The organism is Mangrovactinospora gilvigrisea (assembly GCF_001879105.1).
In the GTDB taxonomy this organism is placed as follows: Bacteria; Actinomycetota; Actinomycetes; order Streptomycetales; family Streptomycetaceae; genus Mangrovactinospora; species Mangrovactinospora gilvigrisea.
On the sequence record NZ_MLCF01000081.1, the window covers coordinates 1 to 44,179 of the forward strand.

Here is a 44,179-nt window from a genome sequence, read left to right on the forward strand (position 1 = left end):
GAACCGGCCCCCGCCCCCGCGGAGGAGGACTGCCGCCGTCCCTGAGCCGACCGGGCGTCAGCCGGACCGGCTCTCGGCGTCGACGCAGAGGCCGAGGCCGATCCTCCCGCCGACGGCGACCGGGCCGCACGGGTACCTGCGCGCGCCCCGCCGAGGCCGCCACGGCTCAGCCCCCCGCGTCCTCGCGTCGTCCCTTCCTCGCCAGCAGCGCATACACCGCCGGGAGGCTTGCCGCGTGCTCCCCGAGGCCGTCGTACATCTCGGGGTCGGGGGCCTCCTGGAAGCGCTCGACCTCCAGGCCCGCCGACCGGACGGCGGTGAACACATCGGCGAGCGGCCAGACGAAGCTCGCGAACTCGACCTCCTCCCGCCATCCCGTCATCCGGCGGCGGTCCGCGCCCCGCAGCGCGCTGGGCGTCCCGCGGCCGAAGTAGTCGGCGTCCACCCGGACCTGACCGCCCGCCACCTTCAGCATCTCCCACACCGGGTGGTGCTCGAAGAGCGCGAGCACGCCGCCGTCGACGAGGTGCGCGGCGACGATCCGGGCCCACTCCGCCAGGTCCGGCATCCAGCAGATCGCCCCCCAGCTGAGCTGGACCACGTCGAACCGCCTGAGCCCCTCCGGGAGCCGGTAGACGTCCGCGGCGAGGAACCGCGCGTCCAACCCGGCGGCGTCCGCCGTCCGGTTGGCCGTCTCCACCGCCGACGCGACCAGGTCCACCCCCGTCACCGACGCCCCGCGCGCCGCCCACGACAGGCTGTCGTTCCCGTTGGCGCACGCCAGATGCAGCATCCGCTTCCCCCGCACCTCCGGCAGGAAATCCGTCTCCAGCGCCGAGAGCGTGCTGCCGCCCGCGGTGTAGAACTCCGGCGACTGCGGATGCCGATCGGGAGCGATCCGCTCCCACCCGACCCGATTGAGCGCGGTGTACTCCAGCGTCGGCCTCATGCCGCGCGAAACTAACGGACACCCGATTTCCCCAGCAACGCGTTTACCGGCCCGGGGCCGCCCGAGCGAGCCGTCCTCCCGACTCGACCCTCGCGGTCGCTCCTGACGGCCCATCAGCAGCCGCCTGCCCCGCAACTGCCCCGGGCCAACGCGTCAGGGCCGGTTCTCCGTGACGGAGAACCGGCCCTGACCTGGGATTTACCCGGTGGAGCTGAGGGGATTTGAACCCCTGACCCCCTCGATGCGAACGAGGTGCGCTACCGGACTGCGCTACAGCCCCAACGAGAAGAAACTTTAGCATCCCCGCGGGGGTGCTCGCGCACCCCTTATCGGTTCATGATCCGCCGCTCACTCGTTGGCGGCGCGGGGGCGGTCCTCGGCGGGGTCGTAGGCCGGGGGCGCGTAGGGGTTCTGGTAGCCGGAGGGGTGGCGCGGGTTGGCGCGGGGCGACGGGCGGCGGCGCGGGGCGGCGGCCTGCTGCTCGCGCTGGGCGTCCCGCTCGGCCTCGGCCTCGGGCTCGGCCGGGCCGCGGGCCGCGCTGAAGGTGTCCGGTGCGGTGAGGTCGAGCCGCTCGGTGGCGCGGGGCGCGACCGGGGCCGTCACATAGGTGGGCAGCGGCAGCGGCACGGGCGACCAGCTGCCGGAGGGGCTCTCCGCGGACGCGGTCCGCGGCGCGGCGGCGGGCCGCTCCTCGGGGTGGCGCTCGGGCTCGGGCGCCGCCTCCTGCGCCTCCGCCACCGCCTCCGCCGGCTCGGCCGCCTCGCGCGGCTCGGGCGCGGCGGATGATCGGGACGCCGCCGCGCGCCGCGCCGCCGCCCGGCGGCGGAGCCGCTCGCGGTAGCGGCGCGCCTCCTGCCGACGCAGGTGGACGATGTACGCGCTGAGCAGCAGCCCCGGCACGGCCGGCGCCCAGAGCAGGGAGAGGCCGCCGACCACGGTGGCGACCGCGCCGGCGGTGAAGAGCAGGAAGAGGAGGCTGACGACCCGTCGGCGCCGTGCGAGCACGCGCGCCCGGGAGGCCGAGACCGGCGCGCCCTTGCGCGAAGCGCCGGACGCGGGCTGCGCGGACGGCTTGGACGACATTGACGACTTGGGAGCCGCCTTCTCGGGCGCCTCCGCCGCGACAGGCTCCTCCGCCTCGGCGGGCGCCGTCGGCCGCTCGTCCTTCTCCTCGGGCCGGCCGGCAGAGGTGGACGTCGGCGTGGAACCCGTCCGCTTGGCGCGCCGCTCCAGCCCCGAGCGCCCGGCGAGCAGGCGGATGGCCGTGGTGAAGCGCTCCGTGGGGCGCGCCTCGTTCAACTCGTCCTGCCGGCGGAGCCACATCGGCACCAGATAGGCAGCCCAAGCCCCTACGATGACTGCGTAGATGAGGCCGCTGCTGCTCACGATTCACACGGTACGTTCCCGAGCGGCACGGCCGGGGCAATTCCGGTCGGTGTGTCGCACGATCATCCTGTTCCTTCAATATTTCTTAGGACAACAGGATCGATTATTCGAACGCACGTATGAGAAACGCGACTTCGGACCGCCCCCCTCACCCCTCCGGACGCGACTCCCGCCATCGCGCCAGCAGCCCGCCCGGGACCTCCTCCGCGGTGAGCGCATAGACGAGATGGTCCCGCCATTCCCCGTCGATGTGCAGAAACCGCGGACGCAGCCCCTCCTCGCGGAACCCCAGCTTCTCCGCGACCCGCCGGCTCGGCCGGTTCTCCGGCCGGATGCACACCTCCACCCGGTGCAGCCCCATCGCGAACAGGCAGTGGTCGGTGGCCATCGCCACCGCCGTCGGCATGATCCCCTGCCCGGCGACGCTCTGATCGACCCAGTACCCGATGTGCGCCGAGCACATCGACCCCCAGGCGATCCCCGCCACCGTCAACTGCCCCACCAGGCGCCCGTCCAGCGTCACCACGAACGGCAGCATCCGGCCCGCCCGCGCCTCCCGCCGCAGCTGGCGCACCATCTGACGGTAGGACGGCCGCCGGTAGTCCATCGGTCGCGCGGACGGCGGCACCGTCGCCTCCCACGGCCGCAGCCACGCCCGGTTGCGCTGGTTCACCTCCCGCCAGGCCGCCTGGTCGCGGGCCCGGATCGGACGCAGCCCCACCCGTCCCTCGGTCAGCTCCACCGGCCAGACGAAGCCGGTCGGCGCCGGCAGCCGCGGCTCCTCCGGCGGCTGCGAGGACGGGGACGGGGTGGCGGGTCTGCCGGTCCTGCTCATCAATGGTCACCGCCGTGGATCTGGTCCACCGCGTGGACGAGCAGCGGGCCGAGCACGGCCAGGCCGTCCCGCACCCCGCCGGTGGAGCCGGGCAGATTGACGATCAGCGTGCCCCCGGCGACCCCCGCGACCCCGCGGGAGAGCACCGCGGTCGGCACCTTGGCGCGGCCGTCGGCGCGGATCGCCTCGGCGATGCCCGGGACCTCGCGGTCGATCACCCGGCGGGTCATCTCCGGGGTGAGGTCGAGCGGGGTGAGGCCGGTGCCGCCGGTGCTGACGACCACGTCGTAGCCGGCGGCGACGGCCTCGCGCAGGGCGGCCTCGACGGGCTCGCCGTCCGGCACCACCCGGGGGCCGTCGACGGTGAGGCCCAGCTCGGCGAGGCCGGCGGCGATCAGCGGGCCGCCGCGGTCCTCGTAGACGCCGGCGTGCGCGCGGTTGGAGACGGTGAGCGCGAGCGCCCGGCCCGAGCGCGGCGGACGGTCCGTCATGAGCCGTCCCCCCGGCGCCAGTCGCCGGACTTGCCGCCGGTCTTCTCCTCGATCCGGATTCCTTCGATCACCGCGCCCTTGTCGACCGCCTTCACCATGTCGACGAGGGTGAGCGCGGCGACCGAGACGGCGGTCAGCGCCTCCATCTCGACGCCGGTGCGGTCGGCGGTGCGCACCTGCGCGGTGATCTCCACCGCGTCGTCGGCGACGACCAGGTCGACGGTGACGCCGTGCACCGCGATGGGGTGGCAGAGGGGGACGAGGTCCGGGGTCCGCTTGGCCCCCATGATCCCGGCGATGCGGGCCGTGGCCAGGGCGTCCCCCTTGGGCACGCCGCCGCCGCGGAGAAGGGCGACGACCTCGGGCGCGACACGGACGCGGCCGGCGGCCGTCGCGGTCCGCACGGTGACCGCCTTGGCGGCCACGTCCACCATGCGGGCGGCGCCGGACGGGTCGAGATGGGTCAGCGCCGGTTCGCTGCTGCTCACGTCAAAGCTCCTGTGGAGTCTCGGGTGCGCGCCACGTTAGCGCGTGCGGCCCCGATTGACGCGCCCACGACCCTTGACCTGCGCACCGCGAGGCGGTCCGGGCAGGACGCCGACGCGGTCCGGGCGCGGCGCCGGGGCGCCGGGCCGGCCAAGAGCGACCCCGGCGCCCCTCGGCCCGTCAGCCCAGCAGGACCACGTCGACCTCGGTCCCGGCGGCGAGCGACGTCGCCGCCTCCTCCACCACCACCAGCGCGTCCGCCTGCGCCAGCGCCGCCACCAGATGCGAGCCCGCGCCGCCCACCGGCGTCACCGTGCCCGCCTCGTAGCGCGCCCGCAGGAACTGCCGCCGCCCCGCCGGAGAGCGCCCCACCTCCGACGCCAACCGCGCCCGCACCACCGGCCGCCCCCACTCCCCCTCGGGGAGCCCGGCCAGCTTCCGCAACACCGGCCGCACGAACAGCTCGAACGACACATACGCGCTCACCGGGTTCCCCGGCAGCCCGAAGAAGAGCGCGTCCGCCGGCGCGCCCAACCGCCCGAAGCCCTGCGGCTTCCCCGGCTGCATCGCCACCTTGCGAAAGCTCAGCTCGCCCTCGAACGCGGCCTTCACCACGTCGTACGCCCCCACGCTGACGCCGCCGCTGGTCACCACCACGTCCGCGTCCGCCGCGACCCGCGCCACCGCGGCCCGCAGCGCGCCCGGCTCGTCCGGCACCGCGCCGACCCGCACCACCGACGCGCCCGCCTCGCGTGCTGCCGCCGCCAGCGCGTAGCTGTTGCTGTCCCAGATCCGCCCCGGCTCCAGCTCCGCGGCGGCGCCCGGCGCCACCAGCTCCGACCCCGTCGAGAGCACCGCCACCCGCGGCCGCGGCACCACCCGGACGCTGCCGCGCCCCACCGCCGCCAGCAGCCCCAGCCGCGGCGCGCCCAGCACCGCGCCCGCCGCCAGCACCGACTGACCGGCCGCCACATCCCCGCCGGCGCCCCGCACATGGGCGCCCTCGGCCGCCGGACGGAAGACCCGCACCGGAAGGCCGTCCCCGGCCACCGCCGGCATCGCCGCGACCTCGCCGCCGCCCAGCCCGCCGTCCGTCCACTCCACCGGGACCACCGCGTCGGCGCCGGGCGGCAGCGGAGCACCCGTCATGATCCGCGCGCAGCAGCCAGGTTCGACCTTGGGAAGCCCCGCGCCGCCCGCCCCGGCCGGCACCTCGCCGGCCACCCGCAGCGCGACGGGCGCGTCCGCCGCGGCGCCGGCCACGTCCGCCGCGCGCACCGCGTAGCCGTCCATCGAGCTGTTGTCGAAGGGCGGGAGGTCACCCGAAGCGGTGACCTCCTCCGCCAGGACGCGGCCCTGGGCCTTCTCCAGCGGGACCTCGGCGGCCGCCCGCGGACGGGCCTCCGCCAGGACGTCCGCCAGGTGTTCGTCCACCGACCAGACCCGCTCGCTCATCCCCGCTCAGACTCCCTCATCGCAGCTCCCTCATCTCCTTGGTGACGAACTCCCGGAGCCACGCACGGAAGTCCGGGCCCAGATCGTCACGCTCGCAGGCCAGTCTGACAATGGTCCGCAGATAGTCGCCGCGGTCGCCGGTGTCGTAGCGGCGGCCGTGGAAGAGCACCCCGCGCACCCCGCCGCCCTTCTCCGCCGGCATCCCGGCCAGCACCCGCAGCGCGTCGGTGAGCTGGATCTCGCCGCCCCGCCCGGGTTCCGTCCAGCGCAGCACGTCGAAGACGGCCGGGTCGAGGAGGTAGCGGCCGATGACCGCGAGCCCGCTCGGCGCCTCCCCCCGGTCCGGCTTCTCCACCAGGTCGGAGACCTCGACGACGTCGGGGGTCTCGGTGGGCCGCACCGCCGCGCAGCCGTAGAGGTGGATCTGCTCGGGCTCGACCGGGATGAGCGCGATGACGCTGCCGCCGTGCTCCCGCCGCACCTCGGCCATCCGCTCCAGCAGCGGGTCGCGCGGGTCGATCAGGTCGTCGCCGAGCAGCACGGCGAACGGCTCCCGCCCGACGTGCGGGGCGGCGCAGAGCACCGCGTGCCCGAGGCCGCGCGGATCGCCCTGGCGGACGTAGTGGATGTCGGCGAGCTCCGCCGATTCGCGGATCTGCGCGAGCCGGTCGTGGTCGCCCTTTCTGGCGAGCTGGGTCTCGAGTTCGGCGGCGCGGTCGAAGTGGTCCTCAAGGGGGCGCTTGTTCCGACCCGTGACCATCAGCACATCGGTGAGCCCGGCGTTCACGGCCTCTTCCACGACGTACTGAATGGCCGGCTTGTCGACGACCGGCAGCATTTCCTTCGGGGTGGCCTTGGTGGCCGGGAGGAAACGGGTGCCGAGGCCCGCGGCGGGGATGACGGCCTTGCTGAGACGGGCAGAGGGGTTCGTCGCGCTCATGTCGGAACTGTAGAGGAAGCAGATGAAGCGGGGCTTCACGCCTCATGAGAAATCGGATTAGCGTGAGGCGGGCGTTTCGGTGAACTGCGCGTTCCGGGACGGGTTTTCCTCGGGCACCTCGGACACCTCTTCGGATTGCTTGACATCCTCCGGGGATTCCGGGAGCGCGTCCCGCCAGCCGTCCCCGCCGGCCTCCTTGGCCTCGGCGAGCGCCCGGTCCGCGGCCCGCAGCAGCGGCACGGCGTGCGAGCCGTGGTCGGGCAGCACGGCCACGCCGATGGACGCGGTGAGGACGCCGCGCCGCCCCGGGCGCGGCTGCGGCTCGATCCCCTCCACCCCGGCGCCCACCGGGTGGTTGCGCACCGTCCAGCAGAGCCGCTCGGCGACGTGCGCGGCGCCGTCGAGGTCGGTCTCCGGGAGGATCGCCAGGAACTCCTCGCCGCCGAACCGGCCGAGGATGTCGGCCTGCCGGATCTCCAGCCCGAGCCGCTGGGCGAGGTCGCGCAGCACGGCGTTGCCCTGCTGGTGGCCGGCGGCCTCGTTGACGCGGCGGAAGCCGTCGAGGTCGACCAGCAGCAGCGCGAGGGGGCGCCGGGCCCGGACCGCCCGGGAGATCTCGCGCTCCAGGGCGAGCTGCAGATAGCGGTAGTTCCAGATCCCGGTGAGCGGGTCGGTGACGGCGGTGCGGCCGAGCTGCTCGTGCTCGGCCTCCAGGTCGAGGAGGCGCTCGGCGAGGGCGTCCCCGCGGGCCTCGGCGCGGCGGCGGGCGCGGCGCTGGTGGCGGGCGATGAGCCCGGCGGCCGCGGCGAGCGCCGCGAGGACCCCGGCGGCGGTGCAGGCCGCGGTGACGGCGGCGGCGGCGTTGGCGGCGTCCACGAGCGCCCTCCCCAGGTTAGGTGCCGAGTGCGCCCTAGGCTTGAGCGCATGTCGTCGATTGCCCCTGATCTTCCCAACGAGAAGCGTGCCCTGCGGTCACGCATTCTGGGCGCGCGACGCGCCCGGGACGTGCGAGAACGCGGGGACGCGGCGCGGGAGTTGGCGGCTCGCGGGGTTGCCGCGGCGCGGGGGCACGCGGTGGTCGCGGCGTATGTCTCGATGGGGACGGAGCCGGGGACACGGCCGCTGCTGGAGGGGCTGCGGGGGGCGGGGGTGCGGGTGCTGCTGCCCGTCCTCCGGCCGGACCTCGACCTGGACTGGGGCGTCTACACCGGAGCGGAGGCGCTGGCCCCGGCGGCGCGCGGGCTGCTGGAGCCGACCGGCGCGCGGCTGGGCGCGGACGCGGTGCGGGGCGCGTCGCTGGTGCTGCTGCCCGGCCTGGCGGTGGGCGCGGACGGCACCCGGCTGGGCCGCGGCGGCGGCTCCTACGACCGGGTGCTGGCCCGCCTCGCGGGGACGCCGGCGGAGCTGGCGGTCCTGCTCTACGACGACGAGGTCCTGGAGAAGGTCCCCGCCGAGCCCCACGACGAGCGCGTGGACGCGGCGATCACCCCGTCCGGTCTGCACCGCTTTCCCCGGTGACACCGCCCCTTGCCGAAGGGGCGGCAGCCATGGACCGGCGCGGACCGGGCGGCCGAGCGGGCTTGGCGCCGCGGCATTAGTTGGGCGTCAGGACCAGCTTGTCCTTCGTGGCGGACTTCACCGCGTTCGCGGTGTACGCCCAGGGGAGCAGCTCCCCCTTCTGCCACTTCGCCGCCTGGTCGGTGTAGTGCGCGTTGTAGGCGTGCCCCGACGCGCCCGTCAGGTTGATGTACCGCGACTTGTCCCAGTCGCTCAGGTCCACCACCATCCGCATCGACGGCACCAGGTCCACCTCGTACCCCGCCGCCGCGTTCCACCCGGTCGCGTCCACGGTGTCCTCGCCGCCGCCCATCTCGTACGGCCCGCGGTTCAGCAGGTACCGCACGAACGACGGCCCGGACGTCCCCAGTGTCTGGTTCTTCAGGTCCAGCTTGTGCAGCCGGCCCCAGCTCCAGGTGGAGATGTCCTTGCCCAGCTTGGCGGTGAGCTCGTAGCGCGCGTCCTTCATCGCCTCGGCGAGCACCGCGTCGCGGCCCTTCGCGGTGCCGATGGTGCGGCCCTGGTAGGTCTGCGGCGTCGTCCACCAGTGGTTGTCCGCCTTCGGCAGCAGGTCGCGGACGACCTCCTCCCAGCGGTCGCCGCCGTTCGGCTCCGCCGAGTCCGCCGGGCGCTGCCCGCACTCGCGGACCTTCTTCGCCTGGCCGGACAGGTCGTCGACGACCCCGGAGGAGCCCTCGTCGGCCGGCGTCACCCACAGGCACTGGCCCTCCGGCCGCACCGCGGCCGGCAGCTTCTCGCCGAAGGTGATGCGCAGCAGCTGGCGCCAGACCGCGTTGTAGTAGGCGGCGGCCGCCGAGTCCGGGTCCTGGTCGTAGTCCCAGGTCTTCAGCAGCGTCTGGGCCTCGGAGACGTACGAGTCCTTGATCTTCACCTTGAGCAGATAGGGCGTCAGCGTGGCGGCCAGCGGGTTGCGGTCGTCCATCTGGATCGACGCCATGTCGTCCGGGGAGATCAGGCCGCCGTTCTTCAGCTTGGACTTCAGCAGCGTGGTGATCCGCTGGCTGCGGTTGCCGTAGCCCCAGTCGGACGTCAGGTGGTACGGGTAGTCCTTGCCGACGACGGCCTGGTTGGCCGTCACGATGTAGCCGCTGGAGGGGTTCTCCTCCCAGGGCAGCGCCTTGAACGGGATGTAGCTCTTCCACTGGTACTTGGGGTCCCAGCCGGGCGCCGGCACCGAGCCGTCGCCGTCCCCGCGCACCGGGATCCTCCCGGGCAGCTGGTAGCCGATGTTGCCCTTGGTGTCGGCGTACACCAGGTTCTGCGAGGGGACGTCGAAGTCCTTGGCGGCGTCGCGGAACTGGGCGAAGTCCTGCGCCTTGTCGAGCGCGAAGACGGAGTCCATGGTCGTGCCGGGCTGCAGGGCCGTCCACTTGAGGGCGACGGCGTAGCCGTCCCGCCGGTCGGGCGAACCGGACGGCACGTCGGCGGTGCGGCCGACGTCCGCCGACTGGTCGTCCCGGTCGGAGATCAGCGGCCCGTTGCGGGTGGTGCGGACGGTGATGGTGCGCGGCTTGCCGCCGGCGACCTTGATGGTCTCCTCGCGCTGGGTGATCGGCACATAGCTGCCGTCGTAGAGCACCTTGTCGTCCTGGATCTTCTCCAGGTACAGGTCGCTGACGTCCACCCCGGAGTTGGTGAGCCCCCAGGTGATCGACTGGTTGTGGCCGATCACGACGCCCGGCATCCCCGAGAAGGTGTACCCGGTGACGTCGAAGGGGCAGGAGGCGCTGACCGTGGTGCAGTGCAGGCCCATCTGGTACCAGACGGACGGCAGCGCCGGGCTGAGGTGCGGGTCGTTGGCCAGCAGCGGCTTGCCGGTGGTGGTGTGGTCGCCGGAGACCACCCAGGAGTTGGAGCCGATGCCGCTGGGCTGCGAACCGAGCGCCTTGGTCGCCTGGTCGAGCTGCTTCTGGACGCCCTTGAGCGCGGAGCGCGCCCCCGCGTCGCCCTGCACCGCATTGACGGCGGCGTTGGAGGTGCCGCCGGAGGACCCGGAGAGCTTGGGGTCGAAGGCGCCGGCGGAGTCGACGCCGCCGCCGGTGACGATCGGCTGGTTCCGCTTGGCCGGGTACGACGGGTACAGCTCGTCGATCTCGGACTGGTTGAGCCGCTCGGGCAGTTGGGCCCGGGTGATCTCGTCCTCCATGTTGTCGCGGAGGTCCCAGGCCATCGCCTTCAGCCAGGCGACGGAGTCGACCGGCGACCACTTCTGCGGCTTGTAGTTCTTGCCGGCGAGGTCGAGGAGCTTGTACTCCATGGAGATCGCGGCGCCGGAGTGGTCCTTGAGGTAGTCGTTGACGCCGGCGGTGTACGCGGTCAGATAGCGCTTGGTGGAGGGGGAGAGCGTGTGGTCCCACTCCTGCTGGGCGACGCGGTGCCAGCCCATGGTGCGCAGAAATGCGTCCGTTTTGACCTGACTTGAGCCGAACATCTCGGAAAGTCGCCCTGAGGTGATATGCCGCCTGGTGTCCATTTCATAGAAACGGTCCTGGGCCTGGACGTACCCCTGGGCGCGGAACAGATCCGCCGAGCTGCTCGCGTAGATCTGCGGAATGCCGTTCTTGTCGCGATCCACCTGAACCGGCCCGCTCAGCCCCTTCAGCGTGATCGAGCCGGTGGTCTGCGGGCTGGAGGCCCGGACGGTCTGCACGCTCCACCACCCGCCCCACGCAAGGGCGGCGACCAGCACGACAGCCAGCAGTATGGCGATCAGGCGGGCCCGCCGGAACTTCCTCGAGGTGGCCATCATCGGTCGCTGTCGTCCCTTGTGTTGCGAGTGCGCTGTCTCCCCCGGGGACCGAGCGGTGCCCCGGCCGTGCGCAAGACACCTTAGCCGTGCGGCAGTCGGGGCCGAGCCGCTCCCGCCGCTTCGCGGATATCGGGGGGCGCCCGCGGGAATTGCTTGCCAAGTTAAACTGTTGGCAAAGTCGAGCCTCCACCCCGCCCGCCGCCCGCCCTGTCCTCCGATCGACCCCGCCTGCGAGGTGCCGCTGCGTGACCGTCGACCGCCTCAACCTCGTCCTGCTCGCCGCGACCGGCGTCCTGCTGGTCGCCGTCACCGCGGTGCGCATCTCGTCGCGCAGCGGACTGCCCAGCCTGCTCATCTACCTCGGAATCGGCGTCGCCCTCGGCTCGGACGGCCTCGGCATCGACTTCGACAACGCGATGCTCACCCAACTCCTCGGCTACGCGGCCCTGGTGGTGATCCTCGCCGAGGGCGGACTGGGCACCAAGTGGCGGGAGATCAGACCCTCCGCCTCCGGGGCGCTCTCGATGGCCACCGTCGGCGTCGCGGTGAGCGTCGGGGTGACCGGCGCCGTCGCGCACTTCCTGGTCGGCCTCGACTGGCGCTCATCGCTGCTGATCGGCGCCATCGTCTCCTCCACCGACGCCGCCGCGGTCTTCTCCGTGCTGCGCCGCGTCCCGCTGCCGAAACGACTCACCGGTCTGCTGGAGGCCGAGTCGGGATTCAACGACGCCCCCGTGGTGATACTCGTCGTCGCGCTCTCCGCGGCCGGCCATGTCGAGCCCTGGTACGAGCTGCTCGGCGACATGGCGCTGGAGCTCGCCATCGGCCTCGCCGTCGGACTGGTGGTGGGACGGCTCGGGGTGGAGCTGCTTCGCCGGCTCGCGCTGCCCGCCTCCGGGCTGCACCCGCTCGCCGTGGTCTCCATCGCGGTGCTCGCCTACGCGGCCGCCGCCTACAGCCACGGCTCCGGCTTCCTCGCCGTCTACGTCGCCGCGGTGCTGCTCGGCAACGCCAAGCTGCCGCACCGGCCGGCCACCCAGGGCTTCGCCGAGGGGCTCGCCTGGGTCGCGCAGATCGGCATGTTCGTCCTCCTCGGCCTGCTGGTGACGCCGCACGAGCTGGGCGGCGCGATACTCCCGGCGATCGTCATCGGCCTCGGCCTGGTGCTGCTCGCCCGCCCGCTGTCGGTGCTGCTGGCGCTGCTGCCCTTCAAGCGCTCCTGGCGCGACCAGGTGCTGCTCTCCTGGGCCGGGCTGCGCGGCGCGGTGCCCATCGTGCTGGCCACCATCCCGGTGGTGGCCCGGATGCCGCACGCCCAGCAGCTCTTCAACACCGTCTTCGTCCTGGTCATCGTCTTCACCCTGGTGCAGGGGCCGACGCTGCCCTGGCTGGCCCGCCGGCTCGGCCTCAACCGCGCCGGACCGGACCACCCCACCGAACTGGGCATCGAGTCGGCGCCGTTGGAGCGCCTCAAGGGCCACCTCCTCGCCGTGAGCGTCCCGATGACGTCCCGGATCAGCGGCGTCGAGGTCAGCGAACTGCGCCTCCCGCAGGGCGCGGCGGTCACGCTGGTGGTGCGGGACGGCGAGAGCTTCGTCCCGCAGCCCACCACCGCGCTGCGCAAGGGCGACGAGCTGCTGGTCGTCGCCACCGAGGCCTGCCGCGAGACCGCCGAGCGCCGGCTGCGCGCGGTCGACCGCGGCGGCAAGCTGGCGAACTGGATGGGCGAACGCGGCGACGAAAAGTGAGGCGCACGACACAGCCGGGGCCCCAGGGGGCGCCGCCCGGTGGACGCGAGGGTACGGAATACTGCACCATGGAGTCCCGTTAGCACTCCTAAGGGTTGAGTGCCAGCGCCAGGAGGATCGAACAGTGCCGACTTACCAGTACCAGTGCACCGACTGCGGGGAGGGCCTGGAGGCCGTCCAGAAGTTCACGGACGACCCGCTCACCGAGTGCCCCAACTGCGGCGGCAAGCTGCGCAAGGTCTTCAACTCGGTCGGCATCGTCTTCAAGGGCTCCGGCTTCTACCGCACGGACAGCCGCTCCGGCTCCTCCGCGTCGACGCCCGCGGCGTCCAAGAAGGAGTCGTCGGCCTCCTCGTCCGAGTCCAAGTCGAGCACCTCCTCGGACTCCAAGCCCGCGAAGTCCACGGACTCCAAGGCCGCCTCCTCCTGAGCGCGGGCGCGAGCGAGCACCGGCGGCCCGTCAGCGGCGAGCCGTCCCCGACCCGACCGTCGCTCGCGCCGACCCGCCCGAATCGTCCCGCTCGCCGAGCAGCCGCAGCGGCACCGCCGCCGCCATCGCCCGGTAGCCCGCGTCGTTCGGGTGCAGCCAGTCCCCGCTGTTGAACGCCGGATTCAGCCGCGACGGCCGCTTCGGATCCCGCACCACCGACGCGAAGTCGACCATCCCGTCGAACGTCCCCTGCCGCGTCGCCGCCCGGATCCACCGGTTCACCTCGTCGCGCTGCGCCTCCGCCCACGCCGTGCCGTGCCCGTAGCGGGTGCCGCGGGCCGGCGTCAGCGTCGCGGCCACCACCCGCAGGCCCCGGTCGCGGGCCCGGCGGGCCACCTCCGCCAGCCCCTGCTCGACGACCCCCGCGTTCGCCAGGCCGTTGCCTATGTCGTTGGTGCCGAGCAGCACCACCACCTCGCGCACGCCGCTGCGGTCCAGCACATCGCCGTCCAGCCGGTCCAGCGCGGCGACGCTGTGCCCCGCCTCCGACATGACGCGGTTGCCCGCTATCCCCGCGTTGAGGACGGCGGTGCGCCGGGCCAGCCGCGGGTCCTCCGCCGCGATCCGGTCGTAGAGCAGGTCCGGCCAGCGGCGGTCGGCGTCCAGGGTGGAGCCGGTGCCGTCGGTGATCGAGTCGCCGAGGACCACCACCGCGCCGGCCGACGGGTCGTCCGCCGCGACATCGATGCCGTCCACGAAGTACCAGGCCGGGCGGATCACCCGGAACGCCGCGGCCGGCAGCTCCCCGGTGCGGTCGCCCGCCGCCAGGTACGTCATCGCGTGCGAGCTGCCCCAGGTGCCGTGCGAGGTCGGCTGCCCGCGGAAGGACGGCAGGTAGAGGCTGACGGCGAGGGTGGCGCGGGCGGGCACGTCGAGCGGCACCGCGTCGCTGACCAGCCGCCCCCCGGCCGGGACGGTCACCGAGGGGTTGCCGGAGAACCGCAGCCGGCGGACGGTGCCGGGCACCGCGCCGGCGTCGGCCTGCCGGTAGGCGACGGTGGCCGCGCCGATCCGCAGCGGATCCGTCCCGAAGGAGTTGCTGAGGCGGACGCGGACGGCGCTGCCGCCGAGCGTCACCCGCATCGTCATCCGGACGGTGCGGCCGCGCAGGTCCACCGTGCGGCCCAGCTGGTCGGCCGCCTCCCAACTGCCCACCCAGCGGCGGCCGGACGCGGGCTGCGCGGTGGCCGCGGCGTTGCCGGCGCCGGTGACGGCCCCGTCCCCGCTGCCGCCGCCCGAGAGCGTCAGCGGCACCAGGACGGCCGCGGCCAGCAGCAGGCAGGCGCCGGCGGCGAGCAGGGCGCGCGCGGCCCGGGGAAGGGCGCGCAGACCGCGCAGGACGCGGTGGACGTCCAAGATGACGGCCTTTCGGGACGGGCGGCGCGTACGGCGTACGGACGGGCGCGGCAGGGGACTGCCTCATTCTGACCGATCAAGGGCCGTGCGGCCTTCTAGGGTGCCTGTATGGCAGAGGATCGTGACGCAGTTGCAGAGATCGGTGTGATCGGCGGGTCCGGGTTCTACTCGTTCCTCGACGACGTGGCGGAGCTGGAGGTGGCGACGCCCTACGGACCGCCCAGCGACAAGCTGGTGGTGGGCACGGTCGGCGAGGGCGCCAAGGCGCGGCGGGTGGCGTTCCTGCCCCGCCACGGCCGCGGCCACCACCTGCCGCCGCACGGCATCAACTACCGCGCCAACCTGTGGGCGCTGCGGTCCCTGGGTGTGCGGCGGGTGCTGGGCCCCTGCGCGGTGGGCGGGCTGCGCGCGGACCACGGGCCGGGCACCCTGGTCGTCCCCGACCAGCTGGTGGACCGGACGTCGGGCCGGGCGCAGACGTTCTTCGACGGGGTGGCCCGCGGCGACGGCCGCGTCCCGCAGGTGGTGCACACGGCCTTCGCGGACCCGTACTGCCCGGAGGGCCGGCGGGCGGCGCTCGGCGCGGCGCAGGACTGGCCGGCGGGCCGGACGGTGGACGGCGGCACGCTGGTGGTGATCGAGGGCCCGCGCTTCTCCACCCGCGCGGAGTCCCGCTGGTACGCGGCGCAGGGCTGGTCGGTGGTGGGCATGACCGGCCACCCGGAGGCCGTGCTGGCGCGGGAGTTGGGGCTCTGCTACACGTCGGTCAACCTGGTGACGGACCTGGACGCGGGGGTCGAGGCCGGGGAGGGCGTGACGCACGAGGAGGTGATGCGGGTCTTCGCGTCGAACGTGGCGGCGCTGCGGGAGCTGCTCTTCGCGGTGATCGCGAATCTGCCCGAGTCCCGCGGCTGCGCGTGCGGCGCGGCCCTCGACGGACTCACCACCGGGCTCCCGGAGTTGGACGGGTAGCCGCCGCGGCGCCGCCCCGCGCGGCCCGGCCCGAACAGTAACCGCGTGCGAGCGGTCACCTGTTGGGGCGACCTGGCCCGGAGCCTGCCCGACACCGCCCCTCGGCACCTTTAGCGTGACGTTCCGTCAATCCAACGTCACCACACGAGAGACACGAGGGGCACCCCAACCGTGAAGGGCTTCAAAGCGTTCCTGATGCGCGGCAACGTGGTCGATCTGGCCGTCGCCGTCGTCATCGGCGCCGCGTTCACCAAGATCGTCAACGCGTTCGTCACCGGCATCATCAACCCGGTGGTGGGCCTCTTCGGCACCCAGAGCCTCGACTCCATGTCGACCTGCATCAAGGCCTGCACCGCCTCCGGGGGCGGCGTCCAGCTGCACTGGGGGTCGGTCGTCGGCGCGGCCATCACCTTCGTGCTGACGGCGGCTGTCGTCTACTTCCTGATGGTGCTGCCCATGAACCACCTCAACGACAAGCGCAACAAGCGGCTCGGCATCAACGACGTCCCGCCGCAGCCCACCGAGCTGGCGGTGCTGGAGGAGATCCGGGACGCGCTGGTCACCCAGCGCGGCGGCAGCAACTGAGGCAGCCGGCCGGCTAGTCGACGTGGTGGGGCGGCTTCTCGCTGAGGAAGCGGGCGAGGTCGTCCTCGCCGCGCTGCCCGGCGGACGCGGAGTCGCGCCCGCCCCAGCCCTCGTCGCTGTCGTCCCGCGAGACCGCGGTCAGCGGATCGTCGAAGTCGATCCGCTGACCGGGCTTCCCGTCAGGGGCCATCACGCGGCCTCGAAGCCGGACGAGGCGGCGAGCCGCTTCAGCTCGGCCAGCGCGTGCCGCTCGATCTGGCGGATCCGCTCACGGGTCAGCCCGTGCTGGCGGCCCACCTCGGTGAGCGTCCGCTCCTTGCCGTCGTCCAGCCCGTAGCGGGTGCGGATGATGGAGGACGTCCGCGGGTCGAGCCGGTCGACCAGCTTGCCCAGCTCCTCGCGGCGCAGCATCACCAGCACCGCGTCCTCCGGGGAGTCGGCGCCGGTGTCCTCCACCAGGTCGCCGAACTGGGTCTCGCCCTCGTCGTCGACGGACATGTTGAGGCTCACCGGGTCGCGGGCCCAGTCGAGGACGTCGCGGACCCGCTCCGGGGTGGAGTCGAGCTCGACGGCGATCTCCTCGGGCTCCGGGTCGCGGCCCAGCTTCCTGTTGAGCTCGCGCTGCACGCGGCGCACCCGGCCCAGCTCCTCCACCAGGTGGACGGGGAGCCGGATGGTGCGCGACTGGTCGGCGATGGAACGGGTGATGGCCTGCCGGATCCACCACGTCGCGTACGTGGAGAACTTGAAGCCCTTGGTGTAGTCGAACTTCTCCACGGCGCGCACCAGGCCGGCGTTGCCCTCCTGGATGAGGTCCAGCAGCGGCAGGCCGCTGCGCGGGTAGCGGCGGGCGACCGCCACCACCAGGCGCAGGTTGGAGCGGATGAAGAGGTCCTTCGCGCGCTCGCCGGCCTCGGCGACGCGGCGCAGCTCGTCCTCGGGAATCGTCTCGCCCTCGGCCTCGACGCTCTCGCCGCTCTCCAGCAGCTTCTGGGCGAAGACGCCGGCCTCTATGGCCTTGGAGAGCTCGACCTCCTTCTCGGCGTCGAGCAGGGGGGTGCGGGCGATCTCGTCGAGGTACATCCCGACCAGGTCGCGGTCCAGCTCACCACCGGTTGTGCGCTTGCCAGAGCCGCGCGTGACGGAGGCGGGGGTTCCCTGTCGAGCGACGGCACGGGTAGGCATGCATGCTCCCTTGCTAGTAGTAAGAAAGGTGGTGCGGGTCCGGACATTGCGCGCGGACCGCCCGGATCCGATCCAAGCGGCGCACTCCGTCCGAAGTCCGTCACTAGTGCCAACGAAACCGTTGTGGAGAAGATTCCCGCGGTGGACCACTTTTTTCTCTTGGTGCGGTACCCTGCGGTCCCTCACACAGCACCCCCTGTAGAGCGAGACGCGGCAACCGCGTCTCCGGTTGCTGCGCGTGTGCCGCTGTTTTCTCCAACGATCTGCGTCGATCTTTCGTTCACCAGACAGGTACCCGATGGAGCGGGCTTGGCACTCGGGCACTCCGTCCCTGCTCGTCGGGGAGCAGGTCCCTTTCGGCCGGGCACTTGACCCTGGTGGGTCGGGGCCCGGAATCTGTGGTCGGTGACGGGTCTCCTGGGGAGTTCAAGGTCAATGGCAGCGACTCTGCGGCATGTGGCGGAACGTGCGGGCGTGTCCGTGTCAACGGTGTCCCGTGCCTTCTCGCATCCCCACCTGCTGGCGCCGCAGACAGTGGCGCGCGTCACAGCGATCGCGCAGGAGGTCGGGTACGTCCCCAACCCGCTCGCCCGGGGCCTGATCACCGGGACCGCGGCGAACGTCGGGCTGATCGTGCCCAACCTCGCCAGCCGGTTCTTCGCGGAACTGGTCAAGGCGGCGCAGGCGCGGGCCCGGGAGGCCGGGCAGGGCGTGCTGATCGCCGGGACGGACGGCGCGGCGGAGACCGAGGCGGATGCGGTGCGGCAGTTCGGGCCGCAGGTCGGCGGGGTGATCCTCTGCTCGCCGCGGACCACCTCGGCGCGGCTGAAGGCGATGGCCGCGGACCGTCCGGTGGTGCTGGTGAACCGGCGGGTGCCGGGCATCCCCTCGGTGGTGGTCGACACCGCGGCGGCGGTGCGGGCGGCGGTCGACCTGCTGGCGGACGGCGGGCACCGGCGCGTCGCCTATCTGCCCGGCCCCGGAAAGGCCTGGTCGGACGGGGAGCGGCGGCGGGCCGTCCGGGAGCGGTGCGCGGAGCTCGGCATCGAGGCGGTGGTGCTGCCGGAGTGGGAGCAGGCCAAGGGCGGCCATGCGGGCGGGGTGGAGGCGGTGCCGGAGCTGCTCGCCTCGGGGGCGACGGCGGTCGTCGCCTTCGACGACGCGATCGCCGCGGGCGTGCTGACGGGGCTGGGCGACGCGGGCGTCGCCGTCCCGGGGCGGATCAGCGTGGTCGGCTGCGACGACATGCAGGCGCTGGAGTGCCGGCCGCGGCTGACGTCCATCACCGGCCGCATCGGCGACGCGGGGCGCTCGGCGGTGGAGCTGCTGCTGTCGCTGCGGGAGGGCGCGCGCGGCCGGTCCGTGCGGCTCCCCGCGGAGCTGGTGGTGCGGGAGTCGACGGGGCCGCGCGGCGCGGGTTGAGGCGCGCCGCCGGGCCGCGGCGGCCCCTGGGGTCAGCGGGCGGTGGGGTCAGCGGGCGGTGGACCCGTTGCCGACCATCACGTAGCCGTGGCCGCCCTGCCAGTGCTTCCCGTCGGCGAGGTGGGCCAGCACCGCGCGCTCCAGGCGGGAGTGCGCGGGGAGGGCGGCGATCTCCTCGGGGGTGGTCACCATGCGGCGGAAGACGAACTCGACGATGCCGCGGTCGCCCTGCGTCAGGCCCTTCTCGTCCGGCTCGTGCTGCCGCCACGGCTCGCTCTCCGGGCGGGAGAAGCGCCGCTGGAAGCGGAGGATGTTGCTCTGCTCCGGGAGGTACTCCGCCAGCTGCGGGTCGAGCAGCCAGGAGTGGCAGCTCACCCGGATCCCGTCCTTGCCCTCGCCGCGGAAGTACTCCGGGAAGAACTGCTGGAAGAAGCCCGCCGACCGGGCGAAGGACGCGTCGCAGGACTCCGGGTCCATCGCGCCGCCCTCGGGGATGTGGACGCCCAGCCCCGGCTCGCCGTCCGGGTGGCTGCCGAGGTTGAACTGCAGCCGGCCCAGCCGGTACAGCACCCCGCGGAACGGCAGGTTCATCCACACCTGCTTGTCGAAGCCGCCCACCCCGAACGTCCGCCGGTAGACGTCGACCTTGTTGCCCAGGTCGGCGAGGCTCGACCAGGAGACCTCGTCGCCGACGCCCAGCTCGGCGTGGTACGCCCGCACGGACGGCACCGCGGCGAGGAAGACGAACGCGTGGAAGTAGCGGCCCGCGGCGCCCAGTTCGAGCGGCAGGTCCGGCACCGGGTCGTAGTTGAGCCGGCCGCGGTCGGCGATCACCTCGGCCGCGGCGCGGTCCAGCAGCCAGCGCAGCGGGCTGCCCGGCGCGGTGACCTCGCGGCGCAGCGCCGCGATCTCGGGGCGGTCGATCTCGGGGACGCCCAGCCGCTCCAGCAGCGTCTCCAGCTCGGGCCCTGCGGGCAGTTCGGCGGGCGCCACGGGCTCGGGGATCGCGGCGAGGCGGTCCGTCCAGAGGGCGAGGTGCTCGCCCTCCAGGCCGAGCGCGGCCCGGACGGACGCGGCTGTGCGGATGTCGGTCTGGTCGTCTCGGTCGGCTGCCACCGGGCCCCGTCCCCTTCATTGTCGATCTTCGGTCGACCGAAAACCTAACACCGGCCGGGCAGTTGCGGGGAGACTGCGGGCATGGGTGATCACGACGGCGGGAGTGCCATAAGGCCGGGCACCGGGTTCCGACTGCGCGGACTGGCGGCGCCGGTCTATCTGCCGACGGTGCTCTTCGGCATCGGCGAGGGGGCGACGGCGCCGGTGGTGGTGCTCGCCGCGCACCGGCTGGGCGCGGACACCGCGACCGCGGGGCTGGTCTTCGCGCTGATCGGGGTCGGCAGCATCTGCGGGGACGTGCCGGCCGGGGTGCTGGCCGGCCGCTTCGGCGAGCGGCGGGTGATGCTGGGGTCGGTGCTGCTGACCGCGCTGTCGATGGTGGGCTGCCTGCTCGCCGGGCAGGTCTGGCAGCTGGGCGCGGCCGTCTTCTGCGAAGGGCTGGCCACCTCGGCGTTCGGGCTGGCCCGGCACGCCTTTCTGGCCACCTCGGTCCCGATGTCGCACCGGGCGCGGGCGATGTCGCTGCTGGGCGGGGCGAGCCGGGTCGGGCTCTTCGTCGGGCCGTTCCTCGCCGCGCTGGTGATGGGGTTCGGCGGGCTGCGGGCCGCGTTCTGGGTGCACCTGGTGGTGGCGCTGCTGGCCGGCGCGTCGGTGCTGCTGCTGCGGGACGTCGAGAAGGGGAGCGGGTCCCGCCCCGACGCGCCGGCCGCGCCCCGGGTCTCGCTGCGGCAGGTGCTCGCCGACCACCGGCGGGTCTTCGCCACTCTGGGCACCGGGGTGCTGCTGATCGGCGCGGTGCGGGCCACCCGGGTCGCCGCCGTCCCGCTGTGGGCGGCGCACATCGGGCTGGACGCCCGGCAGACGTCGCTGGTCTTCGGCTTCTCCTCGGGCCTGGAGATGCTGCTCTTCTATCCCGCGGGGAAGGTGATGGACCGGCTGGGGCGGGCCTTCGTCGCGGTGCCCTGCATGGTGATCCTGGCGCTGGGGCATGCCGCGCTGCTGCTGGCGTCCGGCTTCGCCTCGCTGCTGGCGGTGTCGATGGCGCTGGGCTTCGGCAACGGCATCGGCTCGGGCATCGTGCTGACGCTCGGCGCGGACGCGGCGCCCGAGCGGGGGCGGACGACGTTCCTGGGAGCGTGGCGGCTGGCCGCGGACGGGGGCTCGGCGGTCGGCCCGCTGATGGTCTCGGCGGTGACCGCGGCCGCCTCGCTGGGCGCGGGGCTGGTGGTGATGGCCGGCATGGGGATGGCGGGCGCCGGGGTCTTCGCCAAGTGGATCCCGCGGCGGCCCGGCGTCACGGTGCGGAGCTCGGCCGGGGCGGCGCGCTCCGGTCCCGGGGCGCCCGGAAGCGGTCCGGCCGGTACGGCGCCAGCTCGGGGGACGGATCGCCGCTGAGGATCTCCCGGGCGGCGAGCTCGGCGAGCCGGGCGCCGAGCGTGACGCCGCTGTGGGTGACCAGGGCGTAGCGGCGCGGCGCGCCGGGCAGCGGGCCGACGACCGGGTGGCCGTCGACGGGCAGCGGGCGGACGCAGACCGCGTGCCCGCGGACCTCGGCCTTCTCCAGCTCGGGGAGGATCCGGCGGGCGCGCGCCAGCAGCGCGGCGGCGTGCTCGTCGGGGCGGTCGGCGGCGTCCCCGTCCTCCAGGTGGACATCGCGGCCGGCGGCCGGGCGGAGGCTGATCCCCGGGGCGTGGACGACCCGCCCGAGCGGGCCGGCGGCCGGCCCGGCGGTGACGGTGAGCGCGGCGGACTCGGCCTCCGGCAGCAGGAACGGGATGCCGGCGAGGGCGGGCGTCCCGGTGCCGGCGCAGAGCACGGCGAGGTCGGCGGCGACGGGCTCGCCGGCGGCGGTGCCGACGGCGACCCCCTGGGCGGTCTCCTCGACCGCGCGGACGGCGCCCTCGGCGCCGAGCCGGAGCCGGGCGCCGTGCGAGGCGGCGCGGGCGAGCAGACGCTCCATCAGGGGGCCGGTGAGGAGGTAGCCCTCCTCCGGGAACCAGGCGGCCTCGGTGACGTCCTCCGGCAGGCTCAGCGACGGCTCGATGCCGAGCGCCTCGCGGCGGCCGACGAGGCGGGCGGCGTAGCCCCAGGAGCGCAGGCGCTGCACGCGGGCGTAGAGCGCGGCGCGGGCGTCGGCGTCCCCGGCCCACTCCAGGTTGCCGACCGGCCGGTACCAGGCGGCGCCGCCGAGCTGCGGCGCGAGGGCGCGCCAGGCACGCATCCCGGCCGTGTTGAGGTCGTGGTAGGCGCGGGGGCCCTTGTCGTTGGAGTTGGTCCAGGCGAAGCTGCCGCGGGTGGCGGCGGTGCCGGGGCGCGGGGCGGCGTCGAGGAGGGTGACGGCGGCGCGTCCGGCGAGGCGCGCGGCGAGGGCCGCGCCCAGGATGCCGGTGCCGCAGACGGCTATGCGCATGGTGCACAGCTTCGCGGCGGGCGGTGGGTTGCGGTAGGGGGCGTGCGCCACAGGATCCCAACCGGTCGGTGGCCACGCACACCCGCCCGCCGCGAACCCCACCGGACCCCACGGCCACAAGGCCGACGCCGCACACGGCCGTCCCCCGGGCCGGGACGGGCACGGTGCACAGGATCGCGGCGGGGGGCGCCGGGCGGCGGGCCGCCGGCGGCCACGCGCGACCGAGCCGGCGCCGCAGACGGCCACCCGCCGGGTCGGGACACGGGCCGCTGGCCGCCACCCACACCCGCCCGCCCGCCGGAACCGCGATCCCCGCAGGGCCCCACGGCCACAAGGCCGGCGCCGCCCACGGCTGTCCGCCGGGGCGGGACGGGCATGGTGCACAGGATCGCGGCGGATAGCGCCGGGCGGCGGGCCGCCGGCGGCCACGCGCGGCCGAGCCGGCGCCGCAGACGGCCATCCGCCGGGGCGGGACACGGGCCGCTTGGGGTCACTCACACCCGCACGCCGGAACCGCGGGCCTCACCAGACCCCGCGGGCACAAGGCCGGAGCCGCCGGCCGTCACCCACGCCCGCGCGGCGGAGCCGCGGACCCCGCCGGGCCCCACGGCCACAAGGCCGGCGCCGCACACGGCCACCCGCCGGGGCCGGACACGGGCCGCCGGCCGCCACCCACACCCGCACGCCGGAACCGCGAACCTCACCGGACCCGACGGCCACGAGGCCGAAGCCGCACACGGCCACCCGGAGGGGCCGGACACGGACCGCCGGCCGCCACCCACGCCCACGCGCCGGAACCGCGGACCCCGCCGGGACCCCACGGCCACAAGGCCGACGCCCCACACGGCCGTCCGCCAGGGCGGGACGGGCATGGTGCACAGGATCGCGGCGGGTAGCGCCGGGTGCCGGGCCGCCGCGATCACGCGCGCCCGCGCGCCGGAAGCCGCAGACCTCACCGGGCCCCACGGCCACAAGGCCGACGCCGCAGACGGCCATCCGCCGGGCCGGGACGCGGGCTGCTGGCCGTCACTCACACCCGCCCGCCGGAGCCGCGGACCCCGCCGGGCCCTCACGGCCACGAGGCCGAAGCCGCACACGGCCACCCGCCGGGTCGGGACACGGGCTGCTGGCCGTAACTCACGCCCGCCCGCCGGGCCCCACGGCCGCGAGGCCGGTGCCGCACACGGCCACCCGCCGGGGAGGGCGGGACGCGGGCCGCGGGCGGGACGCGGGTCTTATTGGGCCTCGCGGCTCTGCCGCCTTGCCGCGAAGGCGAGCATGGACGGGGTGGGGGTGCCGCCTTCGGTGGCGGCGGTGAGGGCGAGGCCGGCGGCGAGCGGGGCGGCCAGCAGCGCGGGGAGCGGGAGGTGGGTGGCGCCGACCCGCGCGCGGACGCCGTCGGCGGACCAGGAGGCGGTCGTCCAGTGGCCGTCGCGGTAGCCGGGGCGGATCACCACCGCCTCGGCGTCGCCGCGGTCCGCGAACCCGCCGCAGAAGCAGGGGTGGACGCCGATGTGGACGAAGAGCCCGCCGGGCCGCAGCACCCGTGCCGCCTCCCGGACGACGGCCGGGTAGTCCGGCATGTCGGTGTGGACCATGGCAGCCAGCACCGCGGGCAGCGAGCCGTCGGCGAACGGCAGCCGGGCGGCGTCGGCCCGGGCCGCGGGCAGCCGGCCGCGGGAGTGGCGCAGCATCCCGGCGGAGAGGTCGACGCCGATCGGCGTCCAGCCCAGCGCGCGGACGCGCTCCGCGTGGACGCCGGTGCCGCAGCCGATCTCCAGGCAGGCGGCCCCGTCCGACGGCGGCGTGCCGAGGAGTTCGGCGAGGGCGCGGTCGATCTCCAGGGGGTCGCCGTCGGCGGCGCCGAGGCCGATGCGGGTGCGGCGGGCGAGGAACTCGGTCTCGTACCAGTCGGCGATCTCGTCGTAGGGCGCGGGACTTCCGGTGGAGGTCATGGCCACCATTCGGCTCCGGCGTTCCGGCGGGCGCCACCGTTTTTGCCGTCGGCGTAGCGCCGGGATTCGCGTACCGTGCCTGGGGTGACGGACGAGGGACGGGAAGTGCCGCTCGCGGGCGGCAATGTGACGGCCGGTATGGTCCGGGTCGGGGACACCGTGCGCCGCCCGGCGGGCCCGCACACCCCGGCGGTGGACGCGCTGCTGGCGCATCTGCACGCGGTCGGGTTCGCCGGGGCGCCGCGTCCGCTGGGGCGGGACGAGCGGGGCCGCCAGGTGCTGGAGTTCGTCCCCGGCACGTGTCCGTATCCGGCCGACCCGGGCGGGGTACTGGCCTCGGACGCCGGGCTGGCCCGGGTGGCGCGGCTGATCCGGGAGTTCCACGACGCGGTGGGCGGGTTCGTCCCGCCGCCGGACGCGGTGTGGGACCCGCTGTGGGGCGACCGCGGCGCGGAGATCGTGGCGCACCACGACCTGGCGGCCTGGAACCTGGTGGTCGACGACGGCCAACGGGGCGACGGGCGCTGGGTGTTCGTCGACTGGGACGGCGCCGCGCCCGCCACCCGGCTGTGGGACCTGGCCTGGGCGGTCAACTCCTTCGCCCCGATGGCGGAGGCGTGGGACGGCGGCGACGTCCCGCCGGAGCGCGCGGCGCGCCGGCTGCGGGTCTTCGCCGACGCCTACCGGCTGGACGGCGAGGACGACCGCCGGGCGCTCGCGGCGCTGCTGCCGGTGCGCACCGGGGCGATGCGCGAGGTGCTGCGGGAGGGGGCGCGCACCGGCGCCCAGCCCTGGGCGCGGCTGGACGCGGAGGGGCACGGCGACGCCTGGGCGCGGATGACGGACCGTCTGGAGGAGGGGCGCGAGCGGTGGTTGGCCGCCCTGCTGGGATAGGACCTGCTTCGGCGAGGACAAGCCTTTCGGGCGCCGGGACGGCGCGACGCGAGCTGTTCTGGGGAGATGATGAGGCATGATTCCGCTTCGCACCGGGGCCGTGGCCCTCGTCGCCGCGGCGACGCTTGCTCCGATGATGTCCGTCCCGCACGGCCGGGGCGCCGGCGCCCGCGGCCCGGAGGACATGGCCGCCCGTCAGGTGCGCCGGATGTCGCTGGAGGAGCTGGTGGGCCAGCTGTTCGTGGTGCCGGTCTACGGCCCGGCCGCGGACGCGCCCGACAAGCGCAACGAGGAGGCGTACGGGGTCTCCACCCCGGCTGAGGTGGTCCGCCGCTTCCATCCCGGCGGGATCGTCTACTTCCGCTGGACGGACAGCCTGCGCGACCCGCGGCAGATCGCCGGGCTCTCCAACGGTCTGCAGCGGGCGGCGCTGGGCTCGGGGGCGCGCGTCCCGCTGCTGGTGGCGACCGATCAGGAGTACGGCGCGGTCACCCGGATCGGCCCGCCGGCGACGCAGTTCCCGGGGGCGATGGCGCTGGGCGCCTCGCGCCGGCCCGACCTGGCCCGCGAGGCGGCCGCGATCGGCGGGACGGAGCTGCGCGCCATGGGCGTCAACTGGGACTTCGCCCCGGACGCCGATGTGAACGCCAACCCGGGGAACCCGGTGATCGGGGTGCGCTCGTTCTCCTCGGACCCGCGGCTGGCCGCCGCCATGACGGCCGCTCAGGTGGAGGGCTACCAGCGGGGCGCGGGCATCGCCGCGGCGGTGAAGCACTTCCCGGGGCACGGCGACACCGCGGTGGACAGCCACACCGGCGTGCCGGTGGTGGGGCACGAGGCGAAGGAGTGGTCGGAGCTGGACGCTCCGCCGTTCGCGGCGGCCGTCGAGGCGGGCGTGGACGCTGTGATGACGGGGCATCTGGTGGTGCCGGCGCTGGATCCGTCGCGGACGCCGGCGACGCTGTCGCGTCCGCTGCTGACCGGGGTGCTGCGCGGCCGGCTGGGCTTCACCGGCGTGGTGGTGACGGACTCGCTGCGGATGGCGGGCGTCCGGGAGGGCTACGGCGACGACCGGATCCCGGTGCTGGCGCTGCGGGCGGGCGTCGATGTGCTGCTGATGCCGGCTGATCTGGCCGCCGCGCAGCGGGCGCTGCTGGCCGCGGTGCACAGCGGCGAGCTGGACCGCGCGGTGCTGGAGCGGGCGGCGGAGCGGGTGCTGCGGCTCAAGGCGCGGCGCGGCGTCATAGAGGAGCCCCTGGTGGACGAGGCGCGGGTCGGCCAGACGGTGGGCACCGAGGCGCATCTGGCGCGGGCGGCGTCCATCGCGGACCGCACCACCACGGTGGTGCGCAATCCGGACGGGCTGCTGCCGCTCCGGGACCGCCCGGCCTCGCTGCTGGTGGTGGGGACGGGCGGGGGCGCGGGTGCCGCGGACGGCGCCGGCGCGGTGGGCACGGCCCCGGGGACGGGCGCCGAGGAGCTGGCCGCGGAGGCGCGGGCGCGGGGCGTGGACGCCCGGGTGCTGGGCGTGGGCGCCGCCCCGTCGCGGGAGGCGGTGGAGGGCGCGGTGCGCGCCGCGGGGGACGTCGACGCGGTGGTGGTGCTCACCTGCAAGGCGTACCGGAAGGAGAACGCCGCCCAGGTGGAGCTGGTGCGCCGGGTGGCGGGGGCGGCGCGCAAGCTGGTGGTGGCGGCCGCGGACGTGCCGTACGACCTGGGGGCGGTCGCCGAGGAGGCGGGCACCGGCCGGGCGGCGCTGCTGGCGACGTACTCGACGTCCGGGGTGGCGATGGGGGCGCTGGCCCGGGTGGTCTTCGGCGAGGTGCGCCCGGTGGGGCGGCTGCCCGTCTCGGGGGTGGCCGGCTTCAAGCTGGGCACGGGCGTCAGCTGGTAGCGCGCCCGCGGCTCAGACCAGCGGGAGGCCCTTGACGACGCTACGCGGCAGGGGGCGGTCGGCGAGCACCGGCCGCCCGGCGAGGTCGAAGCCGACGGGCTGCAGCCCGGCCTTCTCGGCGACCCGGCGGGAGGGCAGGTTGCCGGGCTGCATCCGGGCGATGACCGGCGTCTCGGGGTCGTAGGCGCGGGCCGCGTCGAGGGCGCGGCGGGCGACGGCGCTGGCCCAGCCGCGGCCCCAGGCGGCGGGGGCGTAGCGGTAGTAGAGGTTGAGCACCTGGGTGGGGCCGGCGGGCAGGTGGCGGACGCCGGAGAAGCCGAGGGTGCGGGCGCCCTCCCACTCCTCGGGGAGGACGGCGTCGACGGCCCAGTAGCCGATGCCGCGCTCGCGCCAGTCGACGAGCCAGCCCTCCAGCAGCGCGCGGCCCTGCTCGTCGTCCTTCATCGGCCCGGCGGGGTTGTGGACGTTGGTGGCCGGATTGCCATGGATGGCCACCACCGCGTCCAGGTCGGCCTCCGTGGGGCGGCGCAGCACGAGATGGCCCCCGAGCGTCGGGAGCGTGAGCGGGCCCGCCGTGAAGCGGGGGGCGAAGCGCCCTTCTATCATCTGGCCTCACCGGCCGGACGGAGGCGGGTCGACATGGGCAAAGCGTACCTCTCACGGGTGAGCGTTCCGGGGGCCTCCGAAAGGGAATCGGTCAGGTTTTCGGAGCCGCTTGACCCGGGATCGCAGCCGCCGCCACGGCCGGGGTGACGTGGCGTCATATGCCCGGTCTTGGTCCGCTCTTGACCTTGGCGGCGGCCGGGCGACAGCGAGTTTCGGACACTTGTCGGCGTTGCCGAGCCCGGCCGCGGGACGTCATGCAGAGCGGGCGTGCAGAGCCGGCACAGAAAATTCTTCGCGGCGGAGGCAACCCCCGTGCACCGGGACGCGTGTTCCCGGGTGGCCGGGCCCCGCCGAGTCACCACCCGCAGCCGCGCGGGGCCCGGTCGCAGAACTCCTGCTCCACCAGCACCACCGTCCGTCCCGGAGAGAGGCTTTCATGGACGCGACCGCCCGCTCCCTCCCCCACGCGCTGCAGGTCCGCCTGCAGGCCAGGCTGCGCATACCGCGCACCGCGCTCGTCGCGCAGGCCCTGCTGCTGCTGGTGGGCGCCTTCGGTGCGGTGCTCTTCCTCGCGGTGGCGCTGCGCAGCATCGCCGCGACCTTCGGGGTCGGCGGCACCTTCCCCGGCCCCGGCCTGATCTCGGACGCGATGGCCTGGAGCCTCCCGCAGCTGATCGGCGGGCTCGTCGGGCTCAACGTGCGGCGCAACCGTCCCTGGGTGCTGTGGGGCGCGGGCGCCGTGGCGGCCGCGCTGGTGTTCCAGTCGCTCTTCATGGCGGTGACGCCGGACCGGCTGGCCGTCGAGACGGGCCTGGTGGTGGCCGCCGAGGTGCTGCTTCTCACCCCGGCCTCGCGGCACTGGCTGCGCGGCGGGCGGCGCGGGAGCGACAGCAGGCGGGCCAGGGTGTGAATTCGCGCCACTGAGCAGACGCCGGGCACCGCACCGGGCTACCGTTCCGCTGGGCGGGCCGGCCTCGGCCAACCGGCGCAACCTTCGTTCCCCGTTCGGACGTCCCTCCCTCGGGAGCGGTGCATGATCCGGCACATCCCGACCATATATATGATCATGCGGAAATCGGACGTCAGGACAGGTACAGAACGCATGTCGACACGTCGCAGGGCACTGCGCGGAGCCGCGCTCGCCGCCGCCGGAGCAGTCGCCCTCTCCGCGGCGGCCCTCCCCGCGCACGCCGTCGGCAGCGCGTCGCCCGCCGTCCCCAAGCCGCCCGCGAAGATGTCCGCAGTGGGCGGTGCCCGCCTCGCCAAGCCCGGCGTCCAGGTGAACGCCGCGGCCGGCGTCCCCAAACTGCCCAAGCCGCTCTCCGGGCGCTCCTGGATGGTCTCCGACGCCGACTCCGGCCAGGTGCTCGCCGCGGCCAACCCGCACTGGAACCTGCCGCCGGCCAGCACCCTGAAGATGCTCTTCGCCGACACCGTGCTGCCCAAGCTCGACAAGTCGCGGACCGTCACGGTCACCAACGCCGACCTGGCGGGGATGGGCGACGGCAGCAGCGCCGTCGGCATCCAGCCCGGCCTCAGCTACACCGTCCACGACCTGTGGAACGGCGTCTTCCTGCGCTCCGGCAACGACGCGGTGCACGTCCTGGCCCACCTCAACGGCGGCGTCGGCGCCACCGTCCAGCAGATGCAGGCCAAGGCGCACACCCTGGGCGCGGACGACACCCATGTGAAGAGCCCGGACGGCTACGACACCCCCGGCCAGGTCTCCTCCGCCTTCGACCTCACCCTCTTCGCGCGCCAGGGCCTGAAGAACGCCGACTTCCGCTCCTACTGCGGCACGGCCCAGACCCAGTTCCCCGGCGCCTACAAGAAGGGCAAGGACGGCAAGAAGGGCAAGCGCGACAGCTTCGCCATCCAGAACACCAACCGGCTGCTCAGCGGGATCGACGGGGTGCAGCACTACCCCGGGATCATCGGCGTCAAGAACGGCTACACCACCAACGCCGGCAACACGGTGACGGTGGCCGCGCAGCGCGGCGGGCACACCCTGCTGGTGACGGTGATGAACCCGAACTACCCGCACTTGGACGAGGTCTACCGCGAGGCGCGCGCCCTGCTCGACTGGGGCTTCGCCGCGGACGGCAAGGTCTCCCCGGTCGGCACGCTGAACGTGGCGCGCACCGGCGGCTCGGCGGCCGGGTCCGGCAACTCCGGGGACGTCCCCAAGCAGCAGGCGAGTGCGGACTCCAGCGGCGGCGGCGGGGCGACCATGCCGATAATCTTCGCGGCGCTGGGCGTGCTGGTGGTGGTCGGCGGCGTGCTGGTGGTGCTGCGGCGGCGCCCGCGGGCGTCGCGCCACGGCAAGCTCTGACTCAGGCCCCGGGCTCCGGCTTCCGCTCGGGCTGCCCGGCCCCGGGCTTCGGCGTCGACTCGGGCTGCCCGGCCTCGGGCTTCGGCGTCGACTCGGGCTCGGGCTCGGGATCGGGCTCGGGATCGGCGTCCTCGTCCTTGCCGCCGTCCTCGCGGAACAGGTCGCACTGCGGGCCCGCCCCCTCCGACGTCGCCATCCAGGCCGCGCAGAGCAGCAGCAGCCGCGCCGCGAAGTCGATCCACACCAGCAGCGCGATCGGCGTGCCGAACGCCCCGTAGATGCTCTTCCCGGCGACGTGGGTGAGGTAGCCGGACATCGCCTGCTTCAGCGCCTCGAAGCCGATCGCGCCGATCGCCGCCCCGGTGAGGATCGCCCGCCGCGGCGGGCGCAGCCCGGAGAGCCCGGTGAGGGCGTAGGCGAAGAGCATGAAGCCGGCGACGACGGCGATCGCCACGGCCAGCACCTGCAGCCCGGTCTTCCCCACCCCGGTCGACTCCAGGCCCAGCGCATGGGCCGCCCGTCCGGCCAGCGTCGAGGTCAGCGCCGAGCCGCCCAGCGTCAGCGCGCCCAGCACCAGCAGGCCCACCAGGGCGATCAGGTCCACCGCCTTCTGCTTGAAGGGGTTTCCGGTGGACTCCTTCACCTCCCAGATGGTCCGGACGCTGGTCCGGGTCACCCCGACACCGCCTATCCCGGAGTAGAGCAGCACCAGCAGGCCGATGACGCTCACCGCCCCGGCGTTGTTCGACAGCGCGTGCAGGTTGAGCTGGTCGGCGATGCCGGGGATCTGCTCGGAGAGCTTCTCCTGGATCGCGTCCAGCTGGCCCTTCGTCAGCAGCGCGCTGCCGATGGCGCCGGAGAGCGCCAGGAGCGGGAAGACCGACAGGAAGCCGAAGTAGGTGACCGATCCGGCGAGCCGATCGCCCATCGCGTCCGAGTAGCGGCTGTACGCGAGCCAGACGTGTGTGGTCATCAACCACCGGAAGAACGGTCCGATGAACCTCTGACGTGCGAGCCACTCCATGACTGACGGTTACCCGACGTCCTCCCGCACATGCGGGAGCCACGCCGGGGCGGACGTCACCTGGCCGCCCCGAGGGGGAACTTCCACTGCGGGCGCCACACCCCGTCCGCGCCGTGCAGATAGAGGCAGAACTCGGTGACCTCGAAGTCGGCGGCGAACCCCGCCTGTTCGCGCTCGGCCCGCTCCAGCACCTCGTCGGGCAGGTCGTGGCCGATGGTGACGTGCGCATGGAACGGGAAGCGCAGCTCCCCCGCCAGCAGCCCGGTGCGGACCCGCTCCTGCAGCGCATCCGTCGTCCCCGCGCCCTTCACCACCTCGACGAAGACCACCGGCGAGACCGGGCGGAAGCCGCTCGTCCCGCAGAGCCGCATCGGGAACGGCGCGAACGCCGCGGCCACCCCGGCCAGGTGCGGCTCCAGCTCGGGGAGCCGCTCCGCGGGCACCTCCGTCGGCCCGAGCAGGGTGATGTGCGTGGGTATGGCCCGGGCCAGCGGGTCGCCGTAGCCGTCCCGGACAGCCTGCAGCTGCGAGCCGTAGGGCTCGGGGACGGCGATCGACACGCCGATGGTGACGGACTCGGAAGCGGGCGCGCGCGTAGCGCCTCCTCGGGTGCGGGGGACGGCAAAAGGCGGAGGGACGGGTGGTGCGGGGGCGGGTCAGTGCTTGGCGGGGAGGAAGCCGACCCGGTCGTAGGCGAGCGCCAGCGTCTCGGAGGCGACGGCCCGCGCCTTCTCCGCGCCCTTGGCGAGGATCGCGTCCAGCGTCTCGGGGTCGTCCAGCAGCTCCTGGGTGCGGGCCCGGAACGGGGTGACGAACTCCACCAGCGCGTCGGCGACATCGGTCTTCAGCGCGCCGTAGAGCTTGCCGTCGTAGCCGCGCACCAGGTCCTCGACCGGGGTGTCGGTGAGCGCGGAGAGGATCGTCAGCAGGTTGGAGACGCCCGGCTGGTTCGCCTCGTCGAAGGCGATCACCGATCCGGCGTCCGTCACCGCGCTCTTGACCTTCTTCGCGCTGGCCTTCGGCTCGTCGAGGAGGCTGACGATGCCCTTCGGCGTCGACGCCGACTTGGACATCTTCACCGTCGGCTCCTGAAGGTCCACGATCTTCGCGGTCGCCTTGGGGATGTACGGGTTCGGCATGGTGAAGGTGTCGCCGAAGCGGGTGTTGAAGCGGTGCGCCAGATCCCGGGTGAGCTCCAGGTGCTGCCGCTGGTCCTCGCCCACCGGCACCTGGTCGGCCTGGTAGAGCAGGATGTCGGCGACCTGGAGGATCGGGTAGGTGAAGAGGCCGACCGAGGTCTGGTCGCTGCCCTGCTTGGCCGACTTGTCCTTGAACTGCGTCATCCGGGCCGCCTCGCCGAAGCCGGTGAGGCAGTTCATCACCCACGCCAGTTGGGCGTGCTCGGGCACCTGGCTCTGCACGAACAGCGTGCACCGCTCCGGGTCGAGGCCGGCCGCGAGCAGCTGGGCCGCGGAGAGCCGGCTGTTGGCGCGCAGCTCGGCCGGGTCCTGGGGAACGGTGATGGCGTGCAGGTCGACGACGCAGTAGAAGGCGTCATGGGTCTCCTGCAGCGCCACCCACTGGCGAATGGCGCCGAGGTAGTTGCCCAGGTGGAAGGAGCCGGCGGTGGGCTGAATGCCGGAGAGGACGCGCGGACGATCGGTGGCCATGGAGGCATTCTCCCATTTCCGTGCGGGCGCCCTGCCCGTACCCGGCGGTCCGGGCTGCGACGATGGCCGCATGGTGAGCGATGACACGCGCGGGCCCGCGCTCTACGTGGTGCTGACGACGGTCGCGTCCGAGCAGGACGCGGCCCGGCTGGCCGAGGCGGCGGTGCGGAGGCGGGCGGCGGCCTGCGCGCAGATCGACGGGCCGGTGCGGAGCGTCTACCGGTGGGAGGGGGAGCTGCAGCAGGAGGCCGAGTGGCGGGTGATGTTCAAGACGGCCGTGGAGGCGTGGCCGCGGCTGCGCGACTTCCTCGCCGAGGGGCATCCCTACGAGACACCGGAGGTGGTGGCGATGCCCGTGGTCGCCGGCTCGGAGCACTACGTGCGCTGGGTCGAGGCGGAAACGGTGCTGCGCTCGGCGTGATCTCGCCGGTGGCGCGCGGCCGCCTGCTTCGGGGTCGTTCGATTGGGGGAAGTTGCGGGCAACCAGGCCTGTCGTGCTGATAATTGACGGACCGATGTCATACCGGGGTGGAGTCCGCGTTGAACGATGCGCGCAATCAGGGGCCGGGGCAGCCCGATCCGTTGATCGAGGATGCCGAGATCGTCGAGGACGCCGATGAGGCGGCCCTCGATCCCGGCCTGGACACGGGGCTCGACCTCGACTTCCCGGATCCCGGGAGGGATCCCGGGGAGTCGCCGGCGTACGCCTTCCTGGTCGGGTCGAAACGGGTGCGGGTGCCGGCGCAGGCCGCCGCCGCTCCCGCGGCCCAGGCCGAGGCCGCACCACCACCACCGCCGAGCGGCCGCGGCGGCGCCTTCGCGCCGGAGGTGATCGGCGCGGTGCCGCCGCCCGGCCCGGCCGAGCCGGGCCCGCTCCCCCGCTACAGCGACGCGCTGCCCCATCTCGCCGTCCCGGACGCGGAGTTGGACGGCGCCGAGCACGACGGGCTGCTGGTGCGGGCGGTCAGCCTGCGCGGCGACGCGGCGCGGGCCGCGGCCCGTCCCCGCAAGGACGCGGTGCGGCTCGCCCGGATCGGCGACGGCGAGGACGCGCTGCTGGTGATGGCGGTGGCGGACGGGCTCGGCACGGCCGGGTACTCGCACGTCGGCGCCCACTACGCGTGCAGCACGGTGGTGGAGGCGGTGGCCGGCTTCCACGAGGAGCTGCTGGCGCTGCTGCGGGCGGTCTCCGCGGACGGCGCCGAGGGCGGCAACGGCGGGGGCGGCGCGGTCGCGCCCGGCGAACTCCCGGACGATGTGCGGCGGCTCGTCAACTACGCCCAGGAGATCTGCCGTCGGACGGACGTGCTGCTGGCGAAGCTGGCGCAGCAGGCGGAGCTGCCGGTGGAGGAGTGCGCGACGGCGCTGCGCTGCGTGGTCGCCCCGGTCGACCGGGAGGCGGAGGCGCGGCTGCTGTTCACCGTCGGCGGCGGGGCGTTCGTCCGGCTGCGGGACGGCGAATGGCTGCCCATCGAACTCGGCGACTCCGCGGGCGGATCCGTGGCGCTGCCGGGCGCGTGGGACCAGGCGCGGGTGCGGGTGGAGCCGTCCCGGTCCGGGGATGTGCTGATCGCGTGCACGGACGGGGTGGCGGAGCTGCTGCCGGTGCCGGGTGTCGCCGAGCGGTTGGCGACGCAGTGGGCGCGGGTGCCGGGGCTCGCGGAGTTCCTGCACCAGGTGCAGGTGCGGGTGCGCGGCTACGACGACGACCGCTCGGTGATCGCTCTCTGGGAACGCTGAGGCCGCGCTCCGTGCCTTGTGCGCCCACCCGAAGCCCCTGCACCCTCACGGGTGCGGGGGCGCTACGCCGCCGAGGAGCGGGGGGTGGGGATGGTGCCGTCGTCCACCGTCAGGTGGGCGCGGGCGGACCAGCGCTCGATCAGCATGGTGAGTTGTTCGGCGGCCTCGCCGCCGTCCTCGCCTGCCTCGTCGACCTGCCGCAGGGCGTCCTCCAGCTCCTGGCTGAAGCGGGCGGCCGCGGCAGGGGTGAGGTGGCGGATCCAGGGGAACGTTCCCTCGTCCACTGCCATTGGGCCACGGTAGCGCTCCGGTCGGACAATCGGGCAGAAATAACGGTTCCTCACGTCCGACCGTGGCCTTAAGCACACGTCAGGCCACCCTTAAGGGAGGCCTAAACGGAACGGCGCGCCGCGCCCGGGCCCCTAGCGTCGGTTGCTGTGCGGGCCGTCAACCCTGTACTCCTGCCGGAGTTCCTCCACGGGCGGCCCGCACATCTGCGTCCGCAGGGGCGCCCGCGGAGCGTGCACCGGGGCCCGGCCCGAACGGGGGGCGGACCGCCCCGGTGCACAACCCGCGCGATGCGGAGGGGGCGTCAGCCCATCGACGCCAGCGCCGCGTTGAGCGTCGCGGAGGGGCGCATCACCGTGTCGGCCTTGGCCGGGTCCGGGTGGAAGTAGCCGCCCAGCTCGGCGTGCTCGCCCTGGACGCCGTTGAGTTCGGCGACGATCGTCTCCTCGCCGTCCGTCAGGGCCTTGGCGAGCGGCGCGAAGGCCGCGGCCAGCTCGGCGTCCTCGGACTGCGCGGCCAGCTCCTGGGCCCAGTACATGGCCAGGTAGAAGTGGCTGCCGCGGTTGTCGATGCCGCCGACGCGGCGGGTCGGCGACTTGTCCTTGTCGAGGAAGGTGGCGGTGGCGCGGTCGAGCGCGTCGGCCAATACCTTCGCCTGGCCGTTGCCCGTGAACTCGGCGTACTGCTCCAGCGACGGCACCAGCGCGAAGAACTCGCCGAGCGAGTCCCAGCGCAGGTAGTTCTCCTTGACGAGCTGCTGGACGTGCTTGGGGGCCGAGCCGCCCGCGCCGGTCTCGAAGAGGCCGCCGCCGGCCATCAGCGGCACCACCGACAGCATCTTGGCGCTGGTGCCCAGCTCCAGGATCGGGAAGAGGTCGGTGAGGTAGTCGCGCAGCACGTTGCCGGTGACGGAGATGGTGTCCTCGCCGCGGCGGATGCGCTCCAGGGAGAGCTTCGTCGCCTCGACCGGCGCCAGGACGCGGATGTCCAGGCCGTCGGTGTCGTGGTCGCCGAGGTACTGCTCGACCTTCTTGATCAGCTGCGCGTCGTGGGCGCGGTCGGCGTCCAGCCAGAAGACGGCCGGGTTGCCGGTGGCGCGGGCGCGGGTGACGGCGAGCTTGACCCAGTCGCGGACGGCCGCGTCCTTGGTCTGGCACATCCGGAAGATGTCGCCGGGGGCGACCTCCTGCTCCAGCACCACGGTGCCGTCGGCGTCGACGGCCTGGACGGTGCCGGCGGCCGGGATCTCGAAGGTCTTGTCGTGGCTGCCGTACTCCTCGGCCTTCTGCGCCATCAGGCCGACGTTGGGGACGTCGCCCATGGTGGCCGGGTCGTAGGCGCCGTGGGCGCGGCAGTCCTCGACGACGGCCTGGTAGACGCCGGAGTAGGAGGAGTCGGGGATGACGGCGAGGGTGTCGTGCTCGCCGCCGTCCGGGCCCCACATGTGGCCGGAGGTGCGGATCATGGCCGGCATGGAGGCGTCCACGATCACGTCCGAGGGGACGTGCAGGTTGGTGATGCCGCGGTCGGAGTCGACCATGGCCAGCTCCGGGCCGTCGGCGAGCTCGGCGTCGAAGGACGCCTTGATCTCGGCGCCGCCGGCGAGGCCCTCGAGGCCCTTGAAGAGCGAGCCGAGGCCGTCGTTCGGGGAGAGGCCGGCGGCGGCGAGCGCGGCGCCGTGCCGCGCGAAGGTCTTCGGGAAGAAGGCGCGGACCACGTGGCCGAAGACGATGGGGTCGGAGACCTTCATCATGGTGGCCTTGAGGTGCACGGAGAAGAGCACGCCCTCGGCCTTGGCGCGGGCCACCTGCTCGGCGAGGAAGGTGTTGAGGGCGGCGGCGCGCAGCACGGCGGCGTCGACGACCTCGCCGGCCTTGACCGGTACGGACTCGCGCAGGATCTCGGTGGCGCCGTCCTCGCGGACCAGCTTGATGCGCAGCGCGCCGTCCTCGGCGATCACGGTGGACTTCTCGGTGGAGCGGAAGTCGTCGGCGCCCATGGTGGCGACGTTGGTCTTGGAGTCGGCCGACCAGGCGCCCATCCGGTGCGGGTGGTTCCTGGCGTAGTTCTTCACCGAGGCGGGGGCGCGGCGGTCGGAGTTGCCCTCGCGGAGCACCGGGTTGACGGCCGAGCCCTTGATCTTGTCGTAGCGGGCGCGGATCTCCCGCTCGTCGTTGTTGCGGGCCTCGTCCGGGTAGTCCGGGAGGTCGTAGCCCTGCTCGCGGAGCTCGGCGACGGCGGCCTTGAGCTGCGGGATGGAGGCGGAGATGTTCGGCAGCTTGATGATGTTGGCGGCCGGGTCCTGGGTGAGCTCGCCCAGCTCGGCAAGGTCGTCGTTGATCCGCTGGTCCTCGCGCAGGCGCTCGGGGAAGGCGGCGATGATGCGGCCGGCCAGGGAGATGTCCCGGGTCTCGACGGCCACGCCGGCGGCGCCCGTGTAGGCCCGGATGACCGGCAGCAGCGAGTAGGTCGCCAGGGCCGGGGCCTCGTCGGTGTGCGTGTAGATGATGCTGGGGTCAGTCACGGGATCTCCGTCCACGTCTTCGCGTTTGCTCGATATCAAGATATCCCCCGAGTCCCCGGACCGGAAAGTCTCTCGGCGTCAAGAGAGTTTCGGGGCGCGCGGGCCCCGGCCCTCCCCGGGCCCGACGGCTACTGCCAGAAGCGGTACCAGGAGCCCAGGTTGAAGATGGGCAGCACCGGGTCGGGGAGCAGGATCAGGGCCAGGAAGAGCACCGCGAACCCGACCACCCCGAGGGTGAGCACATCGGTGAAGCGGCTGCGCACCGCCAGCAGCCCGACATCCGGCAGGACCGCGCGCAGCACCGCGCCGGCCGCGATCGACGCGCCGATCACGATCATGCCCGCCCTGGCCTGGCCCGTCAGCCCGTTGGCCGCCGAGGAGGTGGCCACCAGGCCGAGGCCGACCACCACCCCGAGCAGCACCGCGACGATCGGCCACTCCCGGGTGACCGGGGTGGGACCGCGCCCCGGGGAGCGGCTGCCCTCCGGGGGGAGGACGCCGCCGTGCCGGCCGCGCCGCTTGGACACCGGCTCCGCCACCTACATCGCCCCCTCCGCCGCGGCCGCCTCCACGACATTCGCCAGCAGCATCGCGCGCGTCATCGGGCCGACGCCGCCCGGCATCGGCGCCACCCAGGCGGCCACCTCGCGCACCTCGGGCGCCACGTCGCCGACCAGGCCGGCCTCGGTGCGGGTGATGCCGACGTCCAGCACGGCCGCGCCGGGGCGGACGTCCTCCGCCTTGATCAGGCCCGCCACCCCGGCCGCCGCCACGACGATGTCGGCGGAGCGCAGGTAGGAGGAGACGTCCTTGGTGCCGGTGTGGCAGAGCGTCACCGTGGCGTTCTCGCTGCGGCGGGTGAGCAGCAGCCCCAGCGGGCGGCCGACGGTGACACCGCGGCCGACCACCACCACGTGCTTGCCGGCGATCTCGACGCCGTGCCGGCGCAGCAGCTCCACGATGCCGCGCGGGGTGCACGGCAGCGGGCCGGGCTCGCCCAGCACCAGCCGACCCAGGTTGACCGGGTGCAGGCCGTCGGCGTCCTTCGCCGGGTCCATCAGGCCGAGGACGCGGCCGGCGTCCAGGCCCTTGGGGAGCGGCAGTTGGACGATGTAGCCGGTGCAGGCCGGATCGGCGTTCAGCTCGGCGACGACCGCCTCGACGTCCCCCTGGGTGGCGTCGGCCGGCAGGTGGCGCTGCAGGGACGCGATGCCCACCTGGGCGCAGTCGCGGTGCTTGCCGGCGACGTAGGAGCGGCTGCCGGGGTCGTCCCCCACCAGCACGGTGCCCAGGCCGGGCGTTATCCCGCGGGCCGCGAGGGCCGCCACCCGGGCCGACAGTTCGGACTTGATGGCGGCGGCCGTGGCCTTGCCGTCGAGGATCTGCGCGCTCATACCGTCCATCCTGACGGATCGGGGCCCCGATCCGTGAATCGACCCGTCACCCTGGGGACGGCGGCTACGGGTGGAGGGCCGCCGTATCCGCGCCTCAGGACCCGATGTCGTCCAGCCGCGACACCGCGAGGTACAGCCGGATCGGCACGGCGTCACCGCCGCCCTCCACCTCGCGCCTGCGCGGCGGCGCGTACCGGGACCGTCCGGGTGATGTTGCAGATCGCCAACAACCACGCACCGTACGTCCCGAACGGCTGGACACGGGAGCACGCCTCCCGCAACGATGGCCTATCGCACCACACAGAATTCGGGGCCGGGCAGGGGCCCCGACGGGGGACGGGGGAAACGGATTGAACGGCACGCCCCTCACGGGGCCGCGCGCCGACCGCGACCCCATTGCTCCCGAAGCCATGACGACACTCCGGAGCAGACGTTGAGCTATCCTCCGCCGCCGGGTCCGACGAACCCCAACGACCCCTACGGCCAGCAGCAGCCCGGCTACGGCTATCCCCAGGCCCAGCCGCAGCAGCCCCCACAGCAGCAGAGCTACGGCTACCCGCAGGGCCAGCCGCAGCAGGTCCCGCCCCAGCAGCCCGCCTACGGCCAGGGCTACCAGCAGCAGGTCCCGCCCCAGCAGCCGATGCCGGGCTACCCGCAGCAGAGCTACGCGGGCGCGCCGGGCGTCGCCCAGGCCGACAGCGGCTACGTCCAGATCCCGGGCCTCGGCACCGTCGAGGTCGCCAACATGGGCGCCCGCCTCGGCGCGCGCCTGCTGGACGGCGTCTTCCTCGGCATCGTCTACGGCATCGTGATGGCGCTCGGCATGGGTGCCGCCATCGGCGCCGTCAACAGCAACCCCGACGACCCGAACGCCGCGGCCGGCAGCGCCTTCCTGATCCTGCTGCTCTCCTACGGCTTCCTGATCGGCCTGCTCGGCCTCTACGAGTGGATCTGCATCGGGGTCTGGGGCCAGACGCTCGGCAAGAAGATCGTCGGCATCCGCGTGGTGCGCCAGAACACCGGTCAGGCCCCGGGCCTGGGCGCGTCGTTCATGCGCAGCCTCGCCTTCTACATCTGCGGCTTCGTCCCGCTGCTCAACATCCTCATGTACCTGTCCCCGCTGTTCGACAGCAGCGGCAGGAAGCAGGGTTGGCAGGACAAGATGGCCAACACGCTGGTGATCAGGGGCAACCCGGTCGCCCCCTGACCCCGAACACGGAGCAATCCCCTCATGAGTTACCCCCCTCCCCCCGGCCAGCCCGGCCAGCCGCCGAACCCCTACGGGGGCGGCGGCTACGGGCAGCCGACACCGCCCCCGCCCCCGCCGGGGGCGCCGACCCCGCAGCCGCAACCGGGCGGGTTCGGCGCTCCGGCCGGTTACGGATACCCGCAGCCGACGCCGCAGCCGCAACCGGCCGCCCCGGCGGGATACGGCTTCCCGCAGCAGCAGTCGATGCCACCGGCGCCGCCACAGCCCGCCGGTGTCCCGGGTGCTCCGGGCGTGCCCGGCCCGAGCAGCCCGTTCGGCGCGTACGCGGGGTGGGGCGCCCGGCTCGGCGCCTACATCATCGACTCGCTGATCGTCGGCGTCATCCCGGGCGTGCTCTACATCATCGGCGCGTCCAAGCTGGTCAGCGCCGTCCTGAAGAACACCAAGGACGGCACCCAGATCAACGTGGGCAGCGCGATCACCTTCATGGTGATCGGCATCGTCGTGCTGCTGGCGCTGCTGCTCCTGCTGGGCTGGCGGGAAGGGGTCACGGGGCGCTCCCCGGGGAAGGCCGCTCTGCACATCCGGGTCGTCAACCTGTACGACGGCGGGCCCAGCGGCGGCGGTCTGGGCATGGGCCGCTGGCTCTGCCGCTACACCTTCAACGGGATCCTGCTGCTGGGTTTCCTGTGGCCGCTCTGGGACGAGCAGAAGCAGTCCTGGGCGGACAAGATCTGCAACACGATCGTCCTCAAGGACGCCTGACGTCCCGTCGAAGGACGCGCACGAGGGAGGGGCCCGCCGGAGATCCGGCGGGCCCCTCCCTCGTTGTGCTGCTGCTACCGGCCGCGTCCTAGTGGAAGAAGTGCCGCGTCCCGGTGAGGTACAGCGTCACGCCGGCCTTGCGGGCCGCCTCGACGACCTCCTCGTCGCGCACCGAACCGCCCGGCTGCACCACGGCCTTGACGCCGCCCTCGATGAGCACCTCCAGGCCGTCCGCGAACGGGAAGAACGCGTCGGAGGCCGCGTACGAGCCGGCCGCCCGCTCCTCGCCCGCGCGCTGCACCGCCAGCTTCGCCGAGTCCACCCGGTTCACCTGGCCCATGCCGACGCCGACCGAGGCGCCGTCCTTGGCGAGCAGGATCGCGTTGGACTTCACCGCGCGCACCGACCGCCAGGCGAAGGCGAGGTCGGCGAGCTCCGCCTCGGTGAGCGCGTCGCCCGCGGCGAGCGTCCAGGACGCCGGGTCGTCGCCGGCCGCCTGGTAGGCGTCCGCGTCCTGCACCAGCGCGCCGCCGGAGATCGGGCGGACCTCCAGGCGGTTGCCGGCGGCGGGCGCCGGGCAGGTCAGCACGCGGATGTTCTTCTTCTTGGTGAGCACCTCGAGGGCGCCGTCCTCGTACCCGGGGGCGACGATCACCTCGGTGAAGATGCCGGCGACCTGCTCGGCCATCTCCTTGGAGACCGGCCGGTTGGCGGCGATCACCCCGCCGAACGCGGAGAGCGGGTCGCAGGCGTGCGCCTTGCGGTGCGCCTCGGCGATGTCCGAACCGACCGCGATGCCGCACGGGTTGGCGTGCTTGATGATCGCCACGCACGGGCCCTCGTGGTCGAAGGCGGCGCGCCGGGCGGCGTCGGTGTCGGTGTAGTTGTTGTAGGACATCTCCTTGCCGTGCAGCTGCTCGGCCTGCGCGAGGCCCGGTCCGTCCGCGGACCCGGCGCCGTCGCTGACGGTGTAGAGGGCCGCCCGCTGGTGCGGGTTCTCGCCGTAGCGCAGCACGTTGGCCAGCTCGTAGCTGGTGGCGGTGAAGTCGGGGAAGGCGCCGTCCTCGTCCGAGGCCGGGGCGTAGGCGGCGGCGAACCAGCCGGAGACGGCGATGTCGTACTCGGCGGTGTGCCGGTACGCCTCCGCCGCCAGCCGCTTGCGCTGGCCCAGCGTCAGCCCGCCGGCGCCGACGGCCTCCAGCAGCTCGCCGTAGCGGGCCGGGTTGACCACGATGGCCACCGAGTGGTGGTTCTTCGCCGCGGCCCGGACCATCGACGGCCCGCCGATGTCGATCTTCTCGACGATGTCGTCCTCGGAGGCACCGGAGGCCAGCGTCTCGCGGAACGGGTAGAGGTTCGAGACCACCAGGTCGAAGGGCTCGATGCCGAGCTCCTCCAGCTGGCGGCGGTGGTCCTCCAGGCGGCGGTCGGCGAGGATCCCGGCGTGCACGCGCGGGTGCAGCGTCTTGACGCGCCCGTCCAGGCACTCGGGGAAGCCGGTGACCTCCTCGATGGAGGTGATGGGCAGGCCCAGCTCGCTGACGATGCGGTGGGTGTTGCCCGTCCCGACGAGGGCGACGCCGGCCTCGTGCAGGCCCCGGGCCAGCTCCTCCAGCCCGGTCTTGTCGTAGACGCTGATCAGGGCGCGCCGGACGGGCAGTCTGCCCTCAGTCGGGTTGGCAGCGGCAGAGCTCACGGGATCGAGACCCTTCTTCCCTCAATGGAATGGCCTTCGCGGGCGAGGCGGCCCACGACGTCGACGAGCAGGCGGTGCTCGACTGCTTTGATGCGCTCGTGGAGGAGGGGCTCGGTGTCGTCCGGCCGCACCTCCACCACTCCCTGCGCGATGACGGGCCCGGTGTCCACGCCGGCGTCGACGAAGTGCACCGTGCACCCGGTGACCTTGGCGCCGTAGGCGAGCGCGTCCCGCACGCCGTGCGCGCCGGGGAACGCCGGCAGCAGGGCGGGGTGCGTGTTGACGAACCGTCCGGCGTACTCGGCGACGAACGCCGGGCCGACGATCTTCATGAAACCGGCGCTGACCACCAGGTCCGGCCGGAACCGGCGGGCCTCCTCGGTGAGGGCGGCGTCCCACTGGGCGCGCTCCGGGAAGTCCTTGACCCGGACGGTGAACGCGGGCACCCCGGCAGCGGCGGCGCGGTCCAGCGCCCCGATGCCCTTGCGGTCGGTGCCGACGGCGACCACCTCGGCCCCGAAGGCGGGGTCGGCGCAGGCGTCCAGCAGGGCCTGCAGATTGGTGCCGGATCCGGAGGCGAGCACCACGAGGCGCGCCGGGCCGGGGGTCGGGGGAGGGAAGTGACGCACGGGGTCGGTCTCCGCGTCGGTCTCGTGGGCGCGCGGGCGCCCGGGGAACCGTGACGGGCTCCACGGTAGTCGACGCCCGGACCTCCCCCTGCCAGGGGGAGGTCTCTTGCGTGGCCTCCGCATTCTCATGGCCCTCTCATCTTCCGCTCAGGGCCTCGGTAGACGACACACGTATCACTGGCGTAACGAATACGTAGAACAGGTAACACCGATACCCCAATTCCAAGGGAGCGACGTCCATATGGGACTCCTCGAGGACCCGCGCGTCCGCCGCATCGCCCGCGGCGCCCGCCGCCGCGCGCGACGACTGACCGGAGGTCCGGCCCCGCGGCGAGCCCCGCACGCCGGGGACGCGGCGGGACGCCTCGTCCCCTCCCCCGTCTTCGTGATCTCCTCGGTCCGCTCCGGCTCCACCCTGCTGCGCGTCGTCCTCGACACCCACCCGCGCATCCACGCCCCGCACGAGCTGCACCTGCGCACCCTTGAGGTGAACCTCTCCCGGCCCTACACCGAGAAGTCCATGGCCCGCATCGGGCTGGACGGCCAGGAGCTGGAGCACATGCTCTGGGACCGCGTCCTGCACCGCGAGCTCGCCGCCAGCGGCAAGGACCTGGTCGTCGACAAGACTCCCGGCAACGCCCTGGTCTGGCGCCGCATCCACGCCTGCTGGCCCGAGGCCCGCTACATCTTCCTGCTGCGGCACCCGATGTCGATGGTCCACTCCCTGATGGACAACAAGAAGCGCCCCGACCGCACCCTCGACGCCACCGTGCGGGAGGTGCTCGGGTACGCCGAGGCCGTCGACGAGGCGCGCCGCAGCCTCCCCGGGCTCACCGTCCGGTACGAGGAGCTGACCGCCGACCCGGCGGCCGTCACCCGATCGATCTGCGACCACCTCGGCGTCGAGTGGACGCCCCGGATGCTCGACTACGGCCGCGCCGACCACGGTGAGTACACCGCCTTCCTCGGCGACTGGAGCGACACCATCAAGTCCGGCCGCATCCAGCGGGGACGGGCGCTGCCCGCCGCGGACGAGGTGCCGGAGGCGCTCCGGGCGCTGACCGCGAAGTGGGGCTACGCATGAGCGGCGCCGCCGAGCAGCGCGGCGCGACGGTGTGGCTCACCGGGCTGCCCAGCGCCGGGAAGTCCACCATCGCCCGCGCGCTCGCCGAGCGGCTGCGCCGTGAGGGCCACCGCGTCGAGGTGCTCGACGGCGACGAGGTGCGCGGCCACCTCTCCGCCGGCCTCGGCTACTCGCGCGCCGACCGCGACACCAACGTCCGCCGGATCGGCTACCTCGCGGAGCTGCTGGCCCGCAACGGCGTCAAGGTCCTCGCCCCGGTGATCGCGCCGTTCGCGGCGACCCGGGAGGAGGTGCGCGCCCGGCACGCCGACGCGGACCTGC

General features: G+C 74.0%; 42 protein-coding genes and 1 tRNA gene. 17 read left to right on the forward strand and 26 right to left on the reverse strand.

The window, feature by feature from the left end:
• Positions 1-166: 166 nt before the first annotated feature.
• From BIV57_RS15195 to BIV57_RS15235, 9 genes are all read right to left on the reverse strand, one after another.
• Positions 167-949: a class I SAM-dependent methyltransferase gene (locus BIV57_RS15195; protein WP_071657347.1), complete on the reverse strand. Its 783-nt coding sequence runs from the start codon at positions 947-949 to the stop codon at positions 167-169.
• Between the two features lie 206 nt (positions 950-1,155).
• A tRNA-Ala gene (locus BIV57_RS15200) sits at positions 1,156-1,229 on the reverse strand.
• A 68-nt stretch (positions 1,230-1,297) separates the two neighbouring features.
• Positions 1,298-2,335, reverse strand: coding sequence for a divisome protein SepX/GlpR (gene sepX, locus BIV57_RS15205; protein WP_071657348.1), 1,038 nt, complete (start codon positions 2,333-2,335; stop codon positions 1,298-1,300).
• A 148-nt stretch (positions 2,336-2,483) separates the two neighbouring features.
• A complete protein-coding gene (locus BIV57_RS15210) occupies positions 2,484-3,077 on the reverse strand; it encodes a GNAT family N-acetyltransferase (protein ID WP_071657377.1) in 594 nt (197 codons plus the stop codon).
• A gap of 92 nt (positions 3,078-3,169) precedes the next feature.
• Positions 3,170-3,661 (reverse strand): MogA/MoaB family molybdenum cofactor biosynthesis protein, encoded by a 492-nt coding sequence (locus tag BIV57_RS15215; protein ID WP_071657349.1) that lies wholly within the window; start codon positions 3,659-3,661, stop codon positions 3,170-3,172.
• Entirely contained in the window at positions 3,658-4,095 is a 438-nt protein-coding gene (moaC, locus tag BIV57_RS15220; RefSeq protein WP_175548768.1) for a cyclic pyranopterin monophosphate synthase MoaC, read from the reverse strand. Before moaC ends, BIV57_RS15215 begins: the two co-directional genes overlap by 4 nt.
• Positions 4,096-4,327: 232 nt before the next feature.
• On the reverse strand, positions 4,328-5,602 hold the full coding sequence (gene glp / locus BIV57_RS15225; protein ID WP_071657351.1) for a molybdotransferase-like divisome protein Glp: 1,275 nt from the start codon (positions 5,600-5,602) through the stop codon (positions 4,328-4,330).
• A 16-nt stretch (positions 5,603-5,618) separates the two neighbouring features.
• Positions 5,619-6,542 (reverse strand): UTP--glucose-1-phosphate uridylyltransferase, encoded by a 924-nt coding sequence (locus BIV57_RS15230; RefSeq protein WP_071657378.1) that lies wholly within the window; start codon positions 6,540-6,542, stop codon positions 5,619-5,621.
• 57 nt (positions 6,543-6,599) lie between these two features.
• Positions 6,600-7,418: a GGDEF domain-containing protein gene (locus tag BIV57_RS15235; RefSeq protein WP_071657352.1), complete on the reverse strand. Its 819-nt coding sequence runs from the start codon at positions 7,416-7,418 to the stop codon at positions 6,600-6,602.
• A 48-nt stretch (positions 7,419-7,466) separates the two neighbouring features.
• Between BIV57_RS15235 and BIV57_RS15240 the strand changes: the two genes are divergently transcribed.
• A complete protein-coding gene (locus tag BIV57_RS15240; protein WP_071657353.1) occupies positions 7,467-8,060 on the forward strand; it encodes a 5-formyltetrahydrofolate cyclo-ligase in 594 nt (197 codons plus the stop codon).
• Between the two features lie 76 nt (positions 8,061-8,136).
• Here BIV57_RS15240 and BIV57_RS15245 read toward each other — a convergent pair whose 3' ends face one another.
• On the reverse strand, positions 8,137-10,866 hold the full coding sequence (locus BIV57_RS15245) for a penicillin acylase family protein (RefSeq protein WP_071657379.1): 2,730 nt from the start codon (positions 10,864-10,866) through the stop codon (positions 8,137-8,139).
• A 248-nt stretch (positions 10,867-11,114) separates the two neighbouring features.
• Between BIV57_RS15245 and BIV57_RS15250 the strand changes: the two genes are divergently transcribed.
• Both BIV57_RS15250 and BIV57_RS15255 read left to right on the forward strand, forming a co-directional pair.
• Positions 11,115-12,617: a potassium/proton antiporter gene (locus tag BIV57_RS15250; protein WP_071657354.1), complete on the forward strand. Its 1,503-nt coding sequence runs from the start codon at positions 11,115-11,117 to the stop codon at positions 12,615-12,617.
• A gap of 124 nt (positions 12,618-12,741) precedes the next feature.
• On the forward strand, positions 12,742-13,047 hold the full coding sequence (locus BIV57_RS15255) for an FmdB family zinc ribbon protein (protein WP_071657355.1): 306 nt from the start codon (positions 12,742-12,744) through the stop codon (positions 13,045-13,047).
• A gap of 30 nt (positions 13,048-13,077) precedes the next feature.
• Here the strand turns inward: BIV57_RS15255 and BIV57_RS15260 are convergent, their stop codons facing one another.
• On the reverse strand, positions 13,078-14,463 hold the full coding sequence (locus BIV57_RS15260; RefSeq protein WP_079170354.1) for an SGNH/GDSL hydrolase family protein: 1,386 nt from the start codon (positions 14,461-14,463) through the stop codon (positions 13,078-13,080).
• A gap of 108 nt (positions 14,464-14,571) precedes the next feature.
• On the opposite strand from BIV57_RS15260, the gene BIV57_RS15265 reads away from it, so the two are divergent.
• Positions 14,572-15,435: an S-methyl-5'-thioadenosine phosphorylase gene (locus BIV57_RS15265; RefSeq protein WP_071657356.1), complete on the forward strand. Its 864-nt coding sequence runs from the start codon at positions 14,572-14,574 to the stop codon at positions 15,433-15,435.
• A 195-nt stretch (positions 15,436-15,630) separates the two neighbouring features.
• Positions 15,631-16,020 carry a large conductance mechanosensitive channel protein MscL gene (mscL, locus tag BIV57_RS15270; protein WP_071657381.1) on the forward strand — a complete coding sequence of 130 codons (390 nt, stop codon included), beginning with the start codon at positions 15,631-15,633 and terminating at the stop codon, positions 16,018-16,020.
• A 13-nt stretch (positions 16,021-16,033) separates the two neighbouring features.
• On the opposite strand, the gene BIV57_RS25215 is transcribed toward mscL, so the two are convergent.
• A complete protein-coding gene (locus BIV57_RS25215; RefSeq protein ID WP_175548765.1) occupies positions 16,034-16,210 on the reverse strand; it encodes a hypothetical protein in 177 nt (58 codons plus the stop codon).
• Positions 16,210-17,205 carry a sigma-70 family RNA polymerase sigma factor gene (locus tag BIV57_RS15275; RefSeq protein ID WP_071657357.1) on the reverse strand — a complete coding sequence of 332 codons (996 nt, stop codon included), beginning with the start codon at positions 17,203-17,205 and terminating at the stop codon, positions 16,210-16,212. The genes BIV57_RS25215 and BIV57_RS15275 overlap by 1 nt, the downstream gene beginning before the upstream one ends.
• 435 nt (positions 17,206-17,640) lie before the next feature.
• Between BIV57_RS15275 and BIV57_RS15280 the strand changes: the two genes are divergently transcribed.
• Positions 17,641-18,627, forward strand: coding sequence for a LacI family DNA-binding transcriptional regulator (locus BIV57_RS15280; RefSeq protein ID WP_071657358.1), 987 nt, complete (start codon positions 17,641-17,643; stop codon positions 18,625-18,627).
• A 48-nt stretch (positions 18,628-18,675) separates the two neighbouring features.
• Here BIV57_RS15280 and BIV57_RS15285 read toward each other — a convergent pair whose 3' ends face one another.
• The gene (locus BIV57_RS15285; RefSeq protein WP_071657359.1) at positions 18,676-19,743 is read right to left on the reverse strand and encodes an acyltransferase domain-containing protein; all 1,068 of its coding nucleotides are present in this window, start codon (positions 19,741-19,743) and stop codon (positions 18,676-18,678) included.
• A gap of 81 nt (positions 19,744-19,824) precedes the next feature.
• Here BIV57_RS15285 and BIV57_RS15290 point away from each other — a divergent pair, with 81 nt between their 5' ends.
• Positions 19,825-21,138 carry an MFS transporter gene (locus tag BIV57_RS15290; protein ID WP_071657360.1) on the forward strand — a complete coding sequence of 438 codons (1,314 nt, stop codon included), beginning with the start codon at positions 19,825-19,827 and terminating at the stop codon, positions 21,136-21,138.
• Here BIV57_RS15290 and BIV57_RS15295 read toward each other — a convergent pair.
• Positions 21,038-22,153: an NAD(P)/FAD-dependent oxidoreductase gene (locus tag BIV57_RS15295; protein WP_071657382.1), complete on the reverse strand. Its 1,116-nt coding sequence runs from the start codon at positions 22,151-22,153 to the stop codon at positions 21,038-21,040. The two genes, BIV57_RS15290 and BIV57_RS15295, sit on opposite strands and share 101 nt — an antisense overlap.
• A 1,235-nt stretch (positions 22,154-23,388) precedes the next feature.
• A complete protein-coding gene (locus BIV57_RS15300) occupies positions 23,389-24,108 on the reverse strand; it encodes a class I SAM-dependent methyltransferase (protein WP_071657383.1) in 720 nt (239 codons plus the stop codon).
• Between the two features lie 84 nt (positions 24,109-24,192).
• Between BIV57_RS15300 and BIV57_RS15305 the strand changes: the two genes are divergently transcribed.
• Positions 24,193-25,002, forward strand: a complete 810-nt coding sequence (locus BIV57_RS15305; RefSeq protein WP_245797691.1) for an aminoglycoside phosphotransferase/kinase family protein — start codon at positions 24,193-24,195, stop codon at positions 25,000-25,002.
• Between the two features lie 76 nt (positions 25,003-25,078).
• Positions 25,079-26,896: a glycoside hydrolase family 3 protein gene (locus BIV57_RS15310; RefSeq protein WP_071657361.1), complete on the forward strand. Its 1,818-nt coding sequence runs from the start codon at positions 25,079-25,081 to the stop codon at positions 26,894-26,896.
• A gap of 12 nt (positions 26,897-26,908) precedes the next feature.
• Here the strand turns inward: BIV57_RS15310 and BIV57_RS15315 are convergent, their stop codons facing one another.
• Complete coding sequence (locus tag BIV57_RS15315; protein ID WP_071657362.1) at positions 26,909-27,502, reverse strand: GNAT family N-acetyltransferase; 594 nt, start codon at positions 27,500-27,502, stop codon at positions 26,909-26,911.
• A 436-nt stretch (positions 27,503-27,938) separates the two neighbouring features.
• Here BIV57_RS15315 and BIV57_RS15320 point away from each other — a divergent pair, with 436 nt between their 5' ends.
• Together BIV57_RS15320 and BIV57_RS15325 are read left to right on the forward strand one after the other, a co-directional pair.
• The gene (locus tag BIV57_RS15320; RefSeq protein ID WP_071657363.1) at positions 27,939-28,412 is read left to right on the forward strand and encodes a hypothetical protein; all 474 of its coding nucleotides are present in this window, start codon (positions 27,939-27,941) and stop codon (positions 28,410-28,412) included.
• 192 nt (positions 28,413-28,604) lie between these two features.
• Positions 28,605-29,834 carry a D-alanyl-D-alanine carboxypeptidase family protein gene (locus BIV57_RS15325; protein ID WP_071657364.1) on the forward strand — a complete coding sequence of 410 codons (1,230 nt, stop codon included), beginning with the start codon at positions 28,605-28,607 and terminating at the stop codon, positions 29,832-29,834.
• 1 nt (position 29,835) lies between these two features.
• On the opposite strand, the gene BIV57_RS15330 is transcribed toward BIV57_RS15325, so the two are convergent.
• The 3 genes from BIV57_RS15330 to trpS form a co-directional block, all read right to left on the reverse strand.
• On the reverse strand, positions 29,836-30,807 hold the full coding sequence (locus BIV57_RS15330; RefSeq protein ID WP_175548766.1) for a YihY/virulence factor BrkB family protein: 972 nt from the start codon (positions 30,805-30,807) through the stop codon (positions 29,836-29,838).
• Between the two features lie 107 nt (positions 30,808-30,914).
• A complete protein-coding gene (locus tag BIV57_RS15335; protein WP_245797692.1) occupies positions 30,915-31,418 on the reverse strand; it encodes a 2'-5' RNA ligase family protein in 504 nt (167 codons plus the stop codon).
• 96 nt (positions 31,419-31,514) lie between these two features.
• Entirely contained in the window at positions 31,515-32,528 is a 1,014-nt protein-coding gene (gene trpS / locus BIV57_RS15340) for a tryptophan--tRNA ligase (RefSeq protein WP_071657367.1), read from the reverse strand.
• A 70-nt stretch (positions 32,529-32,598) separates the two neighbouring features.
• Here trpS and cutA point away from each other — a divergent pair, with 70 nt between their 5' ends.
• Both cutA and BIV57_RS26470 read left to right on the forward strand, forming a co-directional pair.
• Complete coding sequence (cutA, locus tag BIV57_RS15345) at positions 32,599-32,949, forward strand: divalent-cation tolerance protein CutA (RefSeq protein ID WP_071657368.1); 351 nt, start codon at positions 32,599-32,601, stop codon at positions 32,947-32,949.
• Positions 32,950-33,068: 119 nt separating this feature from the next.
• The gene (locus BIV57_RS26470) at positions 33,069-34,268 is read left to right on the forward strand and encodes a protein phosphatase 2C domain-containing protein (protein ID WP_139275683.1); all 1,200 of its coding nucleotides are present in this window, start codon (positions 33,069-33,071) and stop codon (positions 34,266-34,268) included.
• A 62-nt stretch (positions 34,269-34,330) separates the two neighbouring features.
• Here BIV57_RS26470 and BIV57_RS15355 read toward each other — a convergent pair whose 3' ends face one another.
• The 4 genes from BIV57_RS15355 to BIV57_RS15370 all read right to left on the reverse strand — a co-directional run bounded on the left by BIV57_RS15355 (position 34,331) and on the right by BIV57_RS15370 (position 38,474).
• The gene (locus BIV57_RS15355; RefSeq protein ID WP_139275685.1) at positions 34,331-34,558 is read right to left on the reverse strand and encodes a hypothetical protein; all 228 of its coding nucleotides are present in this window, start codon (positions 34,556-34,558) and stop codon (positions 34,331-34,333) included.
• 302 nt (positions 34,559-34,860) lie between these two features.
• Positions 34,861-37,080 carry an NADP-dependent isocitrate dehydrogenase gene (locus BIV57_RS15360; protein WP_071657371.1) on the reverse strand — a complete coding sequence of 740 codons (2,220 nt, stop codon included), beginning with the start codon at positions 37,078-37,080 and terminating at the stop codon, positions 34,861-34,863.
• Positions 37,081-37,208: 128 nt separating this feature from the next.
• Positions 37,209-37,619 (reverse strand): DUF3017 domain-containing protein, encoded by a 411-nt coding sequence (locus BIV57_RS15365; RefSeq protein ID WP_245797693.1) that lies wholly within the window; start codon positions 37,617-37,619, stop codon positions 37,209-37,211.
• Positions 37,620-38,474 (reverse strand): bifunctional methylenetetrahydrofolate dehydrogenase/methenyltetrahydrofolate cyclohydrolase, encoded by an 855-nt coding sequence (locus BIV57_RS15370; protein ID WP_071657372.1) that lies wholly within the window; start codon positions 38,472-38,474, stop codon positions 37,620-37,622.
• A 433-nt stretch (positions 38,475-38,907) separates the two neighbouring features.
• On the opposite strand from BIV57_RS15370, the gene BIV57_RS15375 reads away from it, so the two are divergent.
• Positions 38,908-39,681: an RDD family protein gene (locus BIV57_RS15375; RefSeq protein WP_071657373.1), complete on the forward strand. Its 774-nt coding sequence runs from the start codon at positions 38,908-38,910 to the stop codon at positions 39,679-39,681.
• Between the two features lie 294 nt (positions 39,682-39,975).
• Positions 39,976-40,449, forward strand: coding sequence for an RDD family protein (locus BIV57_RS25220; protein WP_175548767.1), 474 nt, complete (start codon positions 39,976-39,978; stop codon positions 40,447-40,449).
• Between the two features lie 88 nt (positions 40,450-40,537).
• Here the strand turns inward: BIV57_RS25220 and purH are convergent, their stop codons facing one another.
• Both purH and purN read right to left on the reverse strand, forming a co-directional pair.
• Positions 40,538-42,145: a bifunctional phosphoribosylaminoimidazolecarboxamide formyltransferase/IMP cyclohydrolase gene (purH, locus tag BIV57_RS15385; protein WP_071657375.1), complete on the reverse strand. Its 1,608-nt coding sequence runs from the start codon at positions 42,143-42,145 to the stop codon at positions 40,538-40,540.
• The gene (gene purN / locus BIV57_RS15390; RefSeq protein ID WP_071657376.1) at positions 42,142-42,774 is read right to left on the reverse strand and encodes a phosphoribosylglycinamide formyltransferase; all 633 of its coding nucleotides are present in this window, start codon (positions 42,772-42,774) and stop codon (positions 42,142-42,144) included. The genes purH and purN overlap by 4 nt, the downstream gene beginning before the upstream one ends.
• Positions 42,775-43,015: 241 nt before the next feature.
• Here purN and BIV57_RS15395 point away from each other — a divergent pair, with 241 nt between their 5' ends.
• Both BIV57_RS15395 and BIV57_RS15400 read left to right on the forward strand, forming a co-directional pair.
• On the forward strand, positions 43,016-43,858 hold the full coding sequence (locus BIV57_RS15395) for a sulfotransferase family protein (RefSeq protein ID WP_079170358.1): 843 nt from the start codon (positions 43,016-43,018) through the stop codon (positions 43,856-43,858).
• Positions 43,855-44,179, forward strand: a 325-nt coding sequence (locus tag BIV57_RS15400) for an adenylyl-sulfate kinase (RefSeq protein WP_139275686.1), incomplete at its 3' end; no start/stop codon positions are given. The genes BIV57_RS15395 and BIV57_RS15400, both read left to right, overlap by 4 nt.

Bases quoted from the DNA above. Each gene is read 5' to 3' on its own strand.
- BIV57_RS15195 (WP_071657347.1), bottom strand. From the start codon at position 949: ATGAGGCCGACGCTGGAGTACACCGCGCTCAATCGGGTCGGGTGGGAG.
- BIV57_RS15215 (WP_071657349.1), bottom strand. From the start codon at position 3,661: ATGACGGACCGTCCGCCGCGCTCGGGCCGGGCGCTCGCGCTCACCGTC.
- moaC (WP_175548768.1), bottom strand. From the start codon at position 4,095: ATGGTGGACGTGGCCGCCAAGGCGGTCACCGTGCGGACCGCGACGGCC.
- glp (WP_071657351.1), bottom strand. From the start codon at position 5,602: ATGAGCGAGCGGGTCTGGTCGGTGGACGAACACCTGGCGGACGTCCTG.
- BIV57_RS15230 (WP_071657378.1), bottom strand. From the start codon at position 6,542: ATGAGCGCGACGAACCCCTCTGCCCGTCTCAGCAAGGCCGTCATCCCC.
- BIV57_RS15240 (WP_071657353.1), top strand. From the start codon at position 7,467: ATGTCGTCGATTGCCCCTGATCTTCCCAACGAGAAGCGTGCCCTGCGG.
- BIV57_RS15245 (WP_071657379.1), bottom strand. From the start codon at position 10,866: ATGGCCACCTCGAGGAAGTTCCGGCGGGCCCGCCTGATCGCCATACTG.
- BIV57_RS15265 (WP_071657356.1), top strand. From the start codon at position 14,572: ATGGCAGAGGATCGTGACGCAGTTGCAGAGATCGGTGTGATCGGCGGG.
- mscL (WP_071657381.1), top strand. From the start codon at position 15,631: ATGCGCGGCAACGTGGTCGATCTGGCCGTCGCCGTCGTCATCGGCGCC.
- BIV57_RS25215 (WP_175548765.1), bottom strand. From the start codon at position 16,210: ATGGCCCCTGACGGGAAGCCCGGTCAGCGGATCGACTTCGACGATCCG.
- BIV57_RS15275 (WP_071657357.1), bottom strand. From the start codon at position 17,205: ATGCCTACCCGTGCCGTCGCTCGACAGGGAACCCCCGCCTCCGTCACG.
- BIV57_RS15280 (WP_071657358.1), top strand. From the start codon at position 17,641: ATGGCAGCGACTCTGCGGCATGTGGCGGAACGTGCGGGCGTGTCCGTG.
- BIV57_RS15290 (WP_071657360.1), top strand. From the start codon at position 19,825: ATGGGTGATCACGACGGCGGGAGTGCCATAAGGCCGGGCACCGGGTTC.
- BIV57_RS15295 (WP_071657382.1), bottom strand. From the start codon at position 22,153: ATGCGCATAGCCGTCTGCGGCACCGGCATCCTGGGCGCGGCCCTCGCC.
- BIV57_RS15300 (WP_071657383.1), bottom strand. From the start codon at position 24,108: ATGACCTCCACCGGAAGTCCCGCGCCCTACGACGAGATCGCCGACTGG.
- BIV57_RS15310 (WP_071657361.1), top strand. From the start codon at position 25,079: ATGATTCCGCTTCGCACCGGGGCCGTGGCCCTCGTCGCCGCGGCGACG.
- BIV57_RS15315 (WP_071657362.1), bottom strand. From the start codon at position 27,502: ATGATAGAAGGGCGCTTCGCCCCCCGCTTCACGGCGGGCCCGCTCACG.
- BIV57_RS15320 (WP_071657363.1), top strand. From the start codon at position 27,939: ATGGACGCGACCGCCCGCTCCCTCCCCCACGCGCTGCAGGTCCGCCTG.
- BIV57_RS15325 (WP_071657364.1), top strand. From the start codon at position 28,605: ATGTCGACACGTCGCAGGGCACTGCGCGGAGCCGCGCTCGCCGCCGCC.
- BIV57_RS15330 (WP_175548766.1), bottom strand. From the start codon at position 30,807: ATGACCACACACGTCTGGCTCGCGTACAGCCGCTACTCGGACGCGATG.
- trpS (WP_071657367.1), bottom strand. From the start codon at position 32,528: ATGGCCACCGATCGTCCGCGCGTCCTCTCCGGCATTCAGCCCACCGCC.
- cutA (WP_071657368.1), top strand. From the start codon at position 32,599: ATGGTGAGCGATGACACGCGCGGGCCCGCGCTCTACGTGGTGCTGACG.
- BIV57_RS15355 (WP_139275685.1), bottom strand. From the start codon at position 34,558: ATGGCAGTGGACGAGGGAACGTTCCCCTGGATCCGCCACCTCACCCCT.
- BIV57_RS15370 (WP_071657372.1), bottom strand. From the start codon at position 38,474: ATGAGCGCGCAGATCCTCGACGGCAAGGCCACGGCCGCCGCCATCAAG.
- BIV57_RS15395 (WP_079170358.1), top strand. From the start codon at position 43,016: ATGGGACTCCTCGAGGACCCGCGCGTCCGCCGCATCGCCCGCGGCGCC.